Here is a 56098-nt window from a genome sequence, read left to right as displayed (position 1 = left end):
CAACAATTTAATCACTTCATCATCTTCCACTTGATCAAAGTCTTCATAAAATCCGCCTACTCCTCTAAAAGATTTAGAGGCAATCAGGTAGATAAACTCATCTGCATTTTTCTCAAATACTGCTAAGGTCTCACGAGGTAAAACCGGTACTGCAACAATGATTTTTGCAGGGTTTCTTTTTCGCAACATACTGATGCTGACCAGTAAGGTATTTCCGGTTGCGATACCATCGTCTACCAAAATGACGTTTTTACCTTTTATATCAATAGGTTCGCGATTGCCCATGTAGAGTCCGTATTTCCCCCGCAGTAATTTTCGAAGTCTGACGATTGCTTCTTCTATATATTCATTGGAAACACCAGGATGCTCATCAATAATCGTCGAATCTATTGATACGGCACCTATGGCAAATTCCCTGTTGTAAGGATGTCCAATCTTTTTAGAGAGCACAATATCTAACGGAAGATGTAAACTTTTGGCAATAATATTTGCTACAGGTACTCCGCCTCTGGGGACAGCAAGAACAACTGTATTGCTATTTTGATATTTTTTTAATTTTTCTGCAAGGAGTAAACCTGCTTCAATTCTATCTTTTAGCATCTCGTTATACATAACATTCAGTTTTATATAAAAAAGTAAAATTCAACATAAAGGTACTGATTTTCAGTAACTTTGATTTATTTTAATCAATTATTTTTTCACTGAATTTTCATATTAAGTTTGGAAATATTTCTTGCCATAACTATAAAATAACGTATTTAAAAAAAAATTATAGACGAAAGAGTTAAGCTATGAAAATACTTTTGTTCGAATTAAAGAGACACATTTATAAGCAAATGTGTTCTGTTTTATAAAAATATTTTTAGCTATTTTTACCTTATAACTAATTGAAATGAAATGGCCTCTTTAAAAAATATCAATATAAAAGCTAAAGCAGATAAAAATACTGGCTTTGGGACGAATGCCAATAGTTATGGAGGTCGTTTTGTAAATAAAAATGGAACTGCAAATGTAGAGAAGAAAGGCATGCATATTTTGCATCGCATCAGTTGGTATCATACGATGATTGATATGCCACGGTGGAAATTCATGTTGGTTCTACTGTTATTTTATGTTGGAATTAATTTTTTGTTTGCCTTTATCTATTATGCTATAGGAATTGAGAATTTGAATGGTATTGATACCTCCGGGTCAGATTGGGTACAATTTGGACAGGCATATTTCTTTAGTGCGCAAACTTTTACTACAGTAGGATATGGACATATTAGTCCTTCAGGTTTTATGGCAAGTCTTGTTTCGGCTGCCGAAGCGTTAATTGGGTTGTTGAGTTTTGCTATTGCTACGGGTTTATTCTTCGGGAGATTTAGTAAACCAACAGCATTTTTGAAGTTTTCTCATAATGCCCTGATTGCACCTTACGGCGAAATTACCGGCTTAATGATTAGAACCACCCCTTTTAAAAATACGAATTTTACTGATGCTGAAGCCAAAATGACTCTTGGAATGAGTGTTGAGGAAAATGGTATAATGACTAATAATTTCTACTCTTTGGAATTAGAATTGGATAAAATAAATGCATTAACCTTAAGCTGGACTTTGGTTCACCCAATAACTGAAAACAGCCCACTTTATAATTTTACGTCAGCCGATTTTGAGAATACTCATGGTGAAATTCTTGTTTTCATCAAAACCTTTGATGATATGTTCAGTAATACGGTTGCAATCAGAACTTCCTATACCTTTAATGAAGTAGTCTATGGAGCAAAGTTTGAACCGATGTACGCCCGAAGTACTGATAATTCTAAAACAATCCTGAATTTAGATAAATTGGATGCATTTGACAATGTTACTTTAGAATAAAACAATAGTTTTCAGATTATTTCAAATTAATAGGGAAAAATATTTTACATTTGTTTATTAAATTAACGTAAACAATGAACAATATAAAAAGCGTTTTCAGTATAAAAGATCTTGAAAATCTTTCTGGAATAAAAGCGCATACCATACGAATCTGGGAGAAAAGATACGATATACTGCAACCCATGCGTACTGATACTAACATTCGGTTGTATGATTTGGCTAGCTTGCAAAAGCTTTTAAATATTACTTTGTTGCATGATTATGGGTATAAAATATCAAAAATTGCCACTTATCCCCAAGAAAAAATACCGTCTCTGGTAAGAGAAATTATTTCTACAAAAAATGCTAAAAATCATGCTATCAGTGCTTTTAAAATGGCAATGATGAACTTTGACCAGGAATTATTTTTCAATACCTACAATTGGTTAATCGCTGATAAATCATTTAAAGAAGTTTTTCACGAAGTCTTCATCCCTTTGATGAATGAATTGGGATTATTATGGCAGTCAGATACCATTACGCCGGCGCACGAACACTTTATCAGTTATTTGGTCAAACAAAAATTACTGGTTAATACTGAAAAATTGCAGGTTTTAAAACAGACTAAATTCGATAAAGTTTTTGTTCTTTCCCTTCCAATGAATGAAATACATGAGTTGGGATTGATGTATTTGAATTATGAAATTCTTTTGAATGGATATAAAACGATTTACTTGGGAGAGAGTATGCCAATTGAAAATTTGAAAGATTTAAAGAAACATTTTAATTCGATTGTTTTCGTATCCTACCTGACCGTTCAGCCTGATAGAGATTCCATAAATGAATATGTAGCCAAAATGACCGCTGAATTGGTAGACGATAACACCGAGTTATGGTTCGCTGGTAGATTGGTTGAATTTATTAATAAAGAAGAACTTTCTGATAAAATATCAATTTTCGACTCCATTTCAGAATTAATAGACCGAATTTAATTTTTTGTTTAATATTTTTGTATATTTGTTAAACAAATGAAGAAAAAAATTACAATTATAGGTTCGGGATTTTCAGCTTTAGCGGCATCCTGTTATTTGGCAAAAAGTGGCCATGAAGTTGCTATTTTTGAAAAAAATGCAACTATTGGCGGAAGAGCGAGACAATTAAAAAGAGAAGGGTTTACATTTGATATGGGGCCAAGTTGGTATTGGATGCCCGATGTATTTGAACGTTTTTTTGCTGATTTTGACAAAAAAACAACTGATTACTATGAGCTCATAAAATTATCTCCGGCATACCGAGTGTATTATGGTGTAGATGATTTTATAGCAATTGCAGATAATTTAGCGGATATTATATTTGCTTTTGAAGCTATTGAAAAAGGAAGCGGCAAAATACTAAATGAATTTATGGCCGAAGCCAAAAGCAATTATGATATTGCCATCAAAGATTTAGTATATCGTCCCGGAGTTTCACCATTGGAATTGGTAACTAAGGAAACTGCTTTAAAAGTGGGACAGTTTTTTACTAACATCAGTAAAGAGGTACGCAAGAAATTTAAGAACGAGCGTTTAATTCAGATATTGGAATTTCCAGTTTTGTTTCTTGGAGCAAAACCATCTGATACGCCATCGTTTTATAGTTTTATGAATTATGCTGATTTTGGTCTTGGAACTTGGCATCCTAAAACTGGAATGTTTGATGTAGTTCGTGCGATGGAAAGTTTAGCAAGAGAATTAGGAGTTACGTTTCACACGAGTTCAAATATTGAGAAAATAATCGTTGAGAATAAAACGGCAAAAGCTTTAGTTGTAAACGGAGAAACAATTGCGTCCGATTTGATTTTGAGCGGAGCTGATTATCATCATACGGAAACATTGTTGGATAAGGAACATCGAGCGTATTCCGAGAAATATTGGGACAGTCGTGTTTTTGCACCCTCGTCATTATTGTTTTATGTAGGGTTTGATAAAAAAATAGAAAATATTTCACATCATGCCTTGTTTTTTGATGTTGATTTTTATCAGCATGCGAAAGATATTTATGATGAACCACAGTGGCCAAAGGAACCTTTGTTTTATGCAAACTTTCCTTCGTTAACTGATACAACGGCTGCGCCAGAAGGAATGGAAAGTGGATTTTTTCTCGTTCCGTTAGCGCCTGGAATCACAGATACAGAGGAATTAAGAGAAGAATATTTCAATAAATTAATGGATCGTTTTGAAGCCTTAACGCAACAAAGCGTGAAAAAGAATATTATATTTAAGCAGTCGTTCTGTAAAAATGATTTTGTCTCAGAATACAATTCGTATAAAGGAAATGCTTACGGAATGGCGAATACTTTATTGCAAACCGCTTTTTTAAGACCGAAATTAAAAAGTAAAAAAGTAAAGAATCTATATTTCACGGGACAATTAACCGTTCCCGGACCGGGTGTTCCGCCCGCATTGATCTCAGGAAAACTAGTGTCGGAATTAATAAATAAGCAATTTTTAGAACAATAGCCATGAAGCAATTATTTGATGATGTCTCTTTCAAATGCAGTAAGCTGGTTACTAAAAACTACAGTACTTCATTTTCATTGGCGGTATACATGCTTTCGCCAATCATTAGGGATGCGATATACAGCATTTATGGGTTTGTTCGTTTTGCCGATGAAATTGTCGATTCATTTCATGGTTTCGATAAGGAAGAATTGATTAATGATTTCGAAAAAGAATATTACAAATCGTATAATTCTGGGATAAGTCTGAACCCAATTTTGAATTCCTTTCAGCATACGGTTAAGAAATACAACATTACTGACGACTTGATTCAATCTTTTTTGAAAAGTATGAAACTGGATTTAGTAAAATCAGATTACAATAGCAAAGCCGAATATGATGAATACATTTATGGTTCTGCAGATGTGGTTGGACTAATGTGTCTTAAAGTTTTTGTAGCCGGAAAAGACCATAAATATGAACAGTTGAAAGACGAAGCCATGCGATTGGGGTCTGCTTTCCAAAAAGTTAATTTTTTGAGAGATTTGAAGGACGATAATCTGGTTTTGAACCGAAATTATTTTCCGGGAGTCGATTTGAATTCATTCGATGAAAATGCCAAAAAAATGATTATAAAGGAAATTCAGGAAGATTTTAACGTCGCATATCAAGGAATTCTAAAACTGCCCATCGAAGCTAAATTTGGAGTTTACACGGCATTTGTATATTATAAAAAACTCTTGAAAAAACTTGAAAACACGCCTTGTCATGAAATTGGGAATGCCAGAATTCGCGTTTCAAATTATACGAAAGCGGGTCTATTGGCGCAATCTTTTGTAACGTACAAGTTGAGATTAGTATAAAGCAGTGCTTACTTTTAAAACCTATATTTTAAATAAATAACAAAATAATGATTTCCTTTTTAATCTTTTTAGGTGTTTTTCTTTTCATGGAATGTGTGACCTGGCTTACGCATAAGTACATTATGCACGGTTTGATGTGGTATTTTCATGCCGATCATCACCAACCTAAATACGCGAATGTTTTCGAACGAAATGACATTTTCTTTGTGATTTTTGCGATTCCCAGCATCGTTCTTTTTTACTTTGGCGTAGAAGGAGGGGTGAACTATTTATTTTTCATTGGACTCGGAATCACATTTTACGGATTCTGTTATTTCATGATTCACGATGTCTTGATTCATCAACGTTTCAAGTGGTTCAAAAACACCAATAACAAGTATTTAATAGGCTTGCGAAAAGCCCACAAAGTACATCACAAACATTTGGGTAAGGAACATGGTGAGTGTTTCGGAATGTTATTCGTGCCTTTTAAATACTATAAAATCTAGCAATTCCATTTGGGCGTGACCCGATGAAAAATCGGGTCGGGCTGTACGTTCCCGCTTTTTTATAGCTAGCAAAAAAAGCCAGCTATAAAAAGAGCTCCACTGCCATCCCTCACGCGCAATATCATTAAGTTAAGAGATTTTTGAATGAAGATTAACGATTTTTGATCGCAGATTTCTGAAAATCCTTAATAGCACGCTCGAAAATCTTAAATCAAGAATCGTTAATCAAAAATCTTAAATATTTTTTAGATGAAACTCTATAAAAAAGAAACCGTTCAGCATGTAAATGCAAGTTTAGAAGAATGTTGGGCTTTTTTTTCCAGTCCAAGTAATCTTCAAAAAATCACACCGGAAACAATGGGTTTCGAAATCACAGATTTTGATAATAAATCAATGTATGCCGGTCAAATAATACAATACAAAGTGTCGCCGCTTTTGGGTTTGAAATTGCCTTGGGTTACCGAAATCACATTCGTAAAAGAGAATAGTTATTTTATCGACGAACAACGTTTTGGACCTTACGCGCTGTGGCATCACAAACACTTTTTCGAAGCTACTGAAAACGGAGTAAAAATGACCGATTTAGTTCATTATGCGTTGCCTTTGGGTTTCATCGGCCGAATTATGAATACACTTGTCGTAAAAAATAAATTGAAAACCATCTTTGATCACAGACGTGTTATGGTAGATCAACTATTTAATTCTAAATAATGGTGAAACAAGAAGTATCATTTTTTTGGTTCAGACGCGATTTACGTTTAGAAGATAATGTTGGATTATTCCATGCTTTGAAATCTAAATATCCTGTTATTCCATTGTTTATTTTTGATGATTCCATTTTAGACAGTTTACCAAAAAACGATGCCAGAGTAGGTTTCATTCACGAATCACTTTCTAAAATAAATACTCAATTACAGGAAATAGGAAGTTCTCTTTTGGTTAAAAAAGGAAAAACTATAGAAGTTTGGCAATTACTTTTAGAAGAATTCGATGTCGCAGCAGTTTTCTTCAACAAAGATTATGAACCGTACGCCATACAACGTGACACCATTATTTGTGAAATGTTGGAAGCCAACAATACTATTTCTTATTCTTTTAAAGACCAAGTTATTTTCGAAGAAAAAGAAATCACAAAAGCCGATGGATTGCCGTACACGGTTTATACTCCTTTTAAAAATAAATGGTTAGAAAAATACAAATCAATGGCTCCGGTTATAGAATATGATGCCACGGATATGTTTTCTAACTTCCATAAAAACAATTTTACTTTTCCATCTTTGGAACAAATAGGTTTCGAAGAAAGTCCAATAAAAGTAAAGCCGCATAATTTAAAATTCATTTCAAATTATCAAGATATAAGAGACTTTCCAGCCTTGGACAAAACCTCTTATCTTTCGCCACATTTGCGTTTTGGAACCGTAAGCGTTCGGAAATTAGTCAATTGGGCATTTCACAAAAATGATGTTTTTTTGAGTGAATTGATTTGGAGAGAATTCTTCATGCAAATTTTATTCAGTTTCCCCAAAGTCGTTACACAAAACTTCAAATCAGCGTATGATGGGATTCAGTGGCGCAATAATGAAGAAGATTTCAAACGTTGGTGTTCGGGAACTACTGGATATCCTATGGTTGATGCCGGAATGCGCCAGCTCAATGAAACAGGATATATGCACAACAGAGTCCGAATGGTGGTAGCGAGTTTTCTCTGCAAGCATTTATTGATTCAATGGCAATGGGGAGAAGCTTATTTTGCTGAAAAATTACTGGATTACGAATTGTCCGCCAATGTTGGAAACTGGCAATGGGCTGCAGGAACCGGTTGTGATGCAGCTCCTTATTTCCGTGTTTTTAATCCAGAAATCCAACAAAAAAAATTCGACGAAAAAGGAATCTACATCCGAAAATGGATCGAAGAATTCGATTTAGGATATGGAAAACCAATGGTTGAGCACGCTATGGCTAGGGATAGAGCGATTGCTACGTACAAAGCCGGAATTTTGAAGTAAAAGGATTTAAACATATAAGTCATATAAGTTTTTAGGTTATGTCTTAAAAACTTATATGACTTATATGTTTAAAAAAATTACTGAATCAATTTCTTCAACATTCCTTCGAAAATAAATCCATGAAATGGCAAAACGGAATACCAGTATAATTTTCCCCAAATTCCTCTTGGTCTAAAAGTCGCCGCTTGATACAAAGTATTTCCGATAATTTTAAATTCTAACCAAGCTTCACCTGGTAATTTCATTTCGGCAAATAAGATTAATTTTCCCTCTTCTTTATTGGCATACAAGACGCGCCAAAAATCTAAAGCATCCCCAGAATGAATATCATGTCGATTTGTTCGCCCTCTTCTGGAACCTACGCCACCGTATAATTTGTCAATAAAACCGCGTAAATCCCACAACCAATCACCATAATACCAACCCGTATCTCCACCGATCGACCAAATTCTACTGATGGTAAAATCTCGGTCTATGATTTCCATTTTACGTCGGTCGATGTAGCAATCCTTTTTTGGAACCTTTAAATATTCCGACATATTACTGCTAAAACGTCCGCTGACCAACGAATCTTTCCAGCTTGAAGCTACTTTATCCTCGTCTACTTTTATCAAAGCACGGGAAAGCGCTTGTTTGTAGAACATAGGCGTAACATTCAGTAGCGTATTGATTCTGTTATCACTGCAAACGACTTCGACTTTCATGCTGCTGACCAGTGCTGATGCGAGCCTATACGATGTTGAGGTTACAAAATACAACCAATACGAGGATAATTTTGGCGTCATTATGGGAACGGTAAATATCCATCGCTTTAGTTTTTTGGCTTCCGCAAAACCCAAAAGCATTTCTTTGTACGTTAAAATATCCGGCCCGCCAATGTCAAAACTCTGGTTGTACGTAACGGGGTTTAATAATGATTTGGATAAAAAATCGAGTACATCCGGAATTGCAATCGGCTGGCATTTGGTATTCAGCCACTTTGGGGTAATCATTATGGGAAGTTTATTCACTAAATCCCGTATGATTTCAAACGATGCGCTTCCAGAACCTACAATAATTCCGGCTCTTAAAGTTGTCGTGGCAAAAGTTCCAATATTTAAAATTTCTTCTACTTTTTTTCTCGATGATAAATGTTTCGATAGCGATTTGTCATTGATGATTCCGCTTAAATAAATAACTTGTTTTGCTTCGGTTTCATTCAAGCGCTGTACAAAATTAAGTGCCGATAAACTTTCTAATTCATCAAAATTAGCAGCGGTTCCCGACATGGAATGAATCAGATAATAAGCGGCATCAATAGCATCTGGAATGGCTGTCAAAGTTTCTTGTCTGAGAAAATCGACTTCAATTACCGTAACATTTTTTTGAAATTCGATAGGACAATAAAACCGGTTTTTATCTCTCACACAACAGATTATATCATGTCCTTGCTCTACCAATAGTGGTAAAAGTCGTTTCCCGATATAACCTGTTGCGCCTGTTAAGAGAATTTTCATGGTTTGTATTTTTTTTGCCGCTAAGGCGCAAAGGCACTAAGTTTTATTGTTTTGATTGATCAAGTTTTTCTTTGCGTCTTTGCATCTTTGTGGCCACTTTTAATCCGTTTTCTTAGTTGTGAAAATCGTTGTGTAACTATTCTTTATCTAAAATTAACTCAATTTATTAGAAACTAAACTGATAAATTCTTTTCTGGTTTTGTCTTTTTCGAAAGCTCCTGTAAAAGAAGAAGTCGTGGTAACCGAATTTTGTTTTTGAATCCCTCGCATTTGCATGCACATGTGTTGCGCTTCAATCACAACCGCTACACCAAGTGGATTCAAAGCGTCCTGAATACAATTTTTAATCTGGTCCGTCAATCGTTCCTGCACTTGCATTCTTCTGGCAAAAGCATCCACGACTCTTGGGATTTTACTTAAACCTACAATTTTACCATTTGGAATATAAGCGACATGTGCTTTTCCAAAAAACGGTAACATGTGGTGTTCACACATGGAATATACTTCGATGTCTTTTACCACAATCATTTGTTTATGGTCTTCAGTAAACATCGCTGATTTTAGTATCTCTAATGGATCTAATCCGTAGCCATGAGTTAAATATTGCATCGCTTTGGCCACACGCTCCGGTGTTTTTTCAAGACCTTCTCTGTTAACGTCTTCCCCTAAATTTTCAATTATTACTCTGTAATTATCAGCTAACGATTCTGTTATTTCAGTGTCGTATTGTTCAATTTTCTCGTAACTTTTCATTTCTTTTATCATGGTATTCTGTCTTTCAATTTTAATTATGGCTAATTATTTTTTTAGATTTTAAAAGTCACTATTCCGTAATCCATCTCGAATACTTGACCAGAAATTGATTTTGCATTTTCCGAAATTAGGAAGCCAGTCATACTAGCTACTTCTTCGGGTTTCAAATAGCCTTTCATCGGGTGGCGTTCCACCATATTTTCTTTCATTCGATCATTTCTCAAAATACCTGCTGCAAGTGACGTTTCGGTAATCGTGGGAGCAATGGCATTGATGCGTACTACCGATGCCAATTCTGCTCCCAGCGATTTCACTAATCCTTCAATTCCTGCTTTTGCAGTAGCAATACTAGCATGAAACGGCATTCCTAATTTTGCGGCTACGGTGCTAAACAAAACAATCGATGGATTAGTTCCCTTTTTTAAAACAGGTAAATATTTCTGAATGGCTTTTACTGCGCCAATGACATTAATTTCAAAATCATTTCTAAAATCATCGATACTAAGACTTCCTATTGGTTTCAAATTGATGGAACCCGGACAGTAAATCAAGGTGTCTATAGTTTCTATTTCTGGAAGCGAATCCTGCAATACATCTGCAGAAAAGTGTTTCAGGTTGGGATGTGTGATATCTGGCGAGTTTCGGCTAATGTTGTAGACAAAGTTTGTTTCTAATTGTTGCAACAAAATAGCATTGCCAATACCTTTACTACCACCAATGATTACTATGTTTTTCATTTTTTATATGTTGTTGTTTTAACAGATTACTGTTTACTGAAAACTAATTTTTAACGCTTAGAAATCTTATTGTTGTTAATTTGTCTTTGCATCGTACATTTAAAACGACCTTCCCGAAAATTCCTTAATTTTTCATGTTTTGTTTTACGTCCTTGCACTCTTTCACGCCACATTCTAAAACTTGAAGGCTTCATTTCTATTCGCATCAAGTCAATTACTTCTTGTTCTTTTAGTCCAAATTGCATTAAAATCGCATCAAAAGTGGTTCGGTCTTCCCAAGCCATTTCTATGATTCGGTCTTTGTCTACATCAGTAAGTTCTTTTTTTACAGTCACGATATTTTTTAATTGAAATTGCTATTGTTTTTTAAATTGGTATTGAAGCATTATTCACTGTCGCCAATATCAGCCATAGTGTGTAACTTTAATATGCGGAAACTTTCCTCTTTTACCAATGGATTCTTTTTCATTTTCCATAAAAAATCACTGGCAAATTTCCTCGTTCGTTCCATATTTACAATTGGTTTCGGATAATTGATGCCTACTTCAAAATCATTAAACTTCTGGTCTAAATAGGTCATTTTATAGGGTTCATGTACAAATCCTCGTGGTAAATTGCGCAATTCCGGCACCCATTTTTTTATAAATTCACCATCAGGATCATGTTCGTAACTGTTCTTTATTGGATTATAGATACGCAACATATTGATTCCGGTTTCACCAGCCTGCATTTGCAACTGCGGAAAATGAATTCCGGGTTCAAAATCCAGAAACATTTGTGATAAATGTTGCGTCGCTTCCTGCCAAGGCTGCCATAGATTATGCGTAAAAAATGACACTAACATCGCCCGCATTCGAAAGTTCAAATAACCGGTTTCATTCAAGCAACGCATGGAAGCATCGATTAATGGAAATCCCGTTTTTCCTGTTTTCCAAGCTTCAATATAATTTTCATTGACTTTCTTTTTCAACGAATGAAATCCTTTATTGACACTTTCAAACTCCATGATCTCTTCCATTTCAAATTTTTGAATGAAATGTGCCTGCCAAGTCAGTCTGGATATAAATGAATCAATTTGCTTTTTATGGGTACATGTCAATCTGAACGTGGCCGCTTTTTGCAAGACTTGTCTGGATGATAAGTTTCCCCAAGCAATGTATGGTGATAATCTGCTGCAACTTCTTCGAGCCAATAAAGGTTTCGAAATATGGGAACTATAATTATGATAGCGCTCGTCAAAGAAGTTTTGCAAATACTTTCCAGCCATTGTACTGCCGCCTTTTTGAAAAACAGTGTCTGGAATAGTTTCTAAATTTGTCTTTTCCAATGCTTTTTCGAGTTCGGTTATTGCTACCGTATCGAGGAAATTTTCTGCTTTTGAATCAAAAATAAATTGAGGTTCATTCATGTATTTTTCCCATTTTGAAACCCAATCCGTTCTGTTTTTTAACGCTCTGAAAATACCGTTATTGGTGTTTTCAACCCAATGAATTTGATTGTTTTTGCAAAATCGTTTGAAGCTTTTGTCTCTTTCGTACGTGATTTTTAATCCTGTTTCCTGATGCGAAAAAACCGTATCTATTTTATATATTTCTTGTATGGTGTTGAGTACTTGCAGCACCTCTGAGGACACCGCTAAAACATGTGTGTTCGATTGTTTAAGCTGTTTGTTGATATCTACAAGCGATTGTTTGATGAAATTCCAGTGTCTCGGACTGTAATGCGAATCGTTTTCTAAAGATTTTTCGAATACATAAAGTAACAAAGTGGGTGTATCTGTTTTTGTGGCATTAAAAATCGCTTCGTTATCCTGTAAACGAAGGTCCCTTTTTAACCAAACCACATTGATATGTTTCTTGTTTGTATTCATTTAATTTTTAAAATAATTGTTGTTGCAGCCATAATTTCTGGAATTTTGATTGCCCGTCATAATTGGCAGCTTGTAATTTAATATTGAATTTTCGATCTCTTGGGTCGTTGCCAACTCCTGAAACATACATCCAATTCCCGTAATTGCTGTGAACATCGTAATCAATAAGCATCGCTTCAAAATACGCGGCTCCTATGCGCCAGTCTAGAAGAAGATTCTTTGCAAAATAAGACGCTACATTTTGTCTCCCGCGATTGCTCATCCAGCCAGTTTGTTGCAATTCAATCATGTTGGCATTTACAAAAGACTCTTCAGTAGTGCCGTTGATCCAATTGTTTATGGCAGATAGACTGTTTTTCCAATCGTATTTTTTATCTAAAATTCCTCCAATTTTGAAAATCAAATTCCCGTTTTTCATCGAAACGTATTTAAAATAATCTCTCCAAATCAGTTCAAAAATCAACCAATACGTCGAATCATTTTTCTCGACTTGTTGCTCATATTTAACAATCTCCCAATAAATAGTTTTCGCCGAAATAGAGCCATTGGCCAACCAAGGAGAAAATTTCGAACTAAAATCAGTTCCAATCAATCCGTTGCGGGTCAATTTATAAACGCTTAGTTTTTTGGTTTCCCAAAAATAATTTTTCAATAGTTTCAGTGCTTCATTTTCACCACCTCGAAAAGGAAATGCTGTTCTGGAATCCATTTCAAAATCAGTAAATCCCAATGTTTCCATTGTAGGAATTACAGTTTCGTTCGTGATCCGATTTTCTTTTGGTAGCGGTTTAACTGTAAATTCAGGTCTGACGGTTATTGATTTTTCACACTGATTTCTGAATTGTGTAAAAACATTTGGAATCGATGGAATATCAAACGGAATAGTTGCAGGATGAAATAAGAACTGATTGTAAGTCGCTTTGAACGATACTGAATCCGGAACTTTAGCTTTTATATTCTCCAAAACTTCCATTTCCTCACTCGTCCATTCTTCTTGGAAGTAAACAGAATTGATTCCATTTTGAGCAATAATTTCCGGAATACAATCTTCTGGGTTTTGGTGATACACCAAAAGCGGAATATTTAATTTTTCCAGATTTTGTTTCAATGCTGTTACCGATTCAATCAGGAATTTAGCTCGGAATTTTTCTGTTTTCTTAAAACCAAATCTTGTGTTTTCAAAATGTCTTGGATCAAAACAATACACCGCAATTACAGTATCATTTTCAACAATAGCATTTGTCAAAGATTCATTATCATGGACTCTAAGATCATTTCTAAACCAAACTAACCCTTTTTGTTTCTTTTGCATTTTTCGCTACAATATTTGACTTCGTCCCAAACCTTTTCCCATTTTTTCCGCCAGCTAAAAGGTCGATTGCAAACCAAACACATTTTTGAAGGCAGATTTTCCTTTTTCACTAGTTGTATTTTTGATATTCATGGACAACAATTGTTGCTTTTAAATCAAACATCAAATTGTATAATCCAAAAAAGGTTCTGTTCATATAAATGAAATGTTTGGAACCTCTATTCCCGTTCATTTTTCTAAGATTAGTGTCTTTTGAAAATCGTTCGCCCAACTGTGCGATGCTTTCAAAAAATGCTGCGTCCGAGAAATCAAAATTTTCGGTTTGAAAAGGTTTAGTGAACAGCGATAGTAAATCGTAAAACATTTGAGTGAAATATTCCACTTCCTCTTTGGAGTCATCCACTCTAAGGATTTCTAATTCGAATAATTTTTGACTAAAAAGCTTCTTGTTATCAATCACTTCTTTGTTTATTAATTCGAAATAAGGAATATAGAAGTCATTTGGGATTTGTTTCATACAACCAAAATCCAGTGCCACTAATTGGTTTTTATCGTTCACCAAGAAATTACCCGGATGCGGATCAGCATGTACTTTCCTTAAAATATGAATCTGATACATATAGAAATCCCACAAGGCCTGACCAATTTTGTCCGCGATTTCTTGATTGTCATTTTTATTGGTAAATTCCGAAAGATGAATTCCTGTCATCCAATCCATCGTGATAATCTTCTCGGATGAAAATTTTGGATAGTAATTTGGGAAAACTAAATTTTCAATCTTTTTGCAGGCTTCAACCACTTCTTGGCTTTGTTTTAATTCCAATAAATAATTGGTTTCCTCAATCAATTTATCTTCGACTTCCTTGAAATACTTATCAGAATCTTTCCCTTGAAGGTTGAACATTCGAATCGCTATTGGTTTCACCAAAGCCAAATCAGATGAAATACTATTGGCAACGCCAGGATATTGAATTTTTACCGCCAGTTTTTTGCCGTTTTTTACTGCAACATGAACTTGCCCGATACTTGCAGCATTAACGGAATTCGCATTGAACTCGTCAAAAATTTCATACGGTGTTTTTCCAAAATTCGTCTTGAACGTTTTCAGTACTAATGGAGCCGAAAGTGGCGGAACAGAAAACTGTGAAAGTGAAAATTTTTCCACATAAGCCTGCGGCAAAAAGCTTTTGTCCATACTTAGCATTTGCGCTACTTTGAGCGCGCTTCCTTTCAAGCTTTTCAGTCCGTCGTAGATGTCTTCTGCGTTATCTTCGTTGAGTTTGTCGCGAGTCAAATCAGAATTGACCATTTTTTCTCCATAATATTTGAGATAATTTACACCAACTTTTGCTCCAGTTTGCACCAGTTTGGTTGCTCTTTCAATTTTTGACGTAGGGATATAGTCTATGGTTTTCATTATTTGTTGTGTATTTTTTCTTTGAAAATAAATTTCCCAAAGTCTATTAAGCTATCTAGCGGAGTGATGTTCATCAATTCAAATGTGGCTTTTATTGACTTCTCAATATATAAGTCTGTTTTCTCAAAAGCAGGAGAGGAGTCCTCCAACCAAAATTTCAAAGTCAATAAAAGTTGTATCCAAGAAGTTTCTTGAATTGCTTTTTCCTGAAAGTTTTGAAATTTTTCCTGCTTGATTCGGTATTCATCTGAAATGATTCCTGCGACATAGTTTTTGAAACTGCTTCTCAAACTGGATAACAGCATTAAATTTTTCAATTCATTGTGGTGCTGTTTCAAACTCATGGTCACATAACTTCTGTTCGCAGCTAATAATTCAAAGAAAGTAAAGTAAAAACTCAGCATTTTACTTTTCATATCATAGGTTTCATAGTCTTGATCCTTTTGAAGTAATTCGACCGTTTTTTCTAGAAACATTTTGAAGATTTCTTTCTCTACACTTTCCATGGTTCCAAAAAAGTTGTAAAATTCAGCTTCTGAAAAGTTATTCAGTTTAGTGAAATTATAAACGGATTTCGGTTTGTCATTATTTTCCAATGTATAATTCATATACATAGAAACTATTTTCTCTCTTGTTATTGTTGATTTTTTAGTAGCCATTTTTGATGTATTTCAAATTAGAGTATAAAGGTAATGAATGTTTAACTAAAATCTAATAATGTTAAACAAAAATTAATGTTAATGTTTATATGGCTCAAAATGACTAGATTTGTTTTGTTATGAAAAAAAATATATTAATAAGCGGAGGTTCAGGATTTATCGGTAAACACTTAACTGATTTATTAATTGAGAAAGGATTCTCAGTTTCTATATTGAGTCGAAGTGATAAAAAAAACACAACCGATATTTCTTATTTTAAATGGGACGTTTCCAATCAAACAATTGATGAAGCGGCAGTACTAAATGCGGATTACATAATCCATTTAGCGGGTGAAAATATCGCTGAAAAAAGATGGACTGCTAAACGCAAATTAGCTATTATTGACAGTAGAGAAAAGTCAACGCAATTGATTTATTCTGTTTTGAAGAAAAACAATAAAAAATTGGATGCCTTTATTTCAGCTTCGGCAGTTGGGATTTATGGCGCTGTGAATGGAGAAGAAATCTGTACTGAAGAAATACCTTTGGCTCATGACTTTCTGGGTGCTACGTGTCAAAAATGGGAAAATGCAATAGATTTTATTGAAAACCTGCATATTCGTACGGTAAAAATCCGAACTGGATTAGTATTAGGAAAAAATGATGGTTTTTTAAAGAAACTGATTCCTATATTTAAATATCGATTGGGTTCAGTATTAGGATCAGGAAAGCAATACATGCCGTGGATACATGTCGATGATTTGTGTAATGTATATCTTGAGGCTGTTGTAAATGATGAAATGAATGGACCTTATAATGCAGCCATTAATGATAATACAAACAATGCAATTTTTTCTAAAACATTGGCGCGAGTTTTCGGTTACTCGATTTGGTTGCCCAATGTTCCCGAATTTGTGTTAAAATTTGTAATGGGTGAAATGTCTAAAATTGTATTAACTGGAAGAAGAGTATCATCAGAAAAACTGGAAAAATTAGGATTCCAATTTAAATACAAAAACTTGGAGGAGGTTCTTAGGAATTGTTTAACTAAATAGCTTTATTGTAAAACACAATAAAGCTGAGTATTCACATTTTTAGATACTTTACTGCGCACAATAAAAGGAATTTCGATTTTGAAATCATCAGTATTTAAAGGGAAATTAGTACTTAATTCGATTCCTTGAGTTCCTTTTTTGATTATACCGGTAACAATGATTTTTTTTGATTTTCCACGCATGGTTATTTTTCCTGTAATTTGATATTCAGTTGCATTTGAGCCAATATTTTTCAAATCAAATTTCTCAATTCTGCCTTTGAAAATGGCTTTAGGAAATCGATGACTCTGCATGTAATTTTTATTAAAATGTTCCTCCATTAAACTTCTTTCAAATTGAAAATTTTTGATGATAGCTAAACAAGTTATTTCCCCTGTTTTGGTAAGCAAAACACAGGATGCTTTTTTATTTATTGCTTTTACTTCTTCAAAGAAAGGAACTGAAGCCTCAAAATTAATGATTCCTTTATCTGTCGTCATTTTTTCTTGTGCAACAGCAGTAGTAGCTATAAAAATCAGGAAAAGGAGCGTAATTTTTTTCATCGCTTTTTATGAATTAAACTACTTAAAGTTACGAAATTTTAGGGAAATAAGTTTACGATTAATGATAAATAATTGCATTAATATAAGCTTATTTAGCAGTTTGTGTAAATCAGAAGGTGCAATTAACTTTTGGGTTTTTATATCTTAAAATCTTGATTTTAGTTAAAAAAATCATTTTGGATGGATTAGTGTAACTCTAATTGTACATTGTACTTTTTAAGGCTTGCCAGCGATTCAGGAGAACTATAATCAAACTCTTCTTCATGTAGGTCTTTTTCCTTTTTTAAGGCTATTTGTTTGATGCAATTGCAAAAACGGCGTACTTCATTAAGGTTGGATAAGATTAAACCGGGAACCAGCACACTTTTGCCTTCCTTGTCTTTGGCAACCATTGTAAAATAAGAAGAATTACAATGTTTTATTTTTCCTGTTTGAATATTCTCGGCTTCTACACGAATGCCTATAATCATAGAACTGTTACCCACATAATTCACACAGGCTTTCATCGTAACCAGTTCACCAACTTCGATTGGTTTAAGGAAATTTACCGTGTCCACTGATGCTGTCACACAATAATTTCCTGAAAATTTTGAAGCACAAGCAAATGCAATTTGATCTAAAAGAGACAAAATATAACCACCATGAATCTTTCCGCTAAAATTGGTGTGCGACGGAAGCATCAATTCTGAAATACTGATATTTGACGAAGCAACAGTTTTAAAAGTAGTGTTCATAAAAATTATTTTTGATTAAAAGGGGAAGTTTCTTTTTGAACGGATGTAACAAAATATCTTGTTTCTCCCCACCAAGCAAATGTTCGGTATCTTTCGACATAAGTTAATTTTACATAATTTCCTTGAAGCCCTTTCAAATCTTCAATCACTTTTTTGTCATTGTCCAAAACAGAAAAACTAAAAATCTGAGCTCCGGAAATTCCCTGACTCAATTCGCCTTCCCATGTTTTTATCGCCATTCCTTTATGACTCAATTTTATGAGTTCACCAGAGCGAATGCCTTCACTATAAGGAACGTAATAGAGAAATACAAAATAACAAATCAAGACCAGTGTGCCGATTCCTAAAATAATTCCTAAAATTCGTTTCATTTTATTTAGTTTAATAATTGATTTTCGTCTTTTTCTGCTCTGTTCAATATGCTTTCCGGAAGTGCTTTTTTCGCTTTGGCTCCCATTTTTTTCAATTTTTCCACACTGACAATCAGGTTTCCTTTTCCTTCTACGAGTTTGTTCATGGCCCCACTGTATTCTATTTTACTTTCGTCTATTTTCTTTCCAATTTTGATTAAATCAGCTACAAAACCTTCGAATTTGTCATACAAAGCACCAGCCTGACGCGCAATTTCCAAAGCGTTTTCCTGTTGCTTTTGGTTGGTCCACATGCTGTCAATAGTTCGCAAAGTAGCTAATAAAGTGGCTGGCGTAACTATGACAATGTTTTTCTCGAATGCTTTGTTGTATAAAGTTGTATCCTCATTAAGCGCCATAGCAAAAGCAGGCTCGATAGGAATAAATAACAATACAAAATCAGGGCTTTCAATTTGATATAAATCCTGATAGTTTTTATTGCCCAATTGCTCTACGTGGCGTTTGATGGAGTTAACGTGTTCTTTTAAAAATCCAACTTTTACATCGTCATCTTCCTCATTGATGTATTTTTCATAAGCGGTCAAAGAAACTTTAGAATCGACAATCATCTTTTTGCCGTCAGGCAGATTTATCACAACGTCAGGGAAAACGCGATTTCCATCTTCGGTAGTGAACGCTTGTTGGACTTCATATTCACGGCCTTTCTCTAATCCTGATTTTTCAAGAACGCGTTCCAAAACCAATTCACCCCAATTTCCTTGCATTTTACTGTCGCCTTTCAAGGCTTTCGTCAGGTTGAGTGTTTCCTTGCTCATTTGGATATTCATTTCCCGTAAGCCTAGAATCTGTTGGCGTAAAGCCGCATGATAATCAATGCTTTCTTTGTGGGTGTCTTCGACTTTCTTTTCGAACAAATGAATTTTATCCTGCAAAGGTGTCAAGATATTCTTCATGTTTTCCTTGTTCTGTTCTGTAAATTTAGTGGACTTTTCTTCTAATATTTTGTTAGCGAGATTCTCAAATTCCTTGGTGAATTTTTCTTGCAGTTTCTCGACTTCTTCTTTTTGCTCTTTGTTGCGTTCCCAAAGATTCTCAAAATCAACTTCTTTCTTAGAAAGCTGAATGGCTAAACTGTCTTTTTCGCTTCGAATGCTTTCTTTCTCAGCATTGGCGTTTTCTAATTGCTTTTCAAAAGTTGTTTTGTCAACAATAATCTGCTCTTTTAGTTGATTGAATTGGGAGGAAAATGCAATTAATTTTTCTTCTAAACTAATTTTTTCCGATTGGAATCGGGCAGAGAAAATAAGTTTGCCAATGAAAATACCAATAGCGAAAGCAACGATGAAAATCAATAAAAACGGAAGCATATTTGACATAGAATTTCTTTTTGTAAGTTTGTAAAAATAAACAAAAGTTTCCTCGTTTCCTTTCGGAAATCAAAATACTATCTCAAGTTTTTACAGTTTTAAAAGTTGAAAAAATAAGGTCCGCTTAACAGTTTTTTTATGGTATGGCTTTTCTTTTTTTTGGAACTTTACTAATTGGGATTGGGAAAATAAGTAGTAGCAATTTAGAATAGAAAATAAAAAAGGCCAATAGGAATTAGATTCGTATTGGCCTTTCTAAACAAAATCAATTGTTATTCATCCAGTTTAATATTCCCTCTGTCTTCCTTATTATCAGGATGCTCATTAGGATATCGGTTTGGAATGATGTCCGAGTTATGATCTTTATTTTCTACCATTTTTTTAGCTTGTTCTTCAGAAACATTTGCGGTATCAGAACTTAAATTTTTAGGAGTGCTATCCTCATTTTGTTCTAAAGTTCCATCAATATTACGTGCTCTTTGAACAATTTTTTGATTTCCATGTGCATCAGTTTCTACTTCTGATTTCAAATGTGATACTTCAGGATTCGTATTTTGGGCTAGATTCTGACCACTAAATCCTTCGTTTATATTTTGTTTATTATTTGTTTTTTTTGAACCCAAATCATTGCTTTCCATACTCTTTAATTTTAAAGTTAATACTCTTAACTTCTATAATATTACGCCTTTTATAGTAAGAAATTCAATCATTTAACATAGCTTTTGGTTTACACCAATAAATGTATGGCGACACTATTTTAAATCCAGCGAAAACAAAACTATCTTTGCACACACAACTAATACACTAAAATGTCTCATTCTCATTTCATCATTCATAAGCCTTACGGGTATCTGAGTCAGTTTATTTACGAATTAAAAAGAAAAAAGAAACTGCTGGGCGAATTGCATGATTTTCCCAAAGGAACGATGGCAATAGGGCGTCTTGACGAAGATTCCGAAGGATTATTGCTGTTGACCACGGATGGGATGATGAGCGAAATCATTCGAAGTAAAAAAGTGGACAAGGAATATTATGTCCAAGTCGATGGGATTATTCATCAAGATGCCATTGAGCAATTGCAAAAAGGGGTCGAAATAGGTTTCAATGGGACTAAATACATCACTAAACGGTGCAAAGCATTCTTGATAAACGAAATTCCTGCTTTTGGCACAAGAGGAAAAAAGATACGTGATGAACGTCATGGTCCTACTTCTTGGGCTTCGATAACGGTGAATGAAGGGAAGTTTCGCCAAGTCCGGAAAATGACTGCCGCTGTTGGTTTTCCAACGTTACGATTGGTTCGTGTTCGAATAGGAAACGTACATCTGAATAATTTACAGGCTGGAGAAGTTTTGGAAGTTGAAGAGTTTCAAATAACCGAATAAACAAATAACCGATTAACCAAAAAGAAATGTTAAACATCGTTTTAGTAGAACCTGAAATCCCAAATAATACCGGAAATATTGGCCGATTGTGCGTGGGTACCGAAAGCCGTTTACACTTAATTCATCCTTTTGGATTTGTCATTAATGATAAAAACCTAAAACGTTCCGGGTTGGATTATTGGGTGCATCTTGATGTTACTGAATATCAAAATGTAGCCGAATGGAAAGCACAAATTCCTGATTTGTCCCGAGTTTTCCTGATGAGTTCCCATGCCGAAAAATCGTATTTAGAAAATGATTTTCAGGATGGTGACTGGTTGGTTTTTGGGAAAGAAAGTAAGGGTTTGAGCGAAGCTGTTTTAAACGAGTTCCCCAACCATTTGACAATACCTATGTCACCGCTTATTAGAAGTTTTAATATCGCAAATTCTGTTGCGTTTGTCATTGGCGAAGCAAAGAGACAAATTGCTAATAAACGGTAAGTTATAAATTTATAATTGTAAAAAGCAAGGTGGTTTTGTGGTTGAAATTTCATATATTTGAGTAAATCATTCTGGATTGAATTGTGTTTTTTTCTCCTTTAAAACGTACTTTTTATGATTGATAAAATTACTCTTAGAAGCACCATTTTCAAACATTTGGATGGTTTGGTTACTGCACCTGTAGCGTATGTTTTGCATGAAAAAGGAGTGCTGTCCTATATTCTTGACAAAAAAGAAGTCACACTCACGGAACTCACGGAACACTTTAAAGCCAATGAAGGCTATCTCAATGTGGGTTTGCGTGTTTTGTGTTCGCAAGGATTCCTGAATTATCATATCAATACCGCCACTGACCAAATTAAATTTAGCATAAACGATAAAAGTGCGATTGCTTTTCCAATGTTCTATTTGTATGAGGATGTGCTTGATTTACTGCATTTCACGATGCAATTTCGCACGCGATTATTAGATGATATTCCATTCGCTCGATTGGGTTTAATTTTCGATTTGTACGCAACTAATTATGGGATTTCTTTTTCGAATGATACGCTGACCAATGAAATTCAACATCAGATTCTAACGCATATTGAAGGTTGTTTGGTTGGACCAATATTAGTAAGACTGGGTATGAGCGGTATGTTCCATAAATATTTTATGGAAATTTCCTTCCGTCCTGAAGAATTTCATAAATCTCCCGAAAATTTCAAAATAATACTGGATTTCTTTGTTGATTTAGGTTGGTTTACCCAAAAAAAAGGCAATTATCAGTTTACGGAAAAGGGGTTGTTTTTTGCCAAAAGGGCTTCTGCTTATGGAGTGACAGTTTCCTATTTACCTACTTTTAGTAAGATAGAAGAGTTGCTTTTTGGTAACCCAAATATACTCAGAATTATAGCTGAAGGGGAAGATGAAATTCACGTGGACCGAGAAATGAATGTTTGGGGAAGCGGAGGTGCGCACGATACTTATTTTAAAGTAGTAGATGAGATTATCATCAAGTTATTCAATTTACCAATTGAAGATCAGCCGAAAGGAATTCTCGATATGGGTTGTGGCAATGGAGCATTTATAGAGCACATTTATACTGTAATCGAAAGACAGACCTTACGCGGAAAAATGCTGGATGATTATCCTTTATTCCTTGTTGGTGCCGATTATAATCAGGCAGCCTTGAAAGTAACCCGAGCCAATTTAATCAAAGCCGATATTTGGGCCAAAGTAATTTGGGGTGATATTGGGCAACCGGATTTATTAGCCAATGACTTATTGGAAAATTATAACATTGATTTGAAAGATTTATTGAATGTAAGAACCTTTTTGGATCATAACCGAATTTGGGAAATGCCAAAACACGTTACTAAAGACAGAGTAAGTCATTCAACAGGAGCATTTACGCATAGAGGAGAGCGAATCAGTAATAGTCTTGTCGAAGATAATCTATTGGAACATTTGAATAAATGGTCGCCTTACGTTCGGAAATTTGGATTGTTGATGATTGAATTGCATACTATTGCTCCAAATTTAACCGCTGCTAATTTGGGGAAAACCGCTGCTACGGCTTATGATGCCACGCATGGTTTTTCAGATCAGTACATAGTCGAAATTCCCGTTTTGCACAAAATAGCTGCTGAAGCGGGACTGTATCCGGATACTAATTTCTTCAGGAGATTTCCTGATTCTCCTATTGCAACAGTGAGTATAAATTTATTGAAAGGAAATGGTTAGTACGATTTTGTACTGAATAATTAAAAAGAAATAAAATGAGGAAGTTTATTCAACTTCCTCATTTATAATTAATTTGGTGTAGCTACTCTGTGGACAAAATCGCTTAAAGTTATTTTAGTATTTCCAGTCTTAGCATCACGATAGATATTATATTTCTTTGGATAATTCCCCGCTTTTTTAAATAATTCTGGTTGTGAATAAGCAGCGCTAAAATCTGGATTTGCTGATAAGTATTCCAATGTAACCATTGGCTCTACAAAAACAATTTTTCCATTATAGGTGCCATAAACCATAACTTTGCTGAAAGGTAAATAGTTAAATGGTATTGGTAGCCAATGTTTTCCCATTTGTCCATATACGGCACCCTGACCAGGTGGAGTAACATAACCCAAAGGCATATAACCACCAGTAGTAATAGTAATTGGGGGATTAGTAGTAGTCATTGTAGTGGGTGGATAGATGTTAAATGCGGCATCAGCAGGACACGAACACCAATCAGGAATCGCTAAGCGCTCTTCATTAGAAATTGTATAGAAATGAAAATCGAAATGTGGAGAATTGAATTCAGTATTTGTAGGTCCTCCACCATGGCCGTGGTTTTGCCAATTAAGTCCTATGTGTTTAAAAGGGGTTAATTGCTTTGCTTTAATATGCAATGGAAGAACAATAGTTGGGCCCTCTATACCTGGCGTATCATCAGGAAGTCCAGTTAATGCTCCGGGAGTCATTTCGATACCAATTTCATACGGCAATCCTGTATCTTTTCTCACACTAATCCAGGAGCGTGCACTATCATTGCCAATCGCAACTTTAGGTCCTTTAAATACATTAAGTTTGTCAGCACTCCATTTCGCAGTAAGTGATGAGGATACATTCTGTTCTAAATCAGTATAAATGATTTCGTCCTGACTACAAGAAAAAAGGAAAAATAATGACCCCAAAACGATAATTTTTTTTGGCAATGTAAACAAATTTTCCATAATTAAAATTTTAAAAGATTGTTTTTAATGCTGTAGATAAGTTAAGCTTTGGGGGAAAATAAAACGAAGAACAAAAATACAATAAACATCATAACTACTTGGTATTCAGTATATTTTTATTTTAAAATTAATTAAACGCTCTGTGTTAATTGGTTCGTGAATGATCCTCCAACTATTGTAAAATTTATAGATAGGAAAAAGGATAGTTTTTAGAAAACAGATTTTATAAAGTAGAATTTTGTTATAAAAACCTTGTATTTCAGTAGGGAAATTACGGAGAAACTAAACAATCATGAATTTTCCTTTTTCAGCGTCAAAAACAATATGTTCGTCTTTGAATAAGGTATTAAAACTTCCTTTTGAAATAAAATTACAAGGCTCGTCTTGAAGCACTGTTTCTGGAGTCATAATAATCATTTCATCACTCAATTGTATCGCCATGTCAATATCATGAGTAGAAAATAAAATGCATTTTCCGGTTTCATGAGTAAGCTTTTTCAAAAGTTTGAATAAAGCCACCTTATGTAATAAATCCAAATGGGTAGTAGGCTCATCCAAAATTATTAATGGAGTATCCTGTGCCAAAGCTCGTGCAATTAATACTTTTTGCAATTGCCCATCACTAATCTCATAATGTTTTTTTGTGGCTAAATGACTGATTTGCGTCAACGCCATCGCTTCATTAACTTTAACAATATCAATATCAGATAAAGTTCCCATCCAATTGGTGTAGGGCTGTCTTCCTAAAGCAATGAGTTCAAAAACGGTTAAATTACTGGGAGGTAATTTTTCGGTTAAAACGATACTTAGGTTTTGCGCTAAGTCCAAAGGTTCGTAATCAGTAATTTTCTTTTCATTCAAGAAAACAGCACCGGAAAGCGGTTTCTGGATTCCTGTTATCGTTTTTAAAAGTGTTGATTTTCCAATGCCATTAGCACCAATTAAAGCAATCAGTTTTCCTTTTTTTAAGGAAATAGAAATATCCGAAGCCACTACGATTTTTTCTTTTTTATAAGAATAACCAATGCTAATTTGAGAAGCTTGTAAGATGATTTTGTTTTCCATTAGGCAATCATTTTTCGTTTACTAACCAATAACCAGATGACCACAGGAGCACCAATTATCGAAGTCACAGCATTGATTGGCAAAGTGATTTCTAATCCTGGCAATTCTGAAATTACATCACAAATAAGCATAATCGAAGCTCCTAAAAGTAACGTACTCCAATACAAAACAGAATGGTTACTGGTTTGAAACACTAATTTTGCTATGTGAGGAACCGCTAGTCCTACAAAGGCAATTGGACCTGCATACGCCGTGATGCTTCCTGCTAAAATGCTTGTTGCAAAAATAATAATTAATCGTGTTTTTTTGAAATTCAAACCTAAACTGCGAGCGTAATTTTCACCCAATAATAAGGCGTTTAGCGGTTTGATACTAAACAGACTTAATAACAAACCAATCGCCACACAAATTGTTAGAATTAATATAGAAGACCAAGACAAGTTACCTAAATTTCCCATGGACCAAAACGTGAATTTCTGTAATTGTTCAGCCGAACTAAAATACGTAAGAACACCTACTATTGCACTGGTAAAACTACCAAACATTAATCCCACAATTAAGATGGCCATTGTATCGCGTAGCCTTTGGGAAACCATCAAAACGGCGAGTAATACAACTGAACTTCCAATAGTTGAGGCTAAAACCACTCCATAAGAGGATAATAAAATTGTACTTAAAAAAGGGGGGAGTAAGCTCGCTCCTAATATTACAAAAGCGACACCTAAACTGGCACCGGAACTCAGTCCTAAAACATAAGGTCCTGCCAATGGATTCCGAAACAAAGTTTGCATCAGCAAACCACTTATTGATAATCCCATTCCAACAAGAATTGCAGTAATGGCTTTTGGTAAACGATAATTGATGATGATATATTCCCAAGTGGATTTACTCGCTTGACCACCAGTTAAACTAGTATAAATTTCTTTAAAAGGAATTGTAATGGAACCAAAACTAATGTTTACAAAAAACAATAGAACAAGCCCCAAAGTAAGCAAGAAAAATAGAATCGTATTTCGTTTTTGATTGTTCAATTGTGGTTCGTTTATAGATGTATTATGATACTATATTTAATTTTTAAAATGAATTAAAATCCAGTTTTGGCTCCCTCTCCTTTGGAGAGTCCCGACGCTTCGGGAGGGGGTGAGGATTTAATTTAATTTTTGTGCAAAAGTAAAAGTATAATTTGGAAGCAGTTCAGGATGGAAGATTTTAATGTAATCTTTCAAGACTAAATCCGGTCGGCTTGGTGCTAATTCATAATAAATGGTTCCTCCTGTTGCACCTAATTTACTTTCAAAAGTATACACATTTTTAGATTTTGAAGCATCAAACTGACTGTAATGTGGATTACTGTTTTCGAATTCAGTAATGCTTTTAAAAGAACCTGTTGCAATCCAATATTGCGCCGTTTTTGCTTTCTCTAATATTTTTTCAAAAGGCAAACTAAGACTTCCTGTTCCTTCAACATTTGCCCACAAATAATTTGCTTTGGCATCTTTCATGAATTGGGCTACCCAGCTATTTCCTCTTGCTACATACCATTGTTCTTGATACATAGATCCGTACAAAACGGTTGCTGTTGATTTTTTGGTTGCAACCAATTGTATCGCGTCATTGTAATTTTTAACAATTTCATCAAAAAGCGTTTTGGCTTCTTTTTCTTTTCCAAATAAAGCACCGTAAAGCTTAATCCATTCTGCTTTACCCAATGGAGTTTGCTCCATCCAATCGGCTTGTATGAGTACATTAAGACCGCTTTTTTGTAAATTATCAATCATCGGATTGTTGTTGTCAACTCCAAAAGTAACGATTAAATTAGGTGCCAAATCAATGAGTTGCTCCATGTTTAATTTTTCGTTTTGTCCTATGTTTTTAACAGCGCCACCATCAATTAGTTTTCTGGTTTTTTCAGAAGAAACATAATCGGTATGAGGGAAACCCACCAGTGATTTTTCAACTCCCAGCATTTCCAAAAAAGGAATATTGGTAGTTGAGGTAACGACGATTGATTCCAAAGGAACTGAAATTGTGGTGTATTTTTGCAGGCTATCAGGAATGCTGCCGTTTTTTTCTTTCAATATATAAGTGAAGTTTTTATTGGCTTCAGGCCAAGGATTTGAAACCGTCACTACTGAATATCCTTCGTATTTATTAATAGAAAGTCCCGAGGCATATTCGATTGCATTTTTTGAATCAGTACTTTCTTTTACGGCTAGGTTTTCGCTTTTTTTACATCCAACGAAAGTTGAAAAAGAGAGAACAAAAAGGATTAATTTAAAGGTGAATTTCATGATTTAATTTTTCGATAACGACAAAGGTATACCAAATTTATAAAATTTCTTGTTTATTTTTAGCAGTAAAAAATTGAACAAATACTATCTTTACGAAATGAATAGCATTAAAGTCAAAAACTGTTCTACTTGCGGAACTCCTTTTAATTGTGGGGACACACCTGAAGGAAGTAAATGCTGGTGCAACAATTTTCCACCCATTTTTACTCCGTCAGAAGTGGTGGATTGCTTGTGTTCCAGTTGTTTTACAACTGTCTGCTCCACTAAAATTGACGAATATGTTGCAACACTATCTTCTGAAACTGCAACGGATAATAAAGCCAAAGATTTACCCAAAACGACGAATCTCATAGAAGGAATTGACTATTATTTAGAAAATGGGAACTATGTTTTTAAAGCTTGGTTTCATCTAAAAAGAGGTAATTGTTGTACTAATGGATGTCGACATTGTCCGTATAAATAATTATAAATTATAAAATTATAAATGATGAAAGATAATATTGTTAAAACCAAGAGTTTTGATTTTGCTGTACGAATAGTTAGATTATATCAATATCTATGTTGTGATAAAAAAGAGTTTGTGCTTTCAAAACAACTATTAAGATCTGGGACAAGTATTGGTGCTATGATTCGCGAAGCAGAACATGCAGAGAGCAAGCAAGATTTTATTCACAAGTTTGCGATTGCACAAAAAGAAGCTAATGAGGTAGTTTATTGGTTAGAATTATTAAAAGCTACGGATTATTTAAATGAAAAAGAATATGAAAATATAAATAACGATGCAATATCAATATTAAAACTTATAACAAGTATTATTAAAACGACTAAAGCAAAAGTTGATACCAAGAAATGAGTTATTCAATTAGCATAAAAGATGTTATTACAATTTACAATTAATAATTTACAATTAGAATGATATATTTAATAACAGGCGGCGAACGCTCCGGTAAAAGTAGTTATGCCGAAAATTTAGCAAAAGGATTGTCAGATAAACCGATGTATGTGGCAACCGCCAGAAAATGGGATGATGATTTCCAAAAGAGAATCGATCGCCATCAAAAAGATCGGGACGAACGATGGATTAATATCGAAAAAGAAAAATACTTGAGCGAAATTGATTTTTCGGAAAAAGTAGCTATCGTCGATTGCGTTACGCTTTGGTTAACGAACTTTTTTGTGGATACTAAAAATGATGTTTCCTTGTGTTTAGAACAAGCTAAAGCCGAATTTGATGCTATTGCCAATCAAGAAAATGCTACAATTATTATTGTAACCAATGAAATAGGAATGGGCGTTCATGCCGAAACACACATTGGTAGAAAATTCACAGAACTTCAAGGTTGGATGAATCAATATATAGCTAAAAATGCCGATATCGTTGTACTAATGGTTTCTGGAATTCCTGTAACGATAAAAGAAAAAAAATGAATTTTGTAACTTCTTGGAGTGGCGGAAAAGACAGTTGTTATGCAATGATGCAAGCAATTCAGCAAGGATTTATTCCAAAAGTGTTACTCAATATGATGAATGAAAACGGGAAAGTATCTCGTTCTCACGGATTGCCTTTGTCTATTTTGAATCAGCAAGCTCAAAAAATGGGATTGCCTATGGAAGCAATTCCTGCAACTTGGGGTGATTATGAAGCCAAGTTTATTGCTGTTTTGAAAATGCTAAAAGGCAAGTATGATTTGGAAGCAGCCGTTTTTGGTGACATTGATTTGCAACCGCACAAAGATTGGGAAGATAAAGTATGTGCCGCAGCATCACTAAAAGCAATTTTGCCTTTGTGGCAACAAGACCGGATTGTTTTGGTAAACCAAATGCTTGAAAACGGCATTGTGACAATGATTGTTTCTTGCAATACAATGATGGGTGAGAGCTATTTAGGTAAAATTTTGACCAAAGAATTAGCACAAGAATTACATGAAAAAGGAATAGATCCTTGTGGTGAAAATGGGGAGTTTCATACTTTGGTAATTAACTGTCCGTTATTTTCTGGAGCGATTGAATTGCCTGAATTCACTAGAATTACTTATGAGAATTATTGTTTCATCGTTTGGGAAGAATAACGTATCAATAATAAAAAAACAATGACAATATAAATGTCAAAAATCAATTTCAAAGCAATGTTTTTTAAATTGATTTTTGCCATTGCCATTGATTTTTGCCATTGAACTTTTAAATAAAAAAAGATGACTTATTTAGATGAAATTTTAAAATCCCGTCGCGACACACGTCATTTTACGGAGGATCAAGTACCGGATGCTGTTCTTGAAAAAGCACTGCAAGCAGGACATTGGGCGCCTTCTGTGGGTTTGACTGATGCCACAAAATACTATCTTATCAGGTCGGCTGAAATAAAGAAAGCCATTAAAGATTTGTTTTTAGATTATGATGAAAAAGCAGTTGCGCTAACGGATAACGAACAACAAAAACTAGCATACAAAGCCCTAAAGTTAGAAGCAATAGAAGAAGCACCACTGGGATTAGTGATTTGTTATGATCGTTCCGTTTTGAATAATTTTACGATTGGAACTGTCGGGAGTAATGAAGCAGTAAAGTTCAGTTCCGTTTGTGCGACACAAAATATTTGGCTATCCTTAACGGAGCAAGGCTATTCCATGGGGTGGGTTTCTATCTTGAATTTTTATCAGTTCAAGCAATTATTGGGTTTGCCTGAAAATATGGAGCCGTTGGGGTATTTTTGCGTGGGAAAACCGGCTACTGATTATGATAATCAACCCATGTTGCAACAACTGAATTGGAAACAAAAACAAGAAATTCCAATAGTTGAGGAAATTACTGTTTTGCATGAAAATAAGGTGGAGAAAGTATTTTTTGATGCTAAAAAGGAAATAGATGCTGCTGCTTTTGCAAATGCGTTACAACATAAAATCGATCAAAAAACCAAACCAACGGGTTCATTAGGAATTTTAGAAGCGCTTGCCAAACAAATAGGGATGATGTTTCAAACTTTAGAACCAAAAATTATAAAACCGAATCTAGTTGTTTTTGCCGCAGATCACGGAATTGCAAATCATGGAGTAAGTGCCTATTCGCAAGATGTAACCAGACAGATGGTGAGTAACTTTTTGATAGGTGGTGCAGCAATCAATGTGTTTTGTAAGCAAAATGAGATCCAATTAGCTATTGTGGATGCTGGGGTGAATTATGATTTTCCTATGAATACTGATTTGATTTCGGCTAAAATTGGGAAGGGAACGCACTCCTTTTTACAAGGACCTGCAATGAGTAAAACAGAAGTTGAATTGTGTTTTATAAAAGGAAGCGAAATTGTTGCCACTATTGCAAAAACAGGCAGTAATTGCATTGGTTTTGGTGAAATGGGTATTGGCAATACAGCTACAGCTTCGGTTTTGATGAGCATTATTTTAGAATTACCAATTCAAGATTGCGTAGGGAAAGGCACAGGTGTAAATGATGAACAGTTGATTCAAAAAATTAATATCCTTAAAAAATGTATTGATAATTACCATGGTTCAGATGATTTAGAGAGTAAATTAGCCTATTTCGGTGGATTTGAAATCATGCAAATGGTAGGTGGAATGCTTCAGGCAAAAGAAGCCAATATGGTGATTCTTGTTGATGGCTTTATCTGTAGTGTTGCTTTTTTAATTGCTTTTAAAAAGAATCCATCCATTACTAAAAATGCTATTTTTTGCCATTCTTCTGCCGAGCAAGGACATCAAAAAATATTAGATTACCTAGGAGTTCGTTCCCTGTTGCAACTCGATTTGCGATTGGGTGAAGGCACGGGTTGTGCCATTGCTTTTCCTATTATTGAATCGGCAGTGGCATTCTTGAACGATATGGCCAGTTTTGAATCCGCAGGAGTGAATAGCCGACAGCTTTAGCTGTTGGAATATAAATGTATAGATGAAGTGGCTTTAGCCAAAATAATATAAAAATGAAAAAAGAACTCCACATATTTTTTACCGCATTGATGTTCTACACCCGAATTCCGTGTCCCAAAAATATTGATCACAATCCCGACTATTTAAATAAAGCGTCACGCTATTTTCCGCTTATCGGTTGGATTGTAGGAGCAATTTGTTTTGGGATTTATTTTTTATCATCTATTCTCTTTTCTTCCGAAGTAGCCATAATTCTATCGATGATTGCCGGAATTTTAACTACTGGTGCTTTCCATGAAGATGGTTTTGCTGATGTTTGCGATGGTTTTGGTGGCGGTTGGACCAAAGAAAAAATCCTGATGATTATGAAAGACAGTGCCATTGGTGCTTATGGAGCAATAGGCTTAGTACTGTTGTTAATACTTAAATTTCAAGGGTTGACTCAATTAATTGATGTTTCGGATACTAAATTTATAATTTATAATTCACAATTTATAATTTTACTATTACTTGTTTCAGCGCATTCCATCAGTCGATTAGCAGCTATTTCAATTGTTTTTACCCATGAATATTCACGAGAAGATGCTTCAAGCAAAAGTAAACCTATCGCACAAAGTTATTCTTGGCGAGAAGTGACAGGAGCTTTCTTTTTTGGATTATTGCCATTAGTTATTTTGTCTTATTTTCAGTGGCAAATGCTGTTAGTTTTAATCCCTGTTTTTCTGACTCGATTTTTTTTAGCACGTTATTTTCAGAAATGGATTGATGGCTATACTGGAGATTGTTTAGGCGCAACCCAACAGGTTTGTGAAGTGGTTTTTTATATATCAGTTATTGCATTATGGAAGTTTATTTAGTACGTCACACGGAAACGGTTTGCGAAAAAGGAATTTGTTATGGACAATCCGATGTGAAAATAATGGAGCCTTATGATGCTGTTTTTCAGTCTGTTTTGAGTCAATTGCCTCAAGATGCAAGGCTATATTCCAGTCCTTTACTGCGCTGTGTGCTTTTGGCAAATTATATCAAAGACAATTCAGAAATTACTGCTGTAAATGAAGATTCTCGCTTGATGGAAATGAATTTTGGCGATTGGGAAATGAAAAATTGGGATGTAATTCCACCTGATGATTTTACACCTTGGATGACTGATTTTGTAAATGTTCGCATACCCAATGGTGAATCATTTACGGATTTGCATGATCGAGTAATTGATTTTATGCATAATGAACTTCAAACAACCAATTCAAAACCAGTAATTATTGTGGCACATGCAGGAGTGATACGAAGTTTTTTATGTAAAATTTCGGATTTACCTCTAAAAGATGCTTTTCAGAATAAAGTAGATTTTGGAGCTGTAATTAAAATTGAATTATAAAATTCGCAATTATTTAGGTTATTAACTTAATATAATTTTATCTTTGCCGCCGTATTGAGGTTGAGGTTTGTTTTTTCAAACCACATTAAAAGGGAATCAGGTGAAAGATTTCAAGTTTTAGATTTCAGATTTATATCGTAAATCAAGAATCCTAACTTAAATCAAGAATCCTGAGCTGTACCCGCAACTGTAAGCTATCAAGCTTGTTGTTATCTACAAAACCATTGTTCTAAAAATAAGGAATAATGATTTGGTAATTAGGATTTAATAAATCCTTAATGATTAAATCTAAAATCCTAAATTAAGAATGAGAAGGTAAACAACAAGACGCAAGCCAGGAGACCTGCCTATTACATCGAGTATCAAACTTTCGGGAAAAAAGGTTTGGGTATGGGTCATTCTATGCTTTTCTCCCCATTTATTAAATTTTTACATTTTTAAAATGAACAAAAAATTCATTCGCTTTAGTGCGATTGCATTGTTATTTGCAATGAACACTTACGCACAAGAGCAAGAGCCAAAACAGCTTGATGAGGTTGTTGTTTCCGATTCGAAATTTGCTTTGTCAAAAGAAAAATCAGGAAAAGTTATCGTCAAAATTACTGCTGAGGATTTGAAGAAAAAATCAGGGCAATCAGTAGCTTCAGTTTTAAGTACAGTAGCAGGTGTTGAAATCAATGGAAATCAGAGTCGTAATGGTAAGGATTTGGGACTTTACATTCGTGGTGGAAGAAATCATCAGGTTTTAATTTTGATTGATGGTGTTCCGGTGACTGATGCTTCCGGGATTAGCTTATCGTATGATTTGAGATTGCTTCCAGTGGAGCAAATTGAAAGTATTGAGATTATGAAAGGCGCTTCAAGTACTTTATACGGTTCTGGAGCAGCGACCGGTGTGATTAATATTACACTAAAAAAAGCAGGCAAAAAAGCTATTGCAGGAAATGCATATATGAATATTGGTACACAAACAGTTGCTAAAAAAGCAAATTATAGTGTGCAAGATTACAATCAGGGCTTTGCTGTAAACGGTGGTTTTGAAAAAGTAAATTATTTTGCTTCTTTGAATAGCACTGAAACTACAGGAATTTCTGAAGCAAAACCATTAAATTCAAATACTAAATTTGAAAAAGATGGCTTTTCAAGAGTAAATTCTGTAGTGAAAATTGGCTTTACGCCAACTAAAAAATTATCATTTGATTTCTTTGCTAATTATGATCGAATGAAAAACGATTTTGATGCAGGTTCATTTGCAGATGATCTTAAAAACTTCAGCCTTTCGGAGCAGTTTAGAGTTGGTTTTACTCCAAAATATAAATACAATAAAGGAGAATTGGTAATTAATACCAGTGCAAACGTAATCAACCGCGATATCTTTAGTTATGGTTCTTTATTTCAGGCAAAGTCTAGAAGTGTCAATGTTGATGCCTTTAATAAATATGAAATTTCATCTCAGTTATTTGTAGTAACAGGAGCACAATTTCAGTTTCACGAAATGTCAAACATGAGCCAGTATGATGCGATTACAAATGAAATGGCTAAATTCAATATGATTGATCCTTATGTAACTGCTGTTTATAATTCAGACTTTGGATTAAACTTAAATGCAGGAGCACGTTATAATATTCATAGTAAATACGGGAATAATTTAGTTTATAATGTTAATCCATCGTATAGCTTTTCAGAATCATTGAAAGTATTGGCTTCTTATAGTACTGCATTTGTCACTCCAAGTTTGTACCAATTATACTCTCCGTATGGTGATTTGAATTTATCTCCGGAGAAAGATGCGACTGCCGAAGTTGGTTTTGAAGCAAGTTTAGTTAATAAAAAAGTAGTTTTAAATGCAGTTGTTTTTCAAAGAGAAGAGGAAGATGCAATAGGATTTGATTTGATGACTTATAAATACTTCAATGTTAATGGTAAAAACAAAGCAAAAGGTCTTGAAACAATGATTTCTTATGCTTTTAATGATAAAGTAAAATTTAATGCCAATTATACGTATACAGAATTAGAAAGACAATCTCGTATTCTAAACCCAAAACACAAAGTAAATGCAGCTCTTGATGTGCAAGCAACAACACGTCTTGCTTTTAATGTTGCTTACCAATTTGTGTCAGATAGATATTTAGAATATACAATCTATCCAGCCCCAACGTATGATCCTGTATTGAAATCAGAAGTTTTGAAAGATTACCAATTGGTAAATGCTAATGTTCGTTACGAATTAATCAAAAATAGATTAAACGTTTTTACTGCGGTTGATAATATTCTGGATAAAGATTTTGTTGAGAGCAGAGGGTATAGCACTAGAGGAAGAAATTTTAAATTAGGTTTCAATTTCTTATTCTAAAAAATAAATATTTTAGTTTTAGTACTTAAAACCCGTTCCTTAATTTGGAACGGGTTTTTTGTTTTTATTATTTCATTTCCGAAATGAATTCTGAAATGGATTTAGCAATTTTGTTTTGTTCCTTGTCGTCAATCAAGTATTTTTTGTCATTTTCATTGGTTAAATAACCAAGTTCGACAATTACTGCCGGTACATCCGACCTTTTAAGAATGTAGAAAGGCCCATTTTTTATACCTGCTATTTTCAAATTTGTATCCTTTGAAAATTTGTCTTGCAGTTTTCCGGCAATTTCATTTGATTTTTCAAAAAACGCAGTTTCTTTGGCAACATAAAATTCTAAGCCGGATGTTTTATTATTTAAGCTTGAATTTACATGTAGCGATAAAACTAAATCAGGTTTGATTTTGTTGATAAAATCAGTTCTTTCTTCATAGGATAAAAAGGTGTCATTTGATCTTGTAAGATGAATCACAACATTGCTATTTAAAGACTTAATTTTGTTAGTGACCTGTTCTACGATTTGCTTTTCAGTAATGGAATTAGAGATAACTCCAAAATCATTTCCACCATGACTTGCGTCGATAACTATATTTATTTTTTTTGGCTCTAATGGTTTAGAACTTACAAATGAAAAAGAAACAATTATAATTAAGAATGCTTTAGTTGTATTTTTCATTTGATTTTAATTTAAAGTATTGACTATTAGGTATTAACTTAAGAAATGCTGTTTTATTATGTAGCTTTTTTTATTTATTTCAAAGCTTTCAAAAGGCCTTCAGGTGCTTTCTCAATGTACATTTGGTTTTGCAGCCCATTTATAGATTTTGCGTCTTTAAAATATTCAAAACCTTTCTCTGGATTTTGTTTTAACATTTTAGATGTACCGGTGATTTTTCCGATAGCGGTACTCAATAAAGGTTCTGAAGTGTCTCCAAGAACGCCATAAGTAGTCACGGTTTCTTTTAACAAGTAATCCGGTTGTAATCCATTAAAGTAATCACCAAAACCAACCGAATTTACTATTTTTAATACAATAGGCTGCATCGCATACCTGTGATTAGGGTTTCTGTTTGCTGTGCCAAAAGTAGGGGAATCATATAAGGTAACTGATCCAACATTTTTTCCGGTTGTCACATCACCAATTTGTACAACAGTAATGTGAGGTTTTAGTCCGTTTATAACCAATTCGCTTGCTGAAGCTGTACTTTTGGTCGTTAGAATATAGACTTTGGTCAAATTCAAACTGTTAATAGCTGTCGTTCCAATTTTATCAGTGAAGTTGTTTTTTAAAGATTCAGGGCTATTCGTTTCAAAATAGCTATTGATTTTGGCATTCCATTGTTGTTTTGCGAATATTTGTCCTGTAAATTGTCCCGTAATCATACTTGCCAATCGTGTTGCCGTAAGAACAGAACCACCACCGTTGTAACGTAAATCTAAAACCAAGTCAGTAATTCCTTGTGATTTCAAAGAAGCAAAAGCATCATTCAATTGCGTGTCATAATTAGCATAAAAGCCATTGTACATTAAATATCCTATTTTATGAGAACCGGAAGTTATTACTTTGTTGATTAAAATGGGATTTTCAGCTAAGACTGTTTTTGTCAATGCCACTGATTTTCCATTGGAAACAACTGTCGTTCCATTGTAGTCCGCCATATTTAATGTGTAACTATCAGCGGCTAATAGGGCTTGGTAATTACTTATGGTAAGTTGTGTCCCGTTTATGGCAGTAAAAAAATCGCCACGCTTGATGCTTTTGGTGGCGGCATCTGAATTGGCAATAACGTAACGGACATATCCAAATAATTCTGTAGTACTTCCTGGTTTATAACTTAAACCAAAATCGACACCATCATTTTTTGTGGTTCCTTGAAGCGCTCCTTCGAGTTCTAAATAATCATCAACAATCCAACTGAATCGATCTATGGTTTTGTCAACTCTCAAAGCATCAAATAAGTTTTCAGGAACTGGATATCCTTTCAAAAAAGCATTTAATTCTGTTTGATTAAATCGGTCATCAGCTAAGTTGGGTACATCAGCTTGCCATAAATAGTATTGATTTAATCCTTTCCAGATGAAATCCTGAATGTCTAAGTTTGTAGGTGTAACTACATCATCATTGTCTTGACAACTTTGGAAAGTGAAAACGGATAAAAGAAATAAAAGGGAAAGTAGGTATGCTTTTTTCATGTTTTGGGGTTCAATATCTTTTATAAACGTAAAAATACTAACTTTAGTTTTTATTTTATTGTTTTTTTGTAACAAAAAGAATCATGAATCGTCTTGATTGTATAACCGCTTAATAAATACTCTTTATGAACCAAAATGAGTTTGTGCAGCTGATAGCGCCATTCAAGGACAAAGTCTTTCGGCTGGCTAAGCGACTGCTCATAAGTACTGAAGAAGCGGAAGATGCCACTCAGGAAGTTTGGGTTAAGTTATGGAGTAAAAATAAAAATTTAGAAGGTTTTAATAGTATCGAAGCTTTTGCAATGACAATGACAAAAAATTATTGTTTGGATCAGTTGAAATCCAAAAGAGCGGGAAATGTCAAAATCGTTCACAATAATTTTACCGATAACCAACCTAGTTTGGATAAAAAAGTAGAAGACATTGATAGTTTGAACTGGGTTGAAAAAATAGTAAACCAGTTGCCGGAACAACAACGGTTATTAATACAAATGCGGGACATAGAACAATATGAATTTGCAGCAATCGCGGAAATAACAGATATGAATGAAACTGCCATTCGCGTAGCGCTTTCAAGAGCCAGAAAAACGATAAGAGAGAGCATGACAAAAACACACAGCTATGGAATTAAATAAAATAGAAATACTTTTAGAAAAATACTTTCAGGGAGAAACCAGTATTGCAGAAGAAAATGAATTACGTAATTATTTTTCTTCACCAGATGTTGCGCAGCATTTAGAACAATACAAGCCTATGTTTGGTTATTTTCCGCTCGCAAAGGAGCAAATGTTGAAGCAAGAAATTCCACTACAATCTAAGAAACGTTATGTAGCGTGGTTATCTATTGCGGCTTCGGTAGTCGTTTTGCTGGGAATTGGGACGTATGTGTTTTATAATTATGATAATGCAAATGAGAAACAGGATTTAGGAACGTATGATGATCCTGAAGTTGCTCTTAGAGAAACTCAAAAAGCATTAGCATTATTATCGAATCATGTAAACGTTGGCATAGAAAGTGTATATTACATTAAAGAATACCAAGATTCAAAAGAATTAATTTTTAAACAATAATAAATATAAAAAAATGAAGAAGTTTTTAATAACAGTAGTAGCAGTATTAGTTTCAAGTCCATTTTTCGCGCAAGCGGCCTTCGATAAATTCGATGGACAAGATGATGTTACCTCAATCATTGTCAATAAAAAAATGTTTGACTTGATGAGCAAAGTAAAAGTGGATGCTTCCGATAGAGAAACGCAGCAATACTTGAATTTAATAAAAAAATTAGACAACTTAAAAGTCTTTACTACAAAAAGTGCCAGAGTAGAAGGCGAAATGAAAGTTGCTGCTGATAAGTACATAAAAACGGCAGGTCTTGAAGAATTGATGCGTGTAAATGACAGCGGAAAAAACATCAAAATTTTAGTGAAATCAGGGGTCAAAGATTCTCAAATAAGAGAGTTGTTAATGTTTATTGAAGGTGCTAAAAATGACGATACGGTTTTAATGTCCTTAACTGGGGATTTTGACTTGAGTGAGATTTCTATCCTTACAGACAAAATGAGAATTCCTGGAGGTGACGATTTGAAGAAAGCAACAAAAGGTAAAAAGTAAAATGAAACCTATTTATAGTATTGCGCTATTCTTTAGCTTGTTTCTGTTCAGTTGCAATTCAGAACCAACATTGCAGAAATACTTTGTGGAAAATATAGAAAATAAAAATTTTGTAGTATTAGATGTCTCCCCGGAGATATTGAATGTGAATAAAACAAAATTGTCATTGGAACAAAAAACAGCTTTGCAATCTTTTGATAAGATGAATGTTTTGGCTTTCAAATTAAATGATAAAAACAAAGCCCAATTTGAAATTGAACGCGCTAAGGTTAATTTGATTTTAAAAGACAAAAAGTACCAGCAACTAATGAAGTTTAGTTCTGGAAAAGAAGGTGCTTCGGTAAGTTACGTAGGTTCCGATGAGCATATTGATGAGTTTGTGCTTTTCGCCAATAGAAAAGAAAATGGCTTTGCTGTTGTTCGAATTTTGGGCAACGATATGAATCCTACTAATATTGTGACTATGATGAGCGTTTTACAGCAATCTAATATTGATTTAGAGCAGTTGAAGCCTTTGCAGCAGTTAATGAAATAAACGTATTCTTAAACAATAAAAAAAGCGTTTTGATATTATGTCAAGACGCTTTTTTTATGATGTGTGATTTTCGATTAAATCTAGATGAGCCATTATTTACAAAACATTTTTTATGATTGTCAGCTGAATCGTTCTAGTTAAATTATTCGATTTTAGATACATAAATAAGGAATAGAAGTATGATAAAAAGTAAAAGCCAAATATCAGAAATCATTTCTGTTATTTGGCTTTTACTTTTTTTGTCTTTAAAATGTGACCCTGTCAGTTCAATTTTGAACCATTTTTTAGATGATTTGAAACTCTTAGCCGACTGAGAGAGTTCCTGAAAAATTCAAGAGTATTTTTTTATTATTATTGAATGCAGTTTAAATCAGGATTTGTTTAAGAAAAATAAGAACTATTTAAATTTTAAGTGTTTTTCTATATTATTACCACTAAAAGTTTTGGGCATGTGCTTTTGCAACTAGTTTTTTGGCTATATATTTTCTGTTTCTATTTATTTGCTTGAACCTGTGTATACTCTTCATCTGTTACAGCTTCTAACCAAACGGGCACACCGTTTTGGGTATTTGTTATTGCTACTTGAACAAAATAGGTCTCAACACTAGCACCGTGCCAATGTGGAATATTTGGTGGACATTTGATTACATCTCCTTTGCGAAGTATTTTTTTAGGTTGCCCTTTTTCTTGATAATATCCAACTCCATCGGTGGCCAACAATATTTGTCCGCCAGGATGAAGATGCCATTTTGTTCTTGCTCCAGGTTCAAAGGTCACATTTCCAACTGAGGTTGGATTCAGACTATCAGCAGCTATTAGCATTTGTAAATAAGCTGTACCTGTAAAATTAGCATTGGTGATTTTTTCTCCTTTGGGGAAAAGGATTGATTTTTGTGATTCTGTTTTTGTTGAAAGTGTTGATTTATTTTGTGCTGTACAAGAAAAGGCAAATACTCCAATAAGAAATATTCCTGCAATATTTTTAAGTTTCATCATTTTAAATTTTAAAGATTAATTTGATAAAAATTCCCCAATTTATTTACCGCTTGCGATACGTATTCGGGTTTCCAATAGGTTTGAATATGAGTAGCACCATCAATTAGAAATAATTCTTTAGTTTTTGCATTGGTGGCTTTATTAAATGCATCGTCCGTCATATAATAGGTATCAGCTTTACTTCCTGCTATCATTAACAAAGGTTGATTTATCAAATCCATATTGGTAGTGGCATCAAACGTCATTAAATCCATCAGACTACTCTTAGTGTATTTAAATGTAGAGTTTGGATGAGCATGTGTTTTGCCGTAATACTCAAATCCTTCACGATATAAATCAAACGGTAGTGCTGCTATTTGTTTATCTGTGAGTTGCGTATCGCCTACATACATAATTTTGCCACCCGCTGCTTCTTGGGCACGGGCATCGGAAGCTTCTTTTAATCGTTGCTGAATCGTTGAAAATTGTGAGTTCATAAAACCGTTACGTCTTACTAATCCTGAATTGAACATACTTAAAGTGGCAACTGCTTTAAATCTCTTATCTGATTGGGCTGCCTTTAAAGAATAACCGCCGCCACCACAAATTCCTAATAGTCCAAGTCTTGCTGTGTCAACCCCTTTATATTGAGAAATATAGTCGGCCATTGCGTGTATATCTTCAATTCGGTTTGCCGGTTTATCAACATTACGAGGCTCTCCGCCGCTACCTCCTTGGTATGCTGCATCTGCCGTGATCGTGATATAACCCTGTTCTGCTAATCGTTGTGCGTATAACCCTGCCACTTGTTCTTTTACACCACCATTTGGATGGGCAATAACTACCGCAGGATATTTCTTTGAAGCATCGTAGTTGGCAGGTGTGTAAACATTAGCTACTATTGTAATCTCTTTAATTTTATAGGTGACAGGATAAATGTTTACTTTCCCCTTTACATTTTCGGTAATTGCTCCCTCATATACTAGAGTGTATGGATTTTGCTTTCGTTCCTTTTGGGTAATTTGAGCACTTGACGTCTGTACAGTTAGTATTGAAATTACTAATGCGATTATTAATGCTATTTTTTTCATTTCTTTTATTTTTAAATTGTTGAAACTATTTGGTTTTCAACACTTCGTTTACTGTTTCTTTTGCTGCTTTAGTTTTCTTTCTTCCAATGATTGGTTTGATTACGCCTATAAATTCTTTCAACTGTTCAGGGGATATACCTACATTGAGAGAAATTGACAAATGCCCCTTTAGCATTGGTTCAGCATCCCCAATCGCACTGATAACAGAAATCGTAACCAATTCTCTTTGAGTGTAGGTTAAAATATCTCTTTCGAAAATATCGGCAAACAAATGTTCTTTTAAGAAGGTATCTATTACCGGTGCAAAAGCGGAATATCCCGTAAGCGTATTCGGTTGTGGCGTTTTGGTAAGTTGTTCTAAAATCTTTTTGCCTCGTTGATATTTTTTGTCATCCTCTCTGATTGGAGAAGCTTCTTTACCTGATTTATCAATAATACCTTTTGCTTTCCGTTCGTTAAGTACTTCCATAAAAGTTTGTAATCCTCTTATACTACGTGGGAATCCACAATAGGCATAGGTGTGAATTAAAACTTCTTTTACTTCATTAACCGTAAGTCCCGCATCAAGACCTGTATTTAGCTCCGTTTTTAGTTTTTTTAAATCGCCTTTAGCTGTAAGTGATGCAATGGTAATAATGCTTTTTTCCTTCTCACTTAATTTTTTATCAGTTGATTCTATATCTTGTGCTTTTGTGTAATGGGAAAATAATGCAAAACTTAATACCATAACTTTAAAACCGAAAATTCTAAATTGCTCCATAATTATTTTCTTATTACTTGTCTAATCCCTTTTTCTTTAGCCATTTACTCATTAAATCAGCTATTTCTATATTATTTAAGTCTGAAAAAGGGAAGTGCGTATTGCCTTTAACTCCTATTTCCGGCAAATGAATTACAGTGACATCTCCACCGTATTTATTGACTTTATCTCGCCATAAACGTGCCATTTCGAGGCGGATTCTCCATCCGTCGGCTCCAGGATTATTTGAGGGACTTTCAGGGATATTATCGCCATAGTAAATAACAATAGGTATTTTGGTAAGTTGCATAAAGTCTTTCATTGGAACAGAACTTGCTTCCAGTGAACCTGCCGAACTCGTTAAAGGGGATGGCACTTCACCTTCAGGAAATAAGAATCCACTACCTGGTTCGTAAGACACTATAGCTTTTACGTTTTGATTTTTTACAGCTGTAATCCATCCCATACCACCAGAATGGGAATGTGTAACCAAAATTGCAGCACCAATTTTGTTGAATAACGCTGAAACCGCATCCGAATTCACATTACTATCAATACTACCAATGTTTGGAGCCATAGAGCGAAAGTATTGATTGAGTGTATTGGAATCTTGAGCAAATTGGACGCCTTCAAAATAATTGGGCCATATGCCTACACGGAAGACATCAAACCATTGCTGTTCATCAGGTGTTGGATTGATGGTAGCCGCTACAGTACTTCTGCCGGCATTTCCCCTTCTTGGTTGATCAATCACATGAACAGGAAAGTTTCTGCGGAGAAAAATATTTTGATACCCTTCTCGTCCGTCGGGCGTGCTTTCCCATGTTTTAGAAAACTGACCTATGCCGTGCCACATTACTAATGGAAATTTGCGGGCCTTTACAGGAATTTGATAAAAAACATAGGCATGGTCTCCACGAAACGTTTGTCCTTCAGGAGTAGGTTTGTACGGATCGAATGTGCCAGGATTAGTAATGATAGTTCCTCCAACAGCAAAACTTCCTTGCTCTTCAATTCGTAACGGTTTTTGTTTCGTGCTTTTTTGTGCGTAAAATGATGAATGGACCATCAATAACAAACAAAGTATACTCCACAATCTAATTACTTTCTTTTCCATTATAATGCGTTTTAATTTAAATTTTCAAGTTTGTAAACTACTTCTTTATTTATTGCTATCAAATGCCTTTTCTATCACATCGAGTCTTGCTTTTCTATGATCGAAAAAATTACCTACCGACCCATCTAGCCTAAACTCAAAAACCTCATTTTTATTACTATCATATTCCGGCCAAAGCGGTAGTCCTTTTCCATTTGGATTACCCGTTTTAGCAAAGTTAACCCAATAGGCATTCATTATGTTACCGACTTCTTTATCTTTCGCAGTAAAAGTAATGCCATTTCGTTCCACCAGATTATCAAATACATAAGCAATCTCAGAGGCATGAGAGGCACCATATCGCATCCAATCTTTCATGGAGACAGGTACATAAGAGAAGAGATACAAATAAGCAGGTATCGATTTAGAAGTAAATGCTCGGGCAGTGAATCGGGCAGGCTCCGCCCAAACTTTATCGGTATTCACAAAGGCTAACATCTGAGCAAAATCACTATTACCATCAGCATCGTAGGCTACAGTTGCTTCCTCCTTATAGTTGCCAAACAATGACAGTAATTCCTCTTTTGACTTGGCATTAACAAAACCTGCAGGAACTTCTGCACTATTTGATCCAATAATAATGGGAACATTGGGTTGCCTAGCTGTCTTATAGGCACTCTCAGCAGTCTCATTTACCAAACGGCCATCAAGTATTGGTCCCGGATAAGTTGTAGGACCACCTTGTCCAGCTGTTTCTTCTCCGCCATCAACAATTTCAGCGGCACTTAATGCTCTTAGCTTGTTGAGCGCTTCGTCATTATCACCTTCGATATTGTATCTTTTGGCAAAGTTAAGTCCGATGGTTTCAGCCGATACCGGATAATGAATATCTGCATTTTCTTTATTAATTGGACGCCCCGTTAGTACACCATCTCGTCCGCCCCCTGATTCAATAATTGCTTTCTTAAATAAGCCTTTTGCAGCGGGTATTGTCAAAAGCGAATGTACCGATACACCACCGGCAGACTCGCCAAAAATGGTTACATTTTTGGAATCGCCTCCAAACTCAGCGATATTTTTTTTAACCCACTCTAATGCGGCAATCTGATCCATGTAGCCATAATTACCTTTATATTCATTTGGGTTTTCTTTACTTAAAGCGGGAAACGCAAAAAATCCAAGACGTCCTAACCGATAATTGAAAGAAACGAGTATAACATCCTGCTTTGCAAATGCTGCTCCTGTAAATTCATTTCCACCGCCACTGCCTCCTACAAATCCGCCTCCGTGAATCCAAACCATAACAGGCAATTTTGATTTTTTTGTTGTTGTAGCAGGTGCCCAGATATTGAGAAACAAGCAATCTTCAGATGAATTTTGTGACATGCCGGCAGCACGAGGCCAACTCGCCTGCGGACAATCAGCACAAAATTTACTTACATCCCGCACTTCCTTCCAAGCAGTCACTGGCTGTGGAGGCCTCCAACGATTTGCACCCACTGGTGGTGCGGCATAAGGAATACCCCTGAATATGGAGATATCTCCTTCTGTTAGACCGCGAACAATTCCAGAAGCCGTACTAACTTTCCTTGTAAGACTTTGTGAGACTAGTTGTTGTGCGTTTACGTAAGTAGTCCAATAAAATAATGCAATTGCAATCAATATTTTTCCCATTTTTTAAATTTTATTGTCCTGGTGTCATTAGCTTAGTGAACGACAATGAGCCCAGTTTCCAGCCGTCTTTGTTTTTTATATATACCTCCGTAACCATAAACGGATTGGTAACTTCATTTCCTCCAACTACTGCCAATAGTGTAATTCTGTTTAAAAGTATTGCGGTATTACCGATAATGTTTACTGACACTTCATGAACATCTGCTTTCTTGTAATGAATTCCTCCACTTTTAATCACATTAATTTCTTGGGTTTTTCCCCAACTTCCTCCCATATGGACAAAGACAGATTTATCATCAAACAAAGGGGTAAGTTTATCTACATTTTTATCGGCCATCCACTCCCATTTTTGTTTAGAAAGTTGAATAACTTCTTGTTCAGCGGCAGTAGCATTTTGTGCAAAGGACTTGTTTGTAAATAAAATGAGTATCAGTAATCCGAAAATTGACTTTTTCATAATGCGATTAATTTTTAATTAGTATATTTTTTCTTTTTTTTCCTATTTCTGAATTTGATGGGTGTCTCGCACACTGCTGAATGTTAAGGCTGAAAGTTTCCAATTTTTGCCTTGTTTTTGATAGACTTCTGTTACTGTAAACTCAGTCACAGCTTCATTTCCTCGGACAATAGCCTCAAGTGTAATTCGGTTCCAAACGATTGCCGTTTTTTTGAAAATTTCTACTGTTGCATCATGAACCTTAGCAGTCTTATACCAAATTCTACCCGTTTTAATAATGTCGAGTTCCTCGTCCTTTTTCCAAGTACCACTCATATGGACAAATTTTGATTTGTTGTCAAAGAGTGATTCAAGTTTGTCTACATTTTTATCAGCCATCCATTGCCATTTTTGTCTTGACAAGTCCAATAATTCCTGGTCCGTTTTTTGAACATTTTTGGATTCAGTATTAGATGAACTTATTTGTGCTTGCGACCATTGCATGCTTGTAAAAAGTAATAATACGAATAGTAGCTTTTTCATTTTTAATCATTTATTTGGTTTGAAATATTCTTTTATCTAATTAATAGTTACTATTTTTTCTTTAATGGTGATTCCACATCAGAAAAAGCTTGAACAAAGGGAGGTAGTCGTTCACCCAAAATTGGAATTGCATCCAATTGTTTATTGAATTCCTTTAATTCATCTGTGCTAAATTTTATAGCTGATGCTCCAATATTTTCTAACATATGGGCCATCTGTGTCGTGCCAGGTATTGGAACAATCCAAGGCTTTTGTGCCAATAGCCAAGCCAGTGAAATTTGGCCAGGAGTAGCCTGTTTTTCAGTTCCCCAATTTTTTAATAGATCTACGATTTTCAAGTTATTAGGTAGATTCTCTGTCGAGAAACGAGACTCATTTCCTCTGATATCCCCTTGAGCAAAGTGTGTATCGGCATCAATGGCCCCAGTTAGAAAACCCACTCCGAGTGGACTCCAAGGGACGAAACCAATACCGAGTTCCTCACAAAGTGGAATAATTTCCATTTCCGGACCACGCCATAACAAAGAATATTCGTTTTGAATAGCAGTAACTGGATGAATAGCATGTGCTCGTCTTACGGTTTGTGGTCCTGGTTCGGACAATCCGTAATGCAATATTTTACCTTCTTTTATCAAATCCTGAATTGCTCCAACTACATCTTCAATGGGAACCTGCGGATCTACACGATGTTGATACAATAAATCAATTCGGTCTGTACGAAGACGTTTCAGCATTCCTTCCACTACAATTTTAATGTGTTCAGGGCGACTGTTTAAGCCAGGTAATCGCTTGCCTGTTTCTTGGTCAATATTCCAGCCAAACTTCGTTTCGATGACTATTTTATCACGGAAAGGAGCTATACCTTCTCCAAGAATTCGTTCCACTTCAAAAGGCCCGTAAGCCTCCGCAGCATCAAATAGCGTCACTCCTTTATCAAAGGCTGTTCGAATGATGTTAAGCATTTCTGGTTGAGAGGGAATTGTAGTCTGATACGTGCGGCTCATGTTTTGAACCCCGAGGCCAATGCTAGAGACTTCAAGTGAAGCTCCCAGTTTTCGCTTGTTAGACAAGGGTTGAAGATTGTCATCTTTTAAATGATTATCTTCTGATTTTATAGTTTGAACAAATGAATCAAAAGGGAGTATAGCGCTTCCAGCAAATGCTAATCCTGCGGTTTTTAAAAGATTTCTACGATTCATAATTATATTTTTTAAAACTACTGTTTTTTATAATTTTATTTTATACTCGCTTAACCATTTTACCATGTCAGGATCTCTGTGGTCAAAAAACAAACTTTCTTTCGTGTCCAGTGTCTGAATCATTTGCATATCATCTGCTGATAATTCAAAATCGAAAATAGTGAAGTTCTCCCTCATTCTTTCTTTTCGTACTGATTTAGGAATGGCAACCACGCCTCTTTGGATTAACCAACGAAGAATAATTTGCGCAATGCTTTTATCATGTTTATTGCCAATTGAAATCAACAAGTCATTATGGAATATGTTGTTTTTTCCTTCAGCAAAGGGTCCCCAAGATTGAATTTGTACATTGTTATTCTGAAGGAATTCTTTGGTGCTAATTTGTTGATGAAATGGATGTGTTTCAATTTGATTGATTGCAGGTGTAAAACCACTATTAGCAATCAAATCCATCACTCTGTCCGGATGAAAATTAGCGACACCAATTGCTTTGACCTTACCTTCAGCATATAATTCTTGCATAGCGCTCCAAGATCCAAAAATATCTCCATAGGGTTGATGAATAAGATATAAATCCAGATAATCTAATTGTAATAGCTCTAATGATTTTTGAAAAGCAGCTTTTGTTTTTTCATAACCAACATCTTGAACCCATACTTTTGTTGTTATAAACATTTCTTCTCTTGGGACACCGCTTTTCTTAATGGCACTACCTACGGCGGCTTCATTCCTATACGAAGCCGCTGTATCGATTAAACGATAACCACAATCGATCGCTTCTAAGACTGCTTTTTCACATTCAGTAGCATCCGGAATTTGGAAAACACCAAATCCTAAAATTGGCATTTCTACACCGTTATTTAATTTTATATTTTGCATGATTTTTTAATTTTAAAGTTACTATAAATTTTCCAGTCAATTAGGATAACTTATAGTACTCTGCAAATTTCCGACCTGAAAATGAGGTTGTTGGTATATAGATTACTGATTGTTCTACCAATATTACTTATTGGACTTACTATATGATAATTGCTATCTCTAAATACCTAAATTTGTATTATAAAATGAAAATTAGCATGAATAAAATAGTCAAGTTTAATACCATTACTGAATATAATGTATTTAACAATAACGAAACTTTACATCCATTAATAAGTGTTATTGATTTTTCAAAAGCCGACGAAAGATCTTGGGAAGGAGAGAAGACTGTTAGAATTTATTATGGCTTTTATTGCATCTTTTTGAAAGATATAAAATGTGGTGATTTGCGTTATGGTTGTAATTATTATGACTATCAGGAAGGCACATTGGTTTTTGTTGCTCCAGGGCAAGTAATGGAAGTAGAAACGGATGGTAAAGTATATCAACCAAAAGGACACGCGTTAGTTTTTCATCCTGATTTGATACACGGCACTTCTCTTTTTAAAAGTATAAATGATTATAATTTTTTCAGTTACAATGCCAACGAAGCATTGCATTTATCAGAACGTGAAAGACAAATTGTTTTAGACTCTTTTTCAAAAATTCAGTTAGAATTGCAACTTGGAGTAGACAAGCATAGTAAGAAACTTATAGCTTCAAATATTGAATTGTTTTTAAATTATTGTGAACGGTTTTATGATAGGCAATTTATAACTAGAGAAAATGTTAATAAAGGAATTTTAGAAAAATTTGAAGAGGTGTTAAACAGTTATTTCACAACTGATAAACCCAACACTATCGGATTGCCATCTGTTGCTTATTGTGCAGATGAACTACATTTATCAGCCAACTATTTTGGTGATTTAATAAAAAAGGAAACAGGAAAATCTGCTCAGGAATACATCCAAAATAAAATAATTGATGTAGCAAAAGACAAAATTTTGGTAGACCATTTAACCGTAAACGAAATCGCTTATCAGTTGGGATTTAAATACCCTCAGCATTTTTCCAGATTGTTTAAACAACGAGTAGGGTATACACCTAATGAATATCGAAGTTTGAATTAAAAATCTTATTTATATGAGTTAATAAGATGCGTGTATCTGTATCAAGGTCACAAGAAAAAAGTCGATAGAATATTTATTAAATGTATGAATCCATCTCTTTTGGTGGTTCGAATATTAGATTAGAAATTGATTCTGAAATTATTTTTTTTATAAAACATGTCTTTGTTCACTCTTTTACAAGAAAATTAAGTTTATTTTTAATTATAGAAAGATACAAATCAATTACTTAGTCTTAAAAAGATTCAATTGGAGTTATTTAACTCAAAATGCAATCCAAAATATTAAAAAAAATGAATTATTACCTATGAATTATATAAGTAACTCAAAATAATTTTTTTTTACAAATGAAAAAACCGACAAAATACATGAAAGTATATTTTGTCGGTTTTGTGACCCTGTCGGGACAATTTTCGAATCTTTTTTTAAATGATCTGAGAAAACTATCTATGGAAAATTCAGTTTAAATTTACAAATTAAAAGTTCTAATTAACTGTCCAAATAAGTCTTGTACATCCACGTTTCCAGCTCCCATTTCTTTAAAAATTTGTTTATCTGGCAAATCATCTTTTACGACTTCAGCGAAATTTGCTATATCAGATTTAATGCTTCCGACAATGGTAAAATTATCTTCAGGTGTTAATAATAGAAGTAATCTAAAAATATCCATTTTATGTTTTTTCAATTGCTTTTCATCAATTTTTTCTCCGTTTTCTTTTCGGATTTTATAATCTAGAAATGCTTTGGCTTTTAATCCTATCAAGGCTTCTGTATTTGCCAAATGTATTCCGTTGTCTAATTGGCTGTGTTGGATTGTGAAATTATAATAATCATCATCCATTAGTATTGCAGATAAACTAGAAATCTCTGTGTCAACTGGAATTGGAGTTAGATGCGTTCCTTCATCCAAATCTAATAAATCGGGAACTCTTGAAAACAATTCAATTTGAAAAGGAAATTCTTCAACCAGTGGCTTTTGGAAACGATAGTATTTTCTGTCTGCTTCACTTTTCTCTTTAACGCCATAATTTCCTTGTTTTATAAACTCCCAAAAATGAACAACAAATTCTGGGCTTAATGCCTCAATAACCAAAATTATGTCAATGTCTTTTGTTGCTCTTGGTGTTAATCCAATATTGTCAATGATTATGTCACAAGCAGTTCCGCCGATAATGATATAATTATCTGTGAAATCTTTAAAATGCTGTCTGAATATTTCTAAACCTCTTACCATACGTATTTTTTAATTATTTGGTCTAATGCCATATCTGTTCTTTCGTCAATAAACCCATCTTTCAAACTAATGTATAAAGACAATGGATCCACATTATTTTTCTTTGTTATTCCTTTTGTGATTAATTCCGGATTGTATTTCCAAACTTCTAAAGCATAGTTTCCGCTTTCATTATTCAGATTTTCTAATTGGCTATTTTTCTCTAATTCATAGAATTTGTTTTTTTCTATGGCAAAATATTCCAATTTACTTGGATTCATATCAGTGTATTCTTCCAATGCTGTAGCGTTAGAACAATACATTTTTATTGTTGGTTTTTCATCTACATAAACTGTTTTTAGTACTGGATTTACAAGATGTTTTTCAATACTTTTCCAAAGTTTTTGTATATCAGTTTCAAACACAATATTTTTTTCTTTAGTTCCAACAACCTCAACAATAGCTAATCTTTTCAAATTTTCAATTGCTTTTGTTATTCCCATTTGTGTGTATTGGAATTTTTCTGCCAGTTCTTTGAAGGTATATTGACTTAAATTATCTTCTCTGTGCAGTATTTGATATAGCAAAATTAATTGAGAGGAAGGTAGTAGCAGGAATTCTTTTTGAAATGCTTTATCCTTATTAAAATCTTGAATATCAATAAGTAATTCAGCAAGAAACATTTGTTTTCCCGGAACGATGAAACTAATTTTTTGGTCAATAAGTCTTTTCCGGTTTATAGCCGTGATGTCTTCTGTAACAATAATAATTCTTTTGTCTAATACTTTTTGGATTGCTAAAACTTGTTGTCTTAATTGTGCAGCATTGAAAGCATCTTCTTTATTAACCTGTACTAAAATTAATTCGTGATTGTGTAAATGAGTGACATAAAAATTAAAATTGTTTTTGAAAAGGAACGGTAATTTATTGGTGTAATCTTTTGATAACTCTTTTATTTCAAGGTCTTTTCCTAGTATTTGATGGATGTATTCTTTTAATTTTTCCATAATAAACTAATAATTGTTATAATAAACTCGATTGGTTTATTGTGCAAATATAGGTTTATTATACTAAATGTCAATTTATTGTATTATTAATATTAATTATTTATATTGAAATAATAGCTCTGTCACTATATCCTATATTCTCATTGTACTTGACATATCCTAATTGGTTTGTTAATAATTTTGTATTTCCAACTATGAAATCATTGACGTTGGTGTGATGATGTCCATAAATCCAATATGCTACGTTGTTATCTTCAATAAAATCAGTCAATTCAGAAGCGAAAGCCTCATTGATTTTACTATCGGCATATTTTTCAGGGTAATTGATAAATGTAGGCGCATGATGCGTGATAACAATCGTTTTTTTAGATGTGTCATTTTCCAATGCCTTATGGAGAAACTCTATACTGTCTTGGTGTAACTTATTGTAATCATCTGGATTTAAAAGATGCTCATTACATTTTATGACTTTAAAGTCAGATAAACTTTCTTTAATTAACCAGTATTTGGCAGGAGAAATATTAGACCACAAGGTGGAGAAAACAAATTTTACTCCCGAAATTTCTTTGGTACAATTGTTTACCAAAAATATATTCTCCCTGATTTGTTCATCCAAAACACCACTTTTATCAGCAACATTGTAATAGTAATATTCGTGATTTCCGGGTATCCAAAAAGTAAATTTGAAATGCTCAGAAATATAGTCGAAGAAATCTTGATGTTTATCCATTATTGCAAAAGGCACAATATCCCCAGCCAATATTAGAATTTCTCCTTCGGGCTTTATTGGGTTTTGAAGAATATACTTTTTGTTGTCAGGGAATTCAAGATGTAGATCTGAACAATATTGAATTTTCATATTATTTTCCATTAGTGGTGCTCTAAGTTAAATAAATGGATTTAATTTTTCACTAAAAAGGTATTTTTGGGAAAATATTTTCCAGTATAGGTAAACTGTAAAATTTGAAAATGATTACTTTTTTCCACTAAAATGAATTTCAAAAGCATTAAGCGTTATTATTTTCCAGTAAAAGACTATTTAAAGAAAATATTTTCCATTATAAAAAGAAATATTAAAAATTAAGTATCATCACAATATTTATACCTTTTCGGGTATAAATATTGTGTTTTTCGCTTAGTTATACCTTATCGGGTATAAAATTAGATATATTGCATATCGCAATATGCGATATGATCCAGAAGACTTATAAGAATATATAGATTGTTTAATTTGCAAATTATTCTAATAACGGCGATTATCGCCGTTATTAGCGATTTATTTAAACTTCATTTTATAGTTTCTAATAAAGCGAAAAATAGATAATAAATCTAATTGGTTATTGTTAAAATATAGGTTTACTGTATTGTTATTCAGTTATATGTATTAAACACATACAGACAGAAATTACTGAAATTATCATACTGATAATACTTTTTTTTTTTTATGCTACCGAATTTTGTTTTGCATGTATCATCATTTGCGTCTTTATGAAATTTCCTTTACGCTCATTTCGTAATACGAAAATATGATTTGATTCTAGTGTTTGAAAAATTGAGTGTTTTTTTGTTCACTTTGTTTGCATGTTCACGTTTACGTGAACAGTGTTTTTTTGTGAACATAAATAAGTATAATTGAGGTTGCCTGTGTTATTCTAATTAAGGTTTGATTTCTAACGGGAATATTTCGGGACTTTAAATAACAGACTTTTGTTATTTCTAATTATTATTTTCAAATTTTTCTTTTAGGCGGAGATATTCTCTATATTCTTTTTCCTCGTGCTTCCTTTGGGAAAATGTTTCAAATGCTTCGTATTCCGGGGAATCATAATTCATGAAATCTGGGATTTTTATTATTGCCCAGTCTTTTGCAATATCTTTCCAAGTTTTGGCTGCATTTGCGATTGTATTTCTCCAATCCTCATCGGAATTTCTTTGTATTGTGTAATCGTAGTCAACCGAATGTGGTAATACTATTCGAGCCTGTGAATGCCACCATCCGTGAAAGGGATTCACATAAAATTTATCTAATACCTCTTTTAGAGGATGAAAAAGTGCTTGAGATTGATGGTATTTCATATAAGCAAGAATTTTATAGGCTGCAATTAATTCTTGGTCTTTGTCTTTAAGTGTAACTGACAAATGCCTTGCAGTCTCTTTTAAAGGTGTTTCCTGAAAATATTGCTGACGATTTTCTTTTAGATCATACCAAGGTGAATTGATTGTATTTTCTCCTATTATAAAATCCCTAATTTGCACTTCAGGCACATTTAAGCCTTTCCAATAATTATAGATCTGATTCCACTGTGTCATATAGCTTTTCATAAAATTCAAATTTAATAATATATTTCAATTATTAAATTTATAATATAATGAATATGTAAATAATTCCTATTTAATAAACCAAGATATGCATAATAAACTTGATTGGTTTATTATGTATATTTAAGTTTACTGTGGTGTATTTTAGTATATTATAAAAACATTCAATTTATAAATGATAAATTATATTATTCTTTACTCCATTTCATGTTTAAAGCCCACTTTGTATGTTGACCAATATCATAGAGTTTCTTCTTAGTTCTTTTATCGTGTCCTAAACAGTCAATTAGTTCTCTATCTGCCCACTTTATGTACTCTGTATCTCCTTGATTCTTCAGTGCCAAAAGTTCTTTGCGTTGTTCTACGTTTGGTAAAAGTTCTAAAACATCATACTGCAATATTTCGGGACAATTCCAACCAGCTGTTCTTTTTACGGGTGTCGTAACTCTACCAAGTAGATTGTAGTTGACATATGGGAAGTTCTCTTTTGATAATAACTCGGCCTTGCCTTCTATAAGTTCTTCGTAAAATTCTCTCCAATGGTTAATTTCACGGTTCTGACCCTCATTAAACCAATCTAGAAATTTGATAGCATTTTTAGCTGGAATAAAGATGGCAAAATCATCCTTCATTAAATCTTTATTCGGAAGTTTGAGATCATCTATTGCCTCAAATTTTTCTTTTAGTAAGCTTTGTGTACCTTCTAATCGTTTGTACTTTCCGCCAACCAATTGGTAATGCCCATAATTTGAATTTTTCACTAATAAATATTCATCGTCTATTTTAATAATATATAAGTAGGACATTGAAAATCTGATTTTTTCATCTTTCAATGCAAGAAAATATACTTGCAATAATAGATAGAGTCTTTTGTGATTTATAACAATGTGTTCAATGAGAAGCTCCATTAAAGTGACTAAACCTATTACACCAAAAATCACAACGTCTTTCTGGTAATCTGAACCAGACATTTGGAAATAGCCATAGATTATAAAACTAATGGCTATCATTGTTTGAATTATTCTTCTTATCATATTATCTCTGGGCTAGGTTGGATTGATTCAATTGTTTCTTTGATTATTTCAAAGGTTAAAGCTTTGTCAGGATATGCCTTAGCAACAGCTTCCGGTAGCACTTTTAATCTTATGTCAGAAAATGAATAGCCAACTTTGTCTGTGTCTTTTTTTAGAGACAACTCTGCTAATTCGTTTAGTTGTTCTCCAGTAAAGATAATGCCCTTTAAACTCTTTTCATAAAGTTCAACGCATTCCTCTTTTGTAGGTCTTTTAAATTCAAGTACCACAGCTGCACGTCTTAAAATTGCTTCATCTATAAAATGAAGGCGGTTTGTGGACATGAAGACAATGGCACGACCGTTTAATTCTCTTATTTCATCAATCTTTTGTATTAATGTATTGACTGCGGCTTTTTCCTCCTGATGCATTTGACTTGTCGATCTTGTGGTCGCAATTGCATCCGCTTCATCAATTAGAAGAAAGGCTATTCTTTTCTTTCCGGCTTGTTCTTTAAGTTGTGAAAATGCATCATTAACCAATTTGCCCATTTCACCGTGTAAACCTTCACCACGAACACGAGTACTTAGCTTGAGAAAAAAGCCTTCTTTACCTAATTCACGTGTCATTCTATCAGCAATTGAAATGGCTGATATCGTTTTGCCAGTACCGGCATCACCCGCTAAAATTATTAGAGGATATTTATCCTTCAATTGCTGTATTATGGGTAACTCAACTTTATGATGTTTATTACTCCAATCGGTAAGACTTCCTTGGTCTAATAGCAGTTTTAGATTATTGTAAATCCTCTCGAATTTGTTCTCAAAACCAATCAAGGAATCGGTCTGGGTTTGAACTTCTTTACTTGGAAGTTCCATTATGTTGTCAAATATTGCAGCCATTATTTAAAATTTGTTTTTTGAAGTTCGTATCCTTTGCTTGAGTATAGTTGTGCATTTCCAGAACTAA

The 56098-nt window shown here is 34.1% G+C and carries 62 protein-coding genes and 1 riboswitch (2 of these 63 only partly in view); of the genes, 24 read left to right on the top strand and 38 right to left on the bottom strand.

What is annotated here, in order from left to right:
* Positions 1-612, bottom strand: partial view of a phosphoribosyltransferase gene (locus ACM55F_RS12350; protein WP_416854101.1) — the 5' portion only. Its footprint begins 24 nt before the window's first position; the window shows 612 of its 636 coding nt (coding positions 1-612); its start codon is at positions 610-612; the stop codon falls past the left edge of the window.
* Positions 613-897: 285 nt separating this feature from the next.
* Between ACM55F_RS12350 and ACM55F_RS12345 the strand changes: the two genes are divergently transcribed.
* From ACM55F_RS12345 to ACM55F_RS12315, 7 genes are all read left to right on the top strand, one after another.
* Entirely contained in the window at positions 898-1860 is a 963-nt protein-coding gene (locus ACM55F_RS12345) for an ion channel (RefSeq protein ID WP_416854100.1), read from the top strand.
* A gap of 74 nt (positions 1861-1934) precedes the next feature.
* Positions 1935-2831, top strand: a complete 897-nt coding sequence (locus tag ACM55F_RS12340; protein ID WP_416854099.1) for a MerR family transcriptional regulator — start codon at positions 1935-1937, stop codon at positions 2829-2831.
* 36 nt (positions 2832-2867) lie between these two features.
* Positions 2868-4337, top strand: a complete 1470-nt coding sequence (locus ACM55F_RS12335) for a phytoene desaturase family protein (protein WP_416854098.1) — start codon at positions 2868-2870, stop codon at positions 4335-4337.
* Between the two features lie 2 nt (positions 4338-4339).
* A complete protein-coding gene (locus ACM55F_RS12330) occupies positions 4340-5179 on the top strand; it encodes a phytoene/squalene synthase family protein (RefSeq protein WP_416854097.1) in 840 nt (279 codons plus the stop codon).
* A 47-nt stretch (positions 5180-5226) separates the two neighbouring features.
* Positions 5227-5667, top strand: coding sequence for a sterol desaturase family protein (locus tag ACM55F_RS12325; RefSeq protein WP_416854096.1), 441 nt, complete (start codon positions 5227-5229; stop codon positions 5665-5667).
* A gap of 249 nt (positions 5668-5916) precedes the next feature.
* Complete coding sequence (locus ACM55F_RS12320) at positions 5917-6378, top strand: SRPBCC family protein (RefSeq protein WP_416854095.1); 462 nt, start codon at positions 5917-5919, stop codon at positions 6376-6378.
* Positions 6378-7673, top strand: coding sequence for a cryptochrome/photolyase family protein (locus tag ACM55F_RS12315; RefSeq protein WP_416854094.1), 1296 nt, complete (start codon positions 6378-6380; stop codon positions 7671-7673). Before ACM55F_RS12320 ends, ACM55F_RS12315 begins: the two co-directional genes overlap by 1 nt.
* A gap of 77 nt (positions 7674-7750) precedes the next feature.
* Here ACM55F_RS12315 and ACM55F_RS12310 read toward each other — a convergent pair whose 3' ends face one another.
* The 9 genes from ACM55F_RS12310 to ACM55F_RS12270 form a co-directional block, all read right to left on the bottom strand.
* Positions 7751-9169 carry an SDR family oxidoreductase gene (locus tag ACM55F_RS12310; protein WP_416854093.1) on the bottom strand — a complete coding sequence of 473 codons (1419 nt, stop codon included), beginning with the start codon at positions 9167-9169 and terminating at the stop codon, positions 7751-7753.
* A gap of 153 nt (positions 9170-9322) precedes the next feature.
* Entirely contained in the window at positions 9323-9934 is a 612-nt protein-coding gene (gene folE, locus ACM55F_RS12305) for a GTP cyclohydrolase I FolE (protein WP_416854092.1), read from the bottom strand.
* Positions 9935-9975: 41 nt separating this feature from the next.
* Positions 9976-10659 carry an SDR family NAD(P)-dependent oxidoreductase gene (locus ACM55F_RS12300; RefSeq protein ID WP_416854091.1) on the bottom strand — a complete coding sequence of 228 codons (684 nt, stop codon included), beginning with the start codon at positions 10657-10659 and terminating at the stop codon, positions 9976-9978.
* Positions 10660-10709: 50 nt separating this feature from the next.
* Positions 10710-10994, bottom strand: coding sequence for a TIGR03643 family protein (locus tag ACM55F_RS12295; protein WP_416854090.1), 285 nt, complete (start codon positions 10992-10994; stop codon positions 10710-10712).
* Between the two features lie 50 nt (positions 10995-11044).
* Positions 11045-12529, bottom strand: a complete 1485-nt coding sequence (locus ACM55F_RS12290) for a cryptochrome/deoxyribodipyrimidine photo-lyase family protein (protein WP_416854089.1) — start codon at positions 12527-12529, stop codon at positions 11045-11047.
* A 7-nt stretch (positions 12530-12536) separates the two neighbouring features.
* The gene (locus ACM55F_RS12285) at positions 12537-13841 is read right to left on the bottom strand and encodes a DASH family cryptochrome (protein WP_416854088.1); all 1305 of its coding nucleotides are present in this window, start codon (positions 13839-13841) and stop codon (positions 12537-12539) included.
* Positions 13817-13951 carry a DUF2256 domain-containing protein gene (locus tag ACM55F_RS12280; protein ID WP_082014130.1) on the bottom strand — a complete coding sequence of 45 codons (135 nt, stop codon included), beginning with the start codon at positions 13949-13951 and terminating at the stop codon, positions 13817-13819. The genes ACM55F_RS12285 and ACM55F_RS12280 overlap by 25 nt, the downstream gene beginning before the upstream one ends.
* Positions 13951-15258, bottom strand: a complete 1308-nt coding sequence (locus tag ACM55F_RS12275; RefSeq protein WP_416854087.1) for an ABC1 kinase family protein — start codon at positions 15256-15258, stop codon at positions 13951-13953. Before ACM55F_RS12275 ends, ACM55F_RS12280 begins: the two co-directional genes overlap by 1 nt.
* Complete coding sequence (locus ACM55F_RS12270; protein ID WP_416837478.1) at positions 15258-15917, bottom strand: TetR family transcriptional regulator C-terminal domain-containing protein; 660 nt, start codon at positions 15915-15917, stop codon at positions 15258-15260. Before ACM55F_RS12270 ends, ACM55F_RS12275 begins: the two co-directional genes overlap by 1 nt.
* Positions 15918-16036: 119 nt before the next feature.
* Here ACM55F_RS12270 and ACM55F_RS12265 point away from each other — a divergent pair, with 119 nt between their 5' ends.
* Positions 16037-16951 (top strand): TIGR01777 family oxidoreductase, encoded by a 915-nt coding sequence (locus ACM55F_RS12265; RefSeq protein ID WP_416854086.1) that lies wholly within the window; start codon positions 16037-16039, stop codon positions 16949-16951.
* 2 nt (positions 16952-16953) lie between these two features.
* On the opposite strand, the gene ACM55F_RS12260 is transcribed toward ACM55F_RS12265, so the two are convergent.
* The 5 genes from ACM55F_RS12260 to ACM55F_RS12240 all read right to left on the bottom strand — a co-directional run bounded on the left by ACM55F_RS12260 (position 16954) and on the right by ACM55F_RS12240 (position 20603).
* Positions 16954-17493 (bottom strand): YceI family protein, encoded by a 540-nt coding sequence (locus ACM55F_RS12260; RefSeq protein WP_416854085.1) that lies wholly within the window; start codon positions 17491-17493, stop codon positions 16954-16956.
* A gap of 185 nt (positions 17494-17678) precedes the next feature.
* Positions 17679-18227, bottom strand: coding sequence for an acyl-CoA thioesterase (locus ACM55F_RS12255; RefSeq protein ID WP_416854084.1), 549 nt, complete (start codon positions 18225-18227; stop codon positions 17679-17681).
* A gap of 5 nt (positions 18228-18232) precedes the next feature.
* The gene (locus ACM55F_RS12250; RefSeq protein WP_416854083.1) at positions 18233-18598 is read right to left on the bottom strand and encodes a 6-phosphogluconate dehydrogenase; all 366 of its coding nucleotides are present in this window, start codon (positions 18596-18598) and stop codon (positions 18233-18235) included.
* 5 nt (positions 18599-18603) lie between these two features.
* Positions 18604-19974, bottom strand: coding sequence for a DNA recombination protein RmuC (locus ACM55F_RS12245; protein WP_416854082.1), 1371 nt, complete (start codon positions 19972-19974; stop codon positions 18604-18606).
* A 263-nt stretch (positions 19975-20237) separates the two neighbouring features.
* Positions 20238-20603, bottom strand: a complete 366-nt coding sequence (locus ACM55F_RS12240; RefSeq protein ID WP_416854081.1) for a hypothetical protein — start codon at positions 20601-20603, stop codon at positions 20238-20240.
* Between the two features lie 171 nt (positions 20604-20774).
* Here ACM55F_RS12240 and ACM55F_RS12235 point away from each other — a divergent pair, with 171 nt between their 5' ends.
* From ACM55F_RS12235 to ACM55F_RS12225, 3 genes are all read left to right on the top strand, one after another.
* Positions 20775-21350, top strand: a complete 576-nt coding sequence (locus ACM55F_RS12235) for a pseudouridine synthase (RefSeq protein WP_416854080.1) — start codon at positions 20775-20777, stop codon at positions 21348-21350.
* 26 nt (positions 21351-21376) lie between these two features.
* The gene (locus tag ACM55F_RS12230; protein WP_416854079.1) at positions 21377-21832 is read left to right on the top strand and encodes a tRNA (cytidine(34)-2'-O)-methyltransferase; all 456 of its coding nucleotides are present in this window, start codon (positions 21377-21379) and stop codon (positions 21830-21832) included.
* Positions 21833-21946: 114 nt separating this feature from the next.
* The gene (locus tag ACM55F_RS12225) at positions 21947-23557 is read left to right on the top strand and encodes a class I SAM-dependent methyltransferase (RefSeq protein ID WP_416854078.1); all 1611 of its coding nucleotides are present in this window, start codon (positions 21947-21949) and stop codon (positions 23555-23557) included.
* Between the two features lie 68 nt (positions 23558-23625).
* On the opposite strand, the gene ACM55F_RS12220 is transcribed toward ACM55F_RS12225, so the two are convergent.
* From ACM55F_RS12220 to ACM55F_RS12200, 5 genes are all read right to left on the bottom strand, one after another.
* The gene (locus ACM55F_RS12220) at positions 23626-24537 is read right to left on the bottom strand and encodes a hypothetical protein (protein WP_416854077.1); all 912 of its coding nucleotides are present in this window, start codon (positions 24535-24537) and stop codon (positions 23626-23628) included.
* A 282-nt stretch (positions 24538-24819) separates the two neighbouring features.
* Complete coding sequence (locus tag ACM55F_RS12215) at positions 24820-25602, bottom strand: ABC transporter ATP-binding protein (protein ID WP_416854076.1); 783 nt, start codon at positions 25600-25602, stop codon at positions 24820-24822.
* Positions 25602-26633 carry an iron chelate uptake ABC transporter family permease subunit gene (locus ACM55F_RS12210; RefSeq protein WP_416854075.1) on the bottom strand — a complete coding sequence of 344 codons (1032 nt, stop codon included), beginning with the start codon at positions 26631-26633 and terminating at the stop codon, positions 25602-25604. The genes ACM55F_RS12215 and ACM55F_RS12210 overlap by 1 nt, the downstream gene beginning before the upstream one ends.
* A 117-nt stretch (positions 26634-26750) precedes the next feature.
* Positions 26751-27893 (bottom strand): ABC transporter substrate-binding protein, encoded by a 1143-nt coding sequence (locus ACM55F_RS12205; RefSeq protein ID WP_416854074.1) that lies wholly within the window; start codon positions 27891-27893, stop codon positions 26751-26753.
* A gap of 90 nt (positions 27894-27983) precedes the next feature.
* Complete coding sequence (locus ACM55F_RS12200; RefSeq protein WP_416854158.1) at positions 27984-28244, bottom strand: hypothetical protein; 261 nt, start codon at positions 28242-28244, stop codon at positions 27984-27986.
* On the opposite strand from ACM55F_RS12200, the gene ACM55F_RS12195 reads away from it, so the two are divergent.
* The 8 genes from ACM55F_RS12195 (at position 28162) to ACM55F_RS12160 (ending at position 35499) form a co-directional block, all read left to right on the top strand.
* Positions 28162-28356, top strand: coding sequence for a DUF5522 domain-containing protein (locus tag ACM55F_RS12195; protein WP_416854156.1), 195 nt, complete (start codon positions 28162-28164; stop codon positions 28354-28356). The genes ACM55F_RS12200 and ACM55F_RS12195 overlap by 83 nt on opposite strands.
* A gap of 24 nt (positions 28357-28380) precedes the next feature.
* Positions 28381-28746, top strand: a complete 366-nt coding sequence (locus ACM55F_RS12190; RefSeq protein WP_416850273.1) for a four helix bundle protein — start codon at positions 28381-28383, stop codon at positions 28744-28746.
* A 59-nt stretch (positions 28747-28805) separates the two neighbouring features.
* Positions 28806-29321 (top strand): bifunctional adenosylcobinamide kinase/adenosylcobinamide-phosphate guanylyltransferase, encoded by a 516-nt coding sequence (gene cobU / locus ACM55F_RS12185; RefSeq protein WP_416854073.1) that lies wholly within the window; start codon positions 28806-28808, stop codon positions 29319-29321.
* Complete coding sequence (locus ACM55F_RS12180; RefSeq protein WP_416854072.1) at positions 29318-29962, top strand: Dph6-related ATP pyrophosphatase; 645 nt, start codon at positions 29318-29320, stop codon at positions 29960-29962. The genes cobU and ACM55F_RS12180 overlap by 4 nt, the downstream gene beginning before the upstream one ends.
* Positions 29963-30085: 123 nt before the next feature.
* Complete coding sequence (gene cobT, locus ACM55F_RS12175; protein ID WP_416854071.1) at positions 30086-31768, top strand: nicotinate-nucleotide--dimethylbenzimidazole phosphoribosyltransferase; 1683 nt, start codon at positions 30086-30088, stop codon at positions 31766-31768.
* A gap of 53 nt (positions 31769-31821) precedes the next feature.
* Positions 31822-32625: an adenosylcobinamide-GDP ribazoletransferase gene (locus tag ACM55F_RS12170; RefSeq protein ID WP_416854070.1), complete on the top strand. Its 804-nt coding sequence runs from the start codon at positions 31822-31824 to the stop codon at positions 32623-32625.
* Positions 32610-33146, top strand: a complete 537-nt coding sequence (gene cobC, locus ACM55F_RS12165; protein ID WP_416854069.1) for an alpha-ribazole phosphatase — start codon at positions 32610-32612, stop codon at positions 33144-33146. The genes ACM55F_RS12170 and cobC overlap by 16 nt, the downstream gene beginning before the upstream one ends.
* 40 nt (positions 33147-33186) lie before the next feature.
* Positions 33187-33510: riboswitch (cobalamin riboswitch) on the top strand.
* Between the two features lie 78 nt (positions 33511-33588).
* Positions 33589-35499: a TonB-dependent receptor plug domain-containing protein gene (locus ACM55F_RS12160; protein WP_416854068.1), complete on the top strand. Its 1911-nt coding sequence runs from the start codon at positions 33589-33591 to the stop codon at positions 35497-35499.
* A gap of 67 nt (positions 35500-35566) precedes the next feature.
* Here the strand turns inward: ACM55F_RS12160 and ACM55F_RS12155 are convergent, their stop codons facing one another.
* Positions 35567-36175: an N-acetylmuramoyl-L-alanine amidase family protein gene (locus tag ACM55F_RS12155; protein WP_416854067.1), complete on the bottom strand. Its 609-nt coding sequence runs from the start codon at positions 36173-36175 to the stop codon at positions 35567-35569.
* Between the two features lie 74 nt (positions 36176-36249).
* Positions 36250-37692 (bottom strand): S41 family peptidase, encoded by a 1443-nt coding sequence (locus ACM55F_RS12150; RefSeq protein WP_416854066.1) that lies wholly within the window; start codon positions 37690-37692, stop codon positions 36250-36252.
* A 125-nt stretch (positions 37693-37817) separates the two neighbouring features.
* Between ACM55F_RS12150 and ACM55F_RS12145 the strand changes: the two genes are divergently transcribed.
* Genes ACM55F_RS12145 through ACM55F_RS12130 form a run of 4 tightly spaced genes read left to right on the top strand, consistent with a single transcriptional unit; the run spans position 37818 to position 39839 of the window.
* Positions 37818-38327, top strand: coding sequence for an RNA polymerase sigma factor (locus ACM55F_RS12145; RefSeq protein ID WP_416854065.1), 510 nt, complete (start codon positions 37818-37820; stop codon positions 38325-38327).
* A complete protein-coding gene (locus tag ACM55F_RS12140; RefSeq protein WP_416854064.1) occupies positions 38314-38763 on the top strand; it encodes a hypothetical protein in 450 nt (149 codons plus the stop codon). The genes ACM55F_RS12145 and ACM55F_RS12140 overlap by 14 nt, the downstream gene beginning before the upstream one ends.
* Before the next feature lie 13 nt (positions 38764-38776).
* Positions 38777-39304 (top strand): DUF4252 domain-containing protein, encoded by a 528-nt coding sequence (locus tag ACM55F_RS12135; protein WP_416854063.1) that lies wholly within the window; start codon positions 38777-38779, stop codon positions 39302-39304.
* A 1-nt stretch (position 39305) separates the two neighbouring features.
* Complete coding sequence (locus ACM55F_RS12130) at positions 39306-39839, top strand: DUF4252 domain-containing protein (RefSeq protein WP_416854061.1); 534 nt, start codon at positions 39306-39308, stop codon at positions 39837-39839.
* A 492-nt stretch (positions 39840-40331) separates the two neighbouring features.
* On the opposite strand, the gene ACM55F_RS12125 is transcribed toward ACM55F_RS12130, so the two are convergent.
* The 9 genes from ACM55F_RS12125 to ACM55F_RS12085 are packed head-to-tail and all read right to left on the bottom strand — an operon-like array spanning position 40332 to position 48471.
* The gene (locus ACM55F_RS12125) at positions 40332-40835 is read right to left on the bottom strand and encodes a cupin domain-containing protein (protein ID WP_416854060.1); all 504 of its coding nucleotides are present in this window, start codon (positions 40833-40835) and stop codon (positions 40332-40334) included.
* An 8-nt stretch (positions 40836-40843) separates the two neighbouring features.
* Positions 40844-41905, bottom strand: a complete 1062-nt coding sequence (locus ACM55F_RS12120) for an alpha/beta hydrolase (protein ID WP_416854059.1) — start codon at positions 41903-41905, stop codon at positions 40844-40846.
* A gap of 25 nt (positions 41906-41930) precedes the next feature.
* Positions 41931-42665 (bottom strand): carboxymuconolactone decarboxylase family protein, encoded by a 735-nt coding sequence (locus tag ACM55F_RS12115; RefSeq protein WP_416854058.1) that lies wholly within the window; start codon positions 42663-42665, stop codon positions 41931-41933.
* A 13-nt stretch (positions 42666-42678) separates the two neighbouring features.
* The gene (locus ACM55F_RS12110) at positions 42679-43761 is read right to left on the bottom strand and encodes an alpha/beta hydrolase (protein ID WP_416854057.1); all 1083 of its coding nucleotides are present in this window, start codon (positions 43759-43761) and stop codon (positions 42679-42681) included.
* A gap of 45 nt (positions 43762-43806) precedes the next feature.
* Positions 43807-45414 (bottom strand): carboxylesterase/lipase family protein, encoded by a 1608-nt coding sequence (locus ACM55F_RS12105; RefSeq protein WP_416854056.1) that lies wholly within the window; start codon positions 45412-45414, stop codon positions 43807-43809.
* A gap of 10 nt (positions 45415-45424) precedes the next feature.
* Positions 45425-45871: a nuclear transport factor 2 family protein gene (locus ACM55F_RS12100; protein WP_416854055.1), complete on the bottom strand. Its 447-nt coding sequence runs from the start codon at positions 45869-45871 to the stop codon at positions 45425-45427.
* 42 nt (positions 45872-45913) lie between these two features.
* Positions 45914-46393, bottom strand: coding sequence for a nuclear transport factor 2 family protein (locus ACM55F_RS12095; protein ID WP_416854054.1), 480 nt, complete (start codon positions 46391-46393; stop codon positions 45914-45916).
* A 50-nt stretch (positions 46394-46443) separates the two neighbouring features.
* Positions 46444-47592, bottom strand: a complete 1149-nt coding sequence (locus ACM55F_RS12090) for an aldo/keto reductase (RefSeq protein ID WP_416854053.1) — start codon at positions 47590-47592, stop codon at positions 46444-46446.
* Positions 47593-47619: 27 nt separating this feature from the next.
* The gene (locus tag ACM55F_RS12085) at positions 47620-48471 is read right to left on the bottom strand and encodes an aldo/keto reductase (protein WP_416854052.1); all 852 of its coding nucleotides are present in this window, start codon (positions 48469-48471) and stop codon (positions 47620-47622) included.
* A 197-nt stretch (positions 48472-48668) separates the two neighbouring features.
* Between ACM55F_RS12085 and ACM55F_RS12080 the strand changes: the two genes are divergently transcribed.
* Positions 48669-49580 (top strand): helix-turn-helix domain-containing protein, encoded by a 912-nt coding sequence (locus tag ACM55F_RS12080; RefSeq protein ID WP_282712646.1) that lies wholly within the window; start codon positions 48669-48671, stop codon positions 49578-49580.
* Positions 49581-50046: 466 nt separating this feature from the next.
* Here the strand turns inward: ACM55F_RS12080 and ACM55F_RS12075 are convergent, their stop codons facing one another.
* From ACM55F_RS12075 to ACM55F_RS12045, 7 genes are all read right to left on the bottom strand, one after another.
* Positions 50047-50811, bottom strand: coding sequence for a hypothetical protein (locus tag ACM55F_RS12075; RefSeq protein WP_416854051.1), 765 nt, complete (start codon positions 50809-50811; stop codon positions 50047-50049).
* On the bottom strand, positions 50805-51797 hold the full coding sequence (locus ACM55F_RS12070; protein WP_416854050.1) for a MarR family transcriptional regulator: 993 nt from the start codon (positions 51795-51797) through the stop codon (positions 50805-50807). Before ACM55F_RS12070 ends, ACM55F_RS12075 begins: the two co-directional genes overlap by 7 nt.
* 100 nt (positions 51798-51897) lie before the next feature.
* Positions 51898-52656: a metallophosphoesterase gene (locus ACM55F_RS12065; protein ID WP_416854048.1), complete on the bottom strand. Its 759-nt coding sequence runs from the start codon at positions 52654-52656 to the stop codon at positions 51898-51900.
* Positions 52657-53513: 857 nt separating this feature from the next.
* A complete protein-coding gene (locus ACM55F_RS12060; protein ID WP_229941351.1) occupies positions 53514-54119 on the bottom strand; it encodes a hypothetical protein in 606 nt (201 codons plus the stop codon).
* A 185-nt stretch (positions 54120-54304) separates the two neighbouring features.
* Entirely contained in the window at positions 54305-55126 is an 822-nt protein-coding gene (locus ACM55F_RS12055; protein ID WP_416854047.1) for an SMODS-associated NUDIX domain-containing protein, read from the bottom strand.
* Between the two features lie 20 nt (positions 55127-55146).
* Entirely contained in the window at positions 55147-56031 is an 885-nt protein-coding gene (locus ACM55F_RS12050; RefSeq protein WP_416854046.1) for an AAA family ATPase, read from the bottom strand.
* A protein-coding gene (locus ACM55F_RS12045; RefSeq protein ID WP_416854045.1) for an HORMA-1 domain-containing protein crosses the window boundary here: on the bottom strand, positions 56031-56098 show its 3' portion. It continues 448 nt past the right edge of the window; the window shows 68 of its 516 coding nt (coding positions 449-516); its start codon lies beyond the right edge, outside the window — the gene reads right to left on this strand; it ends in the stop codon at positions 56031-56033. The genes ACM55F_RS12050 and ACM55F_RS12045 overlap by 1 nt, the downstream gene beginning before the upstream one ends.

It is taken from the genome of Flavobacterium melibiosi (genome assembly GCF_048158545.1).
Taxonomy (GTDB): Bacteria; Bacteroidota; Bacteroidia; order Flavobacteriales; family Flavobacteriaceae; genus Flavobacterium; species Flavobacterium melibiosi.
The sequence above is the reverse complement of the archived record's forward strand: the minus strand, read 5'-3'. Positions and strand labels throughout refer to the sequence as shown.

What these genes read in the sequence shown, in the direction of transcription:
- ACM55F_RS12345 (WP_416854100.1), top strand. Translation starts at nt 898, where the DNA reads ATGGCCTCTTTAAAAAATATCAATATAAAAGCTAAAGCAGATAAAAAT.
- ACM55F_RS12340 (WP_416854099.1), top strand. Translation starts at nt 1,935, where the DNA reads ATGAACAATATAAAAAGCGTTTTCAGTATAAAAGATCTTGAAAATCTT.
- ACM55F_RS12335 (WP_416854098.1), top strand. Translation starts at nt 2,868, where the DNA reads ATGAAGAAAAAAATTACAATTATAGGTTCGGGATTTTCAGCTTTAGCG.
- ACM55F_RS12330 (WP_416854097.1), top strand. Translation starts at nt 4,340, where the DNA reads ATGAAGCAATTATTTGATGATGTCTCTTTCAAATGCAGTAAGCTGGTT.
- ACM55F_RS12325 (WP_416854096.1), top strand. Translation starts at nt 5,227, where the DNA reads ATGATTTCCTTTTTAATCTTTTTAGGTGTTTTTCTTTTCATGGAATGT.
- ACM55F_RS12320 (WP_416854095.1), top strand. Translation starts at nt 5,917, where the DNA reads ATGAAACTCTATAAAAAAGAAACCGTTCAGCATGTAAATGCAAGTTTA.
- ACM55F_RS12315 (WP_416854094.1), top strand. Translation starts at nt 6,378, where the DNA reads ATGGTGAAACAAGAAGTATCATTTTTTTGGTTCAGACGCGATTTACGT.
- ACM55F_RS12310 (WP_416854093.1), bottom strand. Translation starts at nt 9,169, where the DNA reads ATGAAAATTCTCTTAACAGGCGCAACAGGTTATATCGGGAAACGACTT.
- folE (WP_416854092.1), bottom strand. Translation starts at nt 9,934, where the DNA reads ATGATAAAAGAAATGAAAAGTTACGAGAAAATTGAACAATACGACACT.
- ACM55F_RS12300 (WP_416854091.1), bottom strand. Translation starts at nt 10,659, where the DNA reads ATGAAAAACATAGTAATCATTGGTGGTAGTAAAGGTATTGGCAATGCT.
- ACM55F_RS12290 (WP_416854089.1), bottom strand. Translation starts at nt 12,529, where the DNA reads ATGAATACAAACAAGAAACATATCAATGTGGTTTGGTTAAAAAGGGAC.
- ACM55F_RS12285 (WP_416854088.1), bottom strand. Translation starts at nt 13,841, where the DNA reads ATGCAAAAGAAACAAAAAGGGTTAGTTTGGTTTAGAAATGATCTTAGA.
- ACM55F_RS12275 (WP_416854087.1), bottom strand. Translation starts at nt 15,258, where the DNA reads ATGAAAACCATAGACTATATCCCTACGTCAAAAATTGAAAGAGCAACC.
- ACM55F_RS12270 (WP_416837478.1), bottom strand. Translation starts at nt 15,917, where the DNA reads ATGGCTACTAAAAAATCAACAATAACAAGAGAGAAAATAGTTTCTATG.
- ACM55F_RS12265 (WP_416854086.1), top strand. Translation starts at nt 16,037, where the DNA reads ATGAAAAAAAATATATTAATAAGCGGAGGTTCAGGATTTATCGGTAAA.
- ACM55F_RS12260 (WP_416854085.1), bottom strand. Translation starts at nt 17,493, where the DNA reads ATGAAAAAAATTACGCTCCTTTTCCTGATTTTTATAGCTACTACTGCT.
- ACM55F_RS12255 (WP_416854084.1), bottom strand. Translation starts at nt 18,227, where the DNA reads ATGAACACTACTTTTAAAACTGTTGCTTCGTCAAATATCAGTATTTCA.
- ACM55F_RS12250 (WP_416854083.1), bottom strand. Translation starts at nt 18,598, where the DNA reads ATGAAACGAATTTTAGGAATTATTTTAGGAATCGGCACACTGGTCTTG.
- ACM55F_RS12245 (WP_416854082.1), bottom strand. Translation starts at nt 19,974, where the DNA reads ATGTCAAATATGCTTCCGTTTTTATTGATTTTCATCGTTGCTTTCGCT.
- ACM55F_RS12240 (WP_416854081.1), bottom strand. Translation starts at nt 20,603, where the DNA reads ATGGAAAGCAATGATTTGGGTTCAAAAAAAACAAATAATAAACAAAAT.
- ACM55F_RS12235 (WP_416854080.1), top strand. Translation starts at nt 20,775, where the DNA reads ATGTCTCATTCTCATTTCATCATTCATAAGCCTTACGGGTATCTGAGT.
- ACM55F_RS12230 (WP_416854079.1), top strand. Translation starts at nt 21,377, where the DNA reads ATGTTAAACATCGTTTTAGTAGAACCTGAAATCCCAAATAATACCGGA.
- ACM55F_RS12225 (WP_416854078.1), top strand. Translation starts at nt 21,947, where the DNA reads ATGATTGATAAAATTACTCTTAGAAGCACCATTTTCAAACATTTGGAT.
- ACM55F_RS12220 (WP_416854077.1), bottom strand. Translation starts at nt 24,537, where the DNA reads ATGGAAAATTTGTTTACATTGCCAAAAAAAATTATCGTTTTGGGGTCA.
- ACM55F_RS12215 (WP_416854076.1), bottom strand. Translation starts at nt 25,602, where the DNA reads ATGGAAAACAAAATCATCTTACAAGCTTCTCAAATTAGCATTGGTTAT.
- ACM55F_RS12205 (WP_416854074.1), bottom strand. Translation starts at nt 27,893, where the DNA reads ATGAAATTCACCTTTAAATTAATCCTTTTTGTTCTCTCTTTTTCAACT.
- ACM55F_RS12200 (WP_416854158.1), bottom strand. Translation starts at nt 28,244, where the DNA reads ATGAGATTCGTCGTTTTGGGTAAATCTTTGGCTTTATTATCCGTTGCA.
- ACM55F_RS12190 (WP_416850273.1), top strand. Translation starts at nt 28,381, where the DNA reads ATGAAAGATAATATTGTTAAAACCAAGAGTTTTGATTTTGCTGTACGA.
- cobU (WP_416854073.1), top strand. Translation starts at nt 28,806, where the DNA reads ATGATATATTTAATAACAGGCGGCGAACGCTCCGGTAAAAGTAGTTAT.
- ACM55F_RS12180 (WP_416854072.1), top strand. Translation starts at nt 29,318, where the DNA reads ATGAATTTTGTAACTTCTTGGAGTGGCGGAAAAGACAGTTGTTATGCA.
- cobT (WP_416854071.1), top strand. Translation starts at nt 30,086, where the DNA reads ATGACTTATTTAGATGAAATTTTAAAATCCCGTCGCGACACACGTCAT.
- ACM55F_RS12170 (WP_416854070.1), top strand. Translation starts at nt 31,822, where the DNA reads ATGAAAAAAGAACTCCACATATTTTTTACCGCATTGATGTTCTACACC.
- cobC (WP_416854069.1), top strand. Translation starts at nt 32,610, where the DNA reads ATGGAAGTTTATTTAGTACGTCACACGGAAACGGTTTGCGAAAAAGGA.
- ACM55F_RS12160 (WP_416854068.1), top strand. Translation starts at nt 33,589, where the DNA reads ATGAACAAAAAATTCATTCGCTTTAGTGCGATTGCATTGTTATTTGCA.
- ACM55F_RS12155 (WP_416854067.1), bottom strand. Translation starts at nt 36,175, where the DNA reads ATGAAAAATACAACTAAAGCATTCTTAATTATAATTGTTTCTTTTTCA.
- ACM55F_RS12150 (WP_416854066.1), bottom strand. Translation starts at nt 37,692, where the DNA reads ATGAAAAAAGCATACCTACTTTCCCTTTTATTTCTTTTATCCGTTTTC.
- ACM55F_RS12145 (WP_416854065.1), top strand. Translation starts at nt 37,818, where the DNA reads ATGAACCAAAATGAGTTTGTGCAGCTGATAGCGCCATTCAAGGACAAA.
- ACM55F_RS12140 (WP_416854064.1), top strand. Translation starts at nt 38,314, where the DNA reads ATGGAATTAAATAAAATAGAAATACTTTTAGAAAAATACTTTCAGGGA.
- ACM55F_RS12135 (WP_416854063.1), top strand. Translation starts at nt 38,777, where the DNA reads ATGAAGAAGTTTTTAATAACAGTAGTAGCAGTATTAGTTTCAAGTCCA.
- ACM55F_RS12130 (WP_416854061.1), top strand. Translation starts at nt 39,306, where the DNA reads ATGAAACCTATTTATAGTATTGCGCTATTCTTTAGCTTGTTTCTGTTC.
- ACM55F_RS12125 (WP_416854060.1), bottom strand. Translation starts at nt 40,835, where the DNA reads ATGATGAAACTTAAAAATATTGCAGGAATATTTCTTATTGGAGTATTT.
- ACM55F_RS12120 (WP_416854059.1), bottom strand. Translation starts at nt 41,905, where the DNA reads ATGAAAAAAATAGCATTAATAATCGCATTAGTAATTTCAATACTAACT.
- ACM55F_RS12115 (WP_416854058.1), bottom strand. Translation starts at nt 42,665, where the DNA reads ATGGAGCAATTTAGAATTTTCGGTTTTAAAGTTATGGTATTAAGTTTT.
- ACM55F_RS12110 (WP_416854057.1), bottom strand. Translation starts at nt 43,761, where the DNA reads ATGGAAAAGAAAGTAATTAGATTGTGGAGTATACTTTGTTTGTTATTG.
- ACM55F_RS12105 (WP_416854056.1), bottom strand. Translation starts at nt 45,414, where the DNA reads ATGGGAAAAATATTGATTGCAATTGCATTATTTTATTGGACTACTTAC.
- ACM55F_RS12100 (WP_416854055.1), bottom strand. Translation starts at nt 45,871, where the DNA reads ATGAAAAAGTCAATTTTCGGATTACTGATACTCATTTTATTTACAAAC.
- ACM55F_RS12095 (WP_416854054.1), bottom strand. Translation starts at nt 46,393, where the DNA reads ATGAAAAAGCTACTATTCGTATTATTACTTTTTACAAGCATGCAATGG.
- ACM55F_RS12090 (WP_416854053.1), bottom strand. Translation starts at nt 47,592, where the DNA reads ATGAATCGTAGAAATCTTTTAAAAACCGCAGGATTAGCATTTGCTGGA.
- ACM55F_RS12085 (WP_416854052.1), bottom strand. Translation starts at nt 48,471, where the DNA reads ATGCAAAATATAAAATTAAATAACGGTGTAGAAATGCCAATTTTAGGA.
- ACM55F_RS12080 (WP_282712646.1), top strand. Translation starts at nt 48,669, where the DNA reads ATGAATAAAATAGTCAAGTTTAATACCATTACTGAATATAATGTATTT.
- ACM55F_RS12075 (WP_416854051.1), bottom strand. Translation starts at nt 50,811, where the DNA reads ATGGTAAGAGGTTTAGAAATATTCAGACAGCATTTTAAAGATTTCACA.
- ACM55F_RS12070 (WP_416854050.1), bottom strand. Translation starts at nt 51,797, where the DNA reads ATGGAAAAATTAAAAGAATACATCCATCAAATACTAGGAAAAGACCTT.
- ACM55F_RS12065 (WP_416854048.1), bottom strand. Translation starts at nt 52,656, where the DNA reads ATGAAAATTCAATATTGTTCAGATCTACATCTTGAATTCCCTGACAAC.
- ACM55F_RS12060 (WP_229941351.1), bottom strand. Translation starts at nt 54,119, where the DNA reads ATGAAAAGCTATATGACACAGTGGAATCAGATCTATAATTATTGGAAA.
- ACM55F_RS12055 (WP_416854047.1), bottom strand. Translation starts at nt 55,126, where the DNA reads ATGATAGCCATTAGTTTTATAATCTATGGCTATTTCCAAATGTCTGGT.
- ACM55F_RS12050 (WP_416854046.1), bottom strand. Translation starts at nt 56,031, where the DNA reads ATGGCTGCAATATTTGACAACATAATGGAACTTCCAAGTAAAGAAGTT.